General features: G+C 73.2%; 49 protein-coding genes, 1 pseudogene and 1 riboswitch (1 of these 51 cut by a window edge). Of the genes and pseudogenes, 19 read left to right on the top strand and 31 right to left on the bottom strand.

Annotated elements, in window-relative coordinates; genetic code table 11:
• The 8 genes from VM636_RS06525 to VM636_RS06490 all read right to left on the bottom strand — a co-directional run.
• Positions 1-468, bottom strand: the 5' portion of a protein-coding gene (locus tag VM636_RS06525) for an alpha/beta fold hydrolase (RefSeq protein WP_030422508.1). 393 nt of this gene lie to the left of the window's left edge; 468 of the gene's 861 nt are visible here — the first part of the coding sequence; the start codon lies at positions 466-468; its stop codon lies off the left edge, out of view.
• A gap of 11 nt (positions 469-479) precedes the next feature.
• Entirely contained in the window at positions 480-1,502 is a 1,023-nt protein-coding gene (locus VM636_RS06520; protein ID WP_338483799.1) for an acetamidase/formamidase family protein, read from the bottom strand.
• Complete coding sequence (locus tag VM636_RS06515; protein ID WP_051821517.1) at positions 1,499-1,825, bottom strand: hypothetical protein; 327 nt, start codon at positions 1,823-1,825, stop codon at positions 1,499-1,501. Before VM636_RS06515 ends, VM636_RS06520 begins: the two co-directional genes overlap by 4 nt.
• 12 nt (positions 1,826-1,837) lie before the next feature.
• A complete protein-coding gene (locus tag VM636_RS06510; protein WP_030422505.1) occupies positions 1,838-2,704 on the bottom strand; it encodes a hypothetical protein in 867 nt (288 codons plus the stop codon).
• A 32-nt stretch (positions 2,705-2,736) separates the two neighbouring features.
• Positions 2,737-4,488, bottom strand: a complete 1,752-nt coding sequence (locus VM636_RS06505) for a hydantoinase B/oxoprolinase family protein (protein WP_053914432.1) — start codon at positions 4,486-4,488, stop codon at positions 2,737-2,739.
• 14 nt (positions 4,489-4,502) lie between these two features.
• Positions 4,503-6,596 carry a hydantoinase/oxoprolinase family protein gene (locus VM636_RS06500; RefSeq protein WP_053914433.1) on the bottom strand — a complete coding sequence of 698 codons (2,094 nt, stop codon included), beginning with the start codon at positions 6,594-6,596 and terminating at the stop codon, positions 4,503-4,505.
• Between the two features lie 233 nt (positions 6,597-6,829).
• A complete protein-coding gene (locus VM636_RS06495; RefSeq protein WP_037859424.1) occupies positions 6,830-7,564 on the bottom strand; it encodes an IclR family transcriptional regulator in 735 nt (244 codons plus the stop codon).
• Between the two features lie 514 nt (positions 7,565-8,078).
• On the bottom strand, positions 8,079-8,726 hold the full coding sequence (locus tag VM636_RS06490) for a hypothetical protein (protein ID WP_030422501.1): 648 nt from the start codon (positions 8,724-8,726) through the stop codon (positions 8,079-8,081).
• Positions 8,727-9,115: 389 nt separating this feature from the next.
• Between VM636_RS06490 and VM636_RS06485 the strand changes: the two genes are divergently transcribed.
• Positions 9,116-12,412 (top strand): AAA domain-containing protein, encoded by a 3,297-nt coding sequence (locus VM636_RS06485; RefSeq protein ID WP_338483793.1) that lies wholly within the window; start codon positions 9,116-9,118, stop codon positions 12,410-12,412.
• Positions 12,413-12,449: 37 nt separating this feature from the next.
• Here the strand turns inward: VM636_RS06485 and VM636_RS06480 are convergent, their stop codons facing one another.
• Positions 12,450-12,914, bottom strand: a complete 465-nt coding sequence (locus VM636_RS06480; protein WP_030422499.1) for an ester cyclase — start codon at positions 12,912-12,914, stop codon at positions 12,450-12,452.
• Between the two features lie 152 nt (positions 12,915-13,066).
• Between VM636_RS06480 and VM636_RS06475 the strand changes: the two genes are divergently transcribed.
• Positions 13,067-13,969 carry a LysR family transcriptional regulator gene (locus tag VM636_RS06475; RefSeq protein ID WP_338483790.1) on the top strand — a complete coding sequence of 301 codons (903 nt, stop codon included), beginning with the start codon at positions 13,067-13,069 and terminating at the stop codon, positions 13,967-13,969.
• A 114-nt stretch (positions 13,970-14,083) separates the two neighbouring features.
• Here VM636_RS06475 and VM636_RS06470 read toward each other — a convergent pair whose 3' ends face one another.
• The 3 genes from VM636_RS06470 to VM636_RS06460 all read right to left on the bottom strand — a co-directional run bounded on the left by VM636_RS06470 (position 14,084) and on the right by VM636_RS06460 (position 16,542).
• Positions 14,084-15,034 carry a DUF4184 family protein gene (locus VM636_RS06470; RefSeq protein WP_338483788.1) on the bottom strand — a complete coding sequence of 317 codons (951 nt, stop codon included), beginning with the start codon at positions 15,032-15,034 and terminating at the stop codon, positions 14,084-14,086.
• 285 nt (positions 15,035-15,319) lie between these two features.
• Positions 15,320-16,210, bottom strand: a complete 891-nt coding sequence (locus tag VM636_RS06465; protein ID WP_037859421.1) for a hypothetical protein — start codon at positions 16,208-16,210, stop codon at positions 15,320-15,322.
• Positions 16,207-16,542 carry a PadR family transcriptional regulator gene (locus tag VM636_RS06460; protein WP_030422496.1) on the bottom strand — a complete coding sequence of 112 codons (336 nt, stop codon included), beginning with the start codon at positions 16,540-16,542 and terminating at the stop codon, positions 16,207-16,209. The genes VM636_RS06465 and VM636_RS06460 overlap by 4 nt, the downstream gene beginning before the upstream one ends.
• Positions 16,543-16,949: 407 nt before the next feature.
• Here VM636_RS06460 and VM636_RS06455 point away from each other — a divergent pair, with 407 nt between their 5' ends.
• The 5 genes from VM636_RS06455 (at position 16,950) to VM636_RS06435 (ending at position 20,363) form a co-directional block, all read left to right on the top strand.
• Positions 16,950-17,681 carry a hypothetical protein gene (locus VM636_RS06455; protein WP_338483784.1) on the top strand — a complete coding sequence of 244 codons (732 nt, stop codon included), beginning with the start codon at positions 16,950-16,952 and terminating at the stop codon, positions 17,679-17,681.
• 174 nt (positions 17,682-17,855) lie between these two features.
• Entirely contained in the window at positions 17,856-18,542 is a 687-nt protein-coding gene (locus VM636_RS06450; protein ID WP_338483782.1) for a hypothetical protein, read from the top strand.
• 337 nt (positions 18,543-18,879) lie between these two features.
• Entirely contained in the window at positions 18,880-19,284 is a 405-nt protein-coding gene (locus VM636_RS06445; RefSeq protein WP_053914437.1) for an SgcJ/EcaC family oxidoreductase, read from the top strand.
• A gap of 66 nt (positions 19,285-19,350) precedes the next feature.
• Positions 19,351-19,812, top strand: a complete 462-nt coding sequence (locus VM636_RS06440; protein ID WP_051821526.1) for a DUF2809 domain-containing protein — start codon at positions 19,351-19,353, stop codon at positions 19,810-19,812.
• The gene (locus VM636_RS06435; protein WP_030422491.1) at positions 19,800-20,363 is read left to right on the top strand and encodes a dihydrofolate reductase family protein; all 564 of its coding nucleotides are present in this window, start codon (positions 19,800-19,802) and stop codon (positions 20,361-20,363) included. Before VM636_RS06440 ends, VM636_RS06435 begins: the two co-directional genes overlap by 13 nt.
• Positions 20,364-20,441: 78 nt before the next feature.
• On the opposite strand, the gene VM636_RS06430 is transcribed toward VM636_RS06435, so the two are convergent.
• From VM636_RS06430 to VM636_RS06410, 5 genes are read right to left on the bottom strand one after another with little or no spacing between them, the layout of a single operon-like run.
• Positions 20,442-22,217 (bottom strand): biotin carboxylase N-terminal domain-containing protein, encoded by a 1,776-nt coding sequence (locus VM636_RS06430; protein ID WP_338486307.1) that lies wholly within the window; start codon positions 22,215-22,217, stop codon positions 20,442-20,444.
• Positions 22,214-22,678: a cobalamin B12-binding domain-containing protein gene (locus tag VM636_RS06425; protein ID WP_051821621.1), complete on the bottom strand. Its 465-nt coding sequence runs from the start codon at positions 22,676-22,678 to the stop codon at positions 22,214-22,216. Before VM636_RS06425 ends, VM636_RS06430 begins: the two co-directional genes overlap by 4 nt.
• Before the next feature lie 19 nt (positions 22,679-22,697).
• Entirely contained in the window at positions 22,698-22,892 is a 195-nt protein-coding gene (locus tag VM636_RS06420; protein WP_030423440.1) for an acyl-CoA carboxylase subunit epsilon, read from the bottom strand.
• Between the two features lie 60 nt (positions 22,893-22,952).
• The gene (locus VM636_RS06415) at positions 22,953-24,521 is read right to left on the bottom strand and encodes an acyl-CoA carboxylase subunit beta (protein WP_338486305.1); all 1,569 of its coding nucleotides are present in this window, start codon (positions 24,519-24,521) and stop codon (positions 22,953-22,955) included.
• 43 nt (positions 24,522-24,564) lie between these two features.
• Entirely contained in the window at positions 24,565-26,151 is a 1,587-nt protein-coding gene (locus VM636_RS06410) for a methylmalonyl-CoA mutase family protein (protein ID WP_030421457.1), read from the bottom strand.
• 99 nt (positions 26,152-26,250) lie between these two features.
• Here VM636_RS06410 and VM636_RS06405 point away from each other — a divergent pair, with 99 nt between their 5' ends.
• Entirely contained in the window at positions 26,251-26,925 is a 675-nt protein-coding gene (locus VM636_RS06405) for a TetR/AcrR family transcriptional regulator (RefSeq protein ID WP_053914738.1), read from the top strand.
• Between the two features lie 240 nt (positions 26,926-27,165).
• Here the strand turns inward: VM636_RS06405 and VM636_RS06400 are convergent, their stop codons facing one another.
• Together VM636_RS06400 and VM636_RS06395 are read right to left on the bottom strand one after the other, a co-directional pair.
• Positions 27,166-27,846: a 3-oxoacid CoA-transferase subunit B gene (locus VM636_RS06400; RefSeq protein ID WP_030421455.1), complete on the bottom strand. Its 681-nt coding sequence runs from the start codon at positions 27,844-27,846 to the stop codon at positions 27,166-27,168.
• On the bottom strand, positions 27,843-28,514 hold the full coding sequence (locus tag VM636_RS06395) for a 3-oxoacid CoA-transferase subunit A (RefSeq protein ID WP_030421454.1): 672 nt from the start codon (positions 28,512-28,514) through the stop codon (positions 27,843-27,845). Before VM636_RS06395 ends, VM636_RS06400 begins: the two co-directional genes overlap by 4 nt.
• A 223-nt stretch (positions 28,515-28,737) precedes the next feature.
• Between VM636_RS06395 and VM636_RS06390 the strand changes: the two genes are divergently transcribed.
• From VM636_RS06390 to bla, 6 genes are all read left to right on the top strand, one after another.
• Positions 28,738-29,625 carry a LysR substrate-binding domain-containing protein gene (locus VM636_RS06390; RefSeq protein ID WP_030421453.1) on the top strand — a complete coding sequence of 296 codons (888 nt, stop codon included), beginning with the start codon at positions 28,738-28,740 and terminating at the stop codon, positions 29,623-29,625.
• Positions 29,626-29,808: 183 nt separating this feature from the next.
• Positions 29,809-30,450, top strand: a complete 642-nt coding sequence (locus VM636_RS06385; protein WP_338483775.1) for a hypothetical protein — start codon at positions 29,809-29,811, stop codon at positions 30,448-30,450.
• Positions 30,451-30,866: 416 nt separating this feature from the next.
• Entirely contained in the window at positions 30,867-34,475 is a 3,609-nt protein-coding gene (locus tag VM636_RS06380; protein WP_030421451.1) for a hydantoinase B/oxoprolinase family protein, read from the top strand.
• Positions 34,476-34,684: 209 nt separating this feature from the next.
• On the top strand, positions 34,685-34,969 hold the full coding sequence (locus tag VM636_RS06375) for a DUF1876 domain-containing protein (protein WP_030421450.1): 285 nt from the start codon (positions 34,685-34,687) through the stop codon (positions 34,967-34,969).
• 156 nt (positions 34,970-35,125) lie between these two features.
• Positions 35,126-35,596, top strand: coding sequence for an Hsp20/alpha crystallin family protein (locus VM636_RS06370; protein WP_030421449.1), 471 nt, complete (start codon positions 35,126-35,128; stop codon positions 35,594-35,596).
• A 169-nt stretch (positions 35,597-35,765) separates the two neighbouring features.
• A complete protein-coding gene (gene bla, locus VM636_RS06365; RefSeq protein WP_338483773.1) occupies positions 35,766-36,677 on the top strand; it encodes a class A beta-lactamase in 912 nt (303 codons plus the stop codon).
• A gap of 99 nt (positions 36,678-36,776) precedes the next feature.
• Here the strand turns inward: bla and VM636_RS06360 are convergent, their stop codons facing one another.
• From VM636_RS06360 to VM636_RS06340, 5 genes are read right to left on the bottom strand one after another with little or no spacing between them, the layout of a single operon-like run.
• Positions 36,777-37,526, bottom strand: a complete 750-nt coding sequence (locus tag VM636_RS06360) for a class I SAM-dependent methyltransferase (protein ID WP_030421440.1) — start codon at positions 37,524-37,526, stop codon at positions 36,777-36,779.
• On the bottom strand, positions 37,495-38,796 hold the full coding sequence (locus VM636_RS06355) for an MFS transporter (RefSeq protein WP_037858653.1): 1,302 nt from the start codon (positions 38,794-38,796) through the stop codon (positions 37,495-37,497). Before VM636_RS06355 ends, VM636_RS06360 begins: the two co-directional genes overlap by 32 nt.
• A complete protein-coding gene (locus VM636_RS06350) occupies positions 38,789-40,048 on the bottom strand; it encodes an ATP-grasp domain-containing protein (RefSeq protein ID WP_338483771.1) in 1,260 nt (419 codons plus the stop codon). Before VM636_RS06350 ends, VM636_RS06355 begins: the two co-directional genes overlap by 8 nt.
• Positions 40,045-41,067 (bottom strand): cysteine synthase family protein, encoded by a 1,023-nt coding sequence (locus VM636_RS06345; protein ID WP_338483769.1) that lies wholly within the window; start codon positions 41,065-41,067, stop codon positions 40,045-40,047. The genes VM636_RS06350 and VM636_RS06345 overlap by 4 nt, the downstream gene beginning before the upstream one ends.
• Positions 41,064-41,966 (bottom strand): hypothetical protein, encoded by a 903-nt coding sequence (locus VM636_RS06340; protein WP_338483766.1) that lies wholly within the window; start codon positions 41,964-41,966, stop codon positions 41,064-41,066. Before VM636_RS06340 ends, VM636_RS06345 begins: the two co-directional genes overlap by 4 nt.
• A gap of 207 nt (positions 41,967-42,173) precedes the next feature.
• A riboswitch (cobalamin riboswitch) is annotated at positions 42,174-42,316 on the bottom strand.
• 279 nt (positions 42,317-42,595) lie between these two features.
• Here VM636_RS06340 and VM636_RS06335 point away from each other — a divergent pair.
• Entirely contained in the window at positions 42,596-43,582 is a 987-nt protein-coding gene (locus VM636_RS06335; RefSeq protein ID WP_030421435.1) for a ferric reductase-like transmembrane domain-containing protein, read from the top strand.
• Here the strand turns inward: VM636_RS06335 and VM636_RS06330 are convergent.
• The 4 genes and pseudogenes from VM636_RS06330 to VM636_RS06315 form a co-directional block, all read right to left on the bottom strand.
• Positions 43,581-43,787: pseudogene (locus VM636_RS06330) on the bottom strand (thiamine pyrophosphate-binding protein); the annotation flags it as partial. The gene VM636_RS06335 and the pseudogene VM636_RS06330 sit on opposite strands and share 2 nt — an antisense overlap.
• A gap of 140 nt (positions 43,788-43,927) precedes the next feature.
• Positions 43,928-44,239, bottom strand: coding sequence for a sulfurtransferase TusA family protein (locus VM636_RS06325; RefSeq protein WP_053914732.1), 312 nt, complete (start codon positions 44,237-44,239; stop codon positions 43,928-43,930).
• Positions 44,236-45,501, bottom strand: coding sequence for an MFS transporter (locus VM636_RS06320; RefSeq protein ID WP_030421433.1), 1,266 nt, complete (start codon positions 45,499-45,501; stop codon positions 44,236-44,238). Before VM636_RS06320 ends, VM636_RS06325 begins: the two co-directional genes overlap by 4 nt.
• Before the next feature lie 409 nt (positions 45,502-45,910).
• A complete protein-coding gene (locus VM636_RS06315) occupies positions 45,911-46,600 on the bottom strand; it encodes a metalloregulator ArsR/SmtB family transcription factor (protein ID WP_338483761.1) in 690 nt (229 codons plus the stop codon).
• 331 nt (positions 46,601-46,931) lie between these two features.
• Between VM636_RS06315 and VM636_RS06310 the strand changes: the two genes are divergently transcribed.
• Both VM636_RS06310 and VM636_RS06305 read left to right on the top strand, forming a co-directional pair.
• On the top strand, positions 46,932-49,445 hold the full coding sequence (locus VM636_RS06310) for an ATP-dependent Clp protease ATP-binding subunit (protein ID WP_030421431.1): 2,514 nt from the start codon (positions 46,932-46,934) through the stop codon (positions 49,443-49,445).
• 55 nt (positions 49,446-49,500) lie between these two features.
• Positions 49,501-49,959 carry a GreA/GreB family elongation factor gene (locus VM636_RS06305; RefSeq protein ID WP_030421430.1) on the top strand — a complete coding sequence of 153 codons (459 nt, stop codon included), beginning with the start codon at positions 49,501-49,503 and terminating at the stop codon, positions 49,957-49,959.
• Positions 49,960-50,023: 64 nt separating this feature from the next.
• On the opposite strand, the gene VM636_RS06300 is transcribed toward VM636_RS06305, so the two are convergent.
• On the bottom strand, positions 50,024-50,632 hold the full coding sequence (locus tag VM636_RS06300; RefSeq protein ID WP_037858650.1) for a CE1759 family FMN reductase: 609 nt from the start codon (positions 50,630-50,632) through the stop codon (positions 50,024-50,026).
• A 7-nt stretch (positions 50,633-50,639) separates the two neighbouring features.
• The gene (locus VM636_RS06295; RefSeq protein WP_051821429.1) at positions 50,640-51,758 is read right to left on the bottom strand and encodes a CE1758 family FMN-dependent luciferase-like monooxygenase; all 1,119 of its coding nucleotides are present in this window, start codon (positions 51,756-51,758) and stop codon (positions 50,640-50,642) included.
• A gap of 794 nt (positions 51,759-52,552) precedes the next feature.
• Here VM636_RS06295 and VM636_RS06290 point away from each other — a divergent pair.
• Both VM636_RS06290 and VM636_RS06285 read left to right on the top strand, forming a co-directional pair.
• Positions 52,553-53,767 carry a cupin domain-containing protein gene (locus VM636_RS06290; RefSeq protein ID WP_338483757.1) on the top strand — a complete coding sequence of 405 codons (1,215 nt, stop codon included), beginning with the start codon at positions 52,553-52,555 and terminating at the stop codon, positions 53,765-53,767.
• Positions 53,764-54,669 (top strand): sucrase ferredoxin, encoded by a 906-nt coding sequence (locus VM636_RS06285; RefSeq protein ID WP_030421426.1) that lies wholly within the window; start codon positions 53,764-53,766, stop codon positions 54,667-54,669. The genes VM636_RS06290 and VM636_RS06285 overlap by 4 nt, the downstream gene beginning before the upstream one ends.
• A gap of 196 nt (positions 54,670-54,865) precedes the next feature.
• Here VM636_RS06285 and VM636_RS06280 read toward each other — a convergent pair whose 3' ends face one another.
• A complete protein-coding gene (locus tag VM636_RS06280) occupies positions 54,866-57,229 on the bottom strand; it encodes a LuxR C-terminal-related transcriptional regulator (protein WP_051821428.1) in 2,364 nt (787 codons plus the stop codon).
• Between the last annotated feature and the right edge of the window lie 442 nt (positions 57,230-57,671).

Raw genomic sequence — 57,671 nt, 5'->3', positions numbered from 1 at the left:
CGGCTTGGCATGGCCCGCCAGCGCCGCGGTCTTCCTCGCTCCTCCGGTGCCCATCGAGACGATGCCCAGGAGACGCTCGGGGGCGTCGATGGCGAGTTGCAGGGCGACCCAGCCGCCGATCGAGTTGCCGACGATCCAGGTCTTGTCGATGCCCAACGCGTCGAGGACGCGCAGCGCGTGCCGTCCCCACTCCCGGATGCCGTACGCGGTGCCCGGGGCCACGACGGTCTGGCCGTAGCCGATGGAGTCGATGGCGACGCACCGCCCCTGCCCCGCCAGGTGCGGCAGGTTCAGCCACCAGTTGGCGGCGGCGGTGACACCCGTCCCGGAGCCGTGCAGGAAGAGGACCGGGGGCCCTTCGCCGAGTTCGTGGTAGTGGGTGAGCTCGCCTTCGCCGGTGGGCAACCACTTGTCTTCGAGCCCGAAGAAGTCGGCGGTCCGGTACTCGGGGATCCGGGTGGCGGTCATCGGCATTCCTTTCACGTGTTGTTCCGCGACGGCCGAGGTGCTGCTCCCGGCCGGCGGGTGAGCTTCTCGATGACGGCGTGCACGCCCACGACGCCGTTCACCATCTGGGTCACACGGACGTCCGCGGCGATGGAGCAGAGGCTGTAGGCCTCTTCCGGGTCGAGCCCTTCCTCGATCAGCCAGTCCACCAGGTCGTCCACCGCGTCACGCGCGGCTTCCTCAAGGCTCCTGCCGAAGCCGGTGGAGACGAAATGGGTCCCGGTCTCGGCCCGGGGCGTACGCAGCCGCCGCGGTCCCCGTTCCACCGTGAACCGCAACCGGACATGGTCCATGCCGGTTTCGATGGCGGTCTGGTTCACTTCGCCGTCTCCTTGGACCGCGTGGCCGTCGCCGCAGTAGAAGCCGGCGCCGTCCCGGAAGACGGGCAGCCTCAGACGGGAACCGACGACGAGTACCGAAAGGTCCATGTTGCCGCCGAAGCAGCCGGGTTCCACCGTGCTCCGCGGACCGTCCTCGGCCGGTGCCACGCCCATGATGCCCAGGAACGGTTTGAGGGGTACGCGCACACGGCCCCCGAGGGTGGTGGTCATGGACTCGCGGTCCAGAGCGAAATGGCGGATCGTTCCCGAGGGGAACCGGTCGCGGAGGACACCCCGGCCGCGGGGGTGGGCCACCACCAGGTTGAACCCGTGCGCCGCCGGAGTGAGCGCCAGCACGTCCACCGCCAGGGTGTCGCCGGGACGCGCTCCGCGCACGTGGATGGGGCCGGTGAGGGAGTGGGGCCCGAGAGCCTCGGGGAAGGCTGCCCGCAGGGCCGGGAAATCCTCCATGACCGTGTCCGGTGTCACCTTGTCGCCCCAGTGTCCCCAGGTCGACAGAGTGACTTCGTCACCCGGGTCGATGGTGAGCACCGGCGGGGCGGCCGGGTCGATCACGCCGACCCGAACGGTGTCCGGTCCGGCGGGGAGGTCGTGGACGCGGTGCCCGGGCCCCGGCGAGACGGCCGGGGCCGGGCAGAGAGACTCCCGCGTCACGCCTGGCCCGCCTCGTCCGGGCCGGGTGCCGGTTCGCGGCGGATCGAGGCCAGCAGATGCTGGACCGCGCTGGTGGCGCCGGACTTGTTGTTGGCGAAGAGGATCCGGGCGAACTGCGCCCCGAGGTAGGGGTGGAAGCCCAGGTCGTAGAGGGTGCGGAAGTCCCGTTCCTCGATGGCGGTGCGTTCGGCGGCGGTCAGCTCGTAGCGGTCGAGTACGGCCGACTCGTCGTTTTCGAACTCCTGGCGCAGGTCGGCGTTCCACTTGAGGTCCTGCACGAGGTCGTGGGAGACGAGGGCGCGGTTGATGCCGTCCAGACTCATGGTGCTCTCCTTTCAGCGTCCGGCCGGCGCCGACGTCATGTCCCAGCTGACGGCACCGATGCCACAGCGCCACTTGTCCCAGGCGGTGTAGCCGAGGACGTCGCAGTGCCGTTCACCGATGGCGCCCATGACGAGGATCCAGCTCAGCAGTTCCTCGGTGCCGCCGCTGCCGGCCTCCGCCAGCCGCTGTGGGGTGACCTCCTCCAGGACCTTGTCGTGGTTCCCGTTCCCGAGCAGGCCGAGGAACCAGTTGTCGAAGTCCTCGTCGATCCAGAAGTCCCGTACACCACCCGGCTCGTGGCTCATGCCGCCGGTGGCGAAGAGGCCGACGCGCAGGTCGGGCGGCAGGTCGTGCTCGATGAGATCGGCCAGGTGCCGGCCGATCTCATAGCAGCGGTGCTGGTCGGGGAAAGGGGGAACCGTGACGTTCTGGAGGATGGGGATGATCGGAACGCCGCTGGCCTCGATCCCGGTCTTCACCACCGGCACCGAGATGTTGTCGTCGAAGTGGAGATTCTCGCGGGTCGCGGAGACGCGCACGCCCCGTTGGTTCAGACCGTTGAGGATCCGCTCGGCGATGTCCGGGCGGCCCGGGACCGTGTAGTCGCCGCACGCCAGCCAGTCCTTGAAGAATTCGGCCGGACCGTGGTGCTCGGGGGCCATCCCGACGATGAAGTCCGGGTATGAGCGGATGCGATTGTTGGCCATGTGGTCGTTGGCGACCATGATGAGCACATCGAGGTCGGCCGCGCGGATCTGTCGTTCCAGCGAACCGTAGGCCGAGCTGACCACCCGCTGTGACGCGAGCGGTGCCTGTTCGAACATGCCGACCAGGCCCGGGGCGTGGCTCGCGGCCACGGCGAGGCTGACGTGTGCCATGAGGTGTCCTTCCTTGCTCGAAAGCGGGTGGGTCAGCCCGCGGCGCGCAGGTGCCGGGTCTCGTCCTGCCGCTCTTCCAGGGTGTCCGGGTCGATGGCGACCCCGTAGACGGTGCGGGCGGCGTCGATCGAGACCACGCCTTCGCGCACGTCCCGCACCACCAGTTCGGCGGGCCGCAGGCGCGGATCGCCGAACCCGCCGCCACCGCTCGCGACGACCTCGAAGACGTCGCCCTTGTTCAGGGTGTAGAAGGAGTTGGACGCGACCTCGACGGGCTCGGCGCCGGCGCGGGTCAGGGTCAGGCTCTGGACGATGCCGGGCCTGCCGCCGAGCAGCCCCACGGGCGCCGTCTCGGGCATGAAGCCGCTGCCGTAGGTCGCGCAGGCGATGCCGTCGGCCAGCACCCGCCACCGGTATCGAACACCGAGGCCGCCGCGCCACTGGCCGCCCCCCGCGCTGTCGGGGAGGTACTCGAGCTCCTCCAGCAGGTAGGGCGTGTCCAGCTCGTGCAGCTCGGGGTCCGGGGCCCGCAGTCCGCCCAGGGTGTTCGACGGCGAGAGGTGGTCCCAGCCGTCGAAGCCCTCGGTGGCACCGCTGCCGCCCTTGCCCAGGAAGTGCAGGTCGCCGAAGTGACGCCCGGTGCGGGGGTTCATCCCCATGGTGGCGGGCGTGCACCAGCGGGCCCAGCCGGCGTGGGCGAGGCCGGGAACGGCCTGGGAGAGAGCCACCCAGACCGCCGAGGCGATGGCCTCACAGGTCGGGACCGTACACGCGGCGACGGGCGCCGGGTCAAGGGGGTTGGCGAGGGAACCGGCCGGGGCGATCACGTCGATCGGTTCGATCGCACCGGCGTTGTAGCGGATGTCCGGGTCGATGCAGCCGAACAAGGCCAGATGCGCCGAGGAGACGGTGTTGGCGATCGTGCTGTTGATGAAGCCCTTCGCCTGCTCGTCGCTCTCACCGAAGTCGAAGGTCAGGCGCTCACCGTCGACCTTGAGGGTCAGGGCGATCCGGTAGGAGCGGTCCCGGTCGATGCCGTCGTTGTCGAGCAGTGCCTCGGCGCTGTACTCGCCGTCGGGAATCTCGGCCACCGCCGCGCGGACCTGACGTGCGCTCGCCCGCATCAGTTCGTCGGTGGCGTCGCGGATGGTCTGGGGCCCGTACTTCTCCAGGAGTGCCCGGAGCCGGCGCTCGCCGATCGCGGTGGCGCCGATCTGGCAGTTCAGCACGCTCTCGACGAGGGCGCGCATCCGCACGTTGCCGAGGATGAGTTCCCACACGTCACGCCGCAGCTCGCCCTTCTCGACGACGCGGGCCGGGGGGATCCGTATGCCCTCCTCCAGGACGTCCCGGGCTCCGGGGTTGAACCCGACGACGCCGCCACCCCCGACGTCGGCGTTGTGCCCCTTGGTCGTGGCCCAGAAGGCCAGCTCACCGTTCCAGAAGACCGGCCTGGCGATGGTGATGTCGGGCAGGTGCGAGCCGCCGTCGAACGGATCGTTGTGAATGAAGATGTCCCCGTCGTTCACATCGTCACCGAAGAACTCCGCGATGGCGCGCAGGGCGAACGGTGTCGCCCCGCCGATGACGGGAATGTAGTGGGTCTGGGCGAGCAGCCGGCAGTCCGCGCTGAAGATCGACGTCGCGAAGTCGCGGGCTTCCACGAAGATGGGTGAGCGCGAGGTGCGCAGCATCGTCTGGCCCATCTCGCTGGTGATGCCGTCCAGAGCGCTGCCGATCACGGCGACGAGAATGGGGTGGGCCGGGGGGTGCGTCGGTGTCATCTGCTTGATTCCCTTCAGGCCGGTCGCTGCGCCGGCTCGATGACGTAGTTGCCCTGCGAGTCCACCGTCATGGCGTAGCCCTCGAGGAGGACGACGGTGGTGGTGGGCTGCTCGATGATCGCGGGGCCGAGGACGCGGTTGTCACGACGCAGGGCGAGGCCGTCGTAGACGTCGGTCCGGAGGGGAGAGCCGGAGAAGATCGCCTCGCGTGCGCCCTTGCGCGCCGCGGAGGGGTCCTCGCCCGCGGAGGCGTGGTCGGCGAGGGCGGGTTTGACGGTGCGGCCCAACGAGGTGAGGCGCACGTTGATGAGCTCGGTGGCCTCGCCGGGCATGGTGTAACCGTTGAGCGCCTCGTGCTTCTTCTCGAAGTCGGTGACCAACTGCTTCAGCGATTCCGGGGTGAGGCCGTCGTCGAAGGCCAGGGGGACCTCGATCTCGGTGAACTGGCCGATGTACCGCACGTCGGCGCTGAAGACGAGGTCGATCGCGTCGTCTTCCACGTTTTCGGAGCGCAGCGTCTCGATGGCCTCGTCACGCATCTCCCGGTACAGCTCGCCGACCCGGTCCGGATCCAGGGAGTCCATGTCCGAGACGAAGGTGCGCGCGTACAGGTGTTTGAGGTCGGTCAGCAGGGTGCCCACCGCGCAGAAGACCGACGACTCGCGAGGGACGATGATGCGGCTGATGCCCAGTTCCTGCGCGATCGGCACGGCGTGGATCGGGCCGGCGCCGCCGGCGACCACCATGGTGAACTCGCGGGGGTCGACACCGCGCTTGACCGAGACGGCGCTGACGGCCTCGGCCATGGTCGCGTTCACCACGTGGTAGATGCCCTCGACCGCTTCGGTGACCGAGAGACCCAGTGGTTTCGCGACCTTCTCCTCCACGGCCCTGCGGGCCGCTTCGACGTCCAGGGTGAAGGCACCGTCCCCGAACAGGTCCGGGTTCAGGTAGCCCATGAGGAGGTCGGCGTCGGTGGTCGTGGGATTCTCGCCGCCGCGGCCGTAGCAGGCGGGGCCCGGGTTGGCGGTGGCGCTTTGCGGACCGACCCGCAGGATGCCGCCGGAGTCCACCCACACCAGTGAACCGCCCCCCGCACCCACGGTGTGGATATCCAGCATGGGCAGGGCGACGCGGTATCCGCCGATCTCGCTGTCGCTGGTGAGCAGCGACTCGCCGTCGCGTACCAGCGCGACGTCGAAGCTGGTTCCTCCCATGTCGACGGTGATGACGTCCTCGGAGCCGTGCCGACGGGCGTACTGGAGGGCCGCCCCCGGCCCGGCCGCCGGGCCGGACATGAGCGCGTTGACCGCTGAATCGCTGGCGATCTCGGGCGACATCACGCCGCCGTTGGACTGCACGATGAGCAGGGTTCCGCCGAAGCCGCGGTCCGCCAGCTGCTGCTCGATGTTCGCCAGGTAGTGGCGCAGCTTGGGTCCGACGAAGGCGTTCAGCACCGTTGTGCTGTGCCGTTCGTAGGCGCGGATCTGGGGCACCACGTCGCTGGAGATGGTGATGAAGGCGCCGGGAAGTTCCTCGCGCAGGATGTCCGCGGTGCGCTGTTCGTGGGCGGGGGCCAGGAAGGACCACAGGTAGGAGACGGCGACCGCCTCGACGCCCTGCTCGCGGAACCGGCGTGCCGCCGCGCGCACGTCGTCCTCGTGCAGCGGCACGAGTTCGTTCCCGCAGACGTCGATCCGCTCGCGAACCGTGGCGATGAACTCGCGGGGGACGAGCGGAGACGGCGGCGCGTACTTCGAGTCGTTCTGGCGCTCGCGGATGCCGCGACGCATGTTCAGCAGGTCACGGAAGCCGTGCGTGGTGACGAACCCGGTCCTCGCCCCCTGACGGGTCAGGACGGCGTTGGTGGCGATCGTCGTGCCGTGGACGATCGTGGACACCCCGCCCAGGAAGTCTTCCAACGACTCGCCGAAACTGTCGGCCGCCTTGGTCAGTCCGTTCAGCAGGCCGACGGAGGGGTCCTGCGGGGTGGTGGGGGACTTGTAGATGCGAGACTCGCCGTCTCCCTCGACCACGAAGAGGTCGGTGAAAGTACCTCCGATGTCGATTCCGATCCGTCGACTGGCCTTGTTGCCTGTTTCCGCCATCGAGAAGACTCCATTGCCTTGAACCGGGGCGCGCTGGAGGACGTGGAGCGCATCGGGGCAATTGCGGCTCACGTGAAAAGCGCAGCAGTGCGAAACGAATCCGAGATTTCCCCGAAGGGGGGTGTTTCCGTGACCGTAGCCCTCGCCACATTCGCCGACAACGCACTGTTCGGCTCAGCCGAACAGCCGTCGAGGGCACCACCTCGGGGAGCGGTACGACGCGGGGGGTCAGGTCACGGTGCGTGCTCGGAGAGCCGCCGGGCCGCCTCCAGCACGGCGCGGGCGTACACGTCCGCGTGGTCGGGCAGCCGGTATTCGAGGAAACTCATGCTCAGTGCCCACGACACGTCGCCGTGCCGATTGCTGATCGGTGCGGCGACACAGCACATGCCTTCGACGGCTTCCTCGACGTCCAGGGCGTAGCCACGCTCCCGGACCGATGACAGCTCTGCCTCCAGCGCCGAGAGCGTGGTGAGGGAACGGTCCGTGAGGGACCTCATCTCGCCGTAGACACCACGGAGCTCACCGGGGGAGAGGTAGGCGAGCAGGACCTTGCCGGCCGCGGTGCAGTGCGCCGGGAGCCGTTCGCCCACTCGGGTCGCGTTGACCCGGACCCCGTTACGCGGAGCGATCTTCTCCAGGTAGACGACCTCGCCGTGATAGCGGGACGCCAGCTGGACCGTCTCGTGGTGGGTGTCGACCAGGTCGCACATCTCGGACCAGGCCGGACCGGAGATCTCCGAGGTCATCCGCGCGCGGAGTCCCAGTTGGAAGGAGTGCCACCCGAGCCGGTAGCGGCCGCGTCCCGTACGGCGCAGGAGGCCGAGGGCGGCCATGCTCTGCATGTAGTCCCAGACCGTCGTCTTGGGGAGGCCGAGCGTGCGGCACACGTCGCTGACCGTCCACTCGGGGGCGTCGGACGAGAAGAGGTCCAGTATCCGCACAGCCCGTTCGAGACCGTCGATCACGCCGCCGCCCTTACCCGCATGATCGGTAGCATACCGGGCGCGGTTTCCCCCGGCGTCGGCGTCGGCGCCGGGACGGCCGCCGTTCCGGCCGGGGCGGGAGCAGGGCGCCGACGCGGTGGCGGTCCTCGCGCCGGACGGCCGGGTCCGGTGGATCTCCTGGAGCCGTGCCGGGGGGCGGGCTCGCGAGCAGCGCCTGCCGGCCGGAGGACCGCGGAAACCCCGGACGCCGCAGCCGTGCCGTCCCCGCCGGCGGTCGGCGCCGGTCAGGCGGGGCGGAGGGCGTCGGCGTCACGCGTGGGCGGCGTCCCCGTGGCCGACGGGCCGGGCACGGGCACCTGGCCGACGGGCCGGGACGGGGCGGCGGGCCACGGCGGCGCCGGCGCGGGCCGATAAGAGACCTCTCGGGTACGCGCCTCGCTGCTGCCGCGGGCGGGACGTGCCGGCCGTCGAGGTCCGGCACGTCCCGTCGGGCACTTCGGGCCGCGTGGGCCGTGCGCGCGGCGGGCCGCGACCGTCAGTTGCCCCAGACCACCGGGTTGTCCTGGTAGCCGTCGCCCTTGTCGAACTCGGCGGCGGCCACCGGCGCGGTCTTCGTGGCGGACAGCGAGCAGGTCTCGAACGAGGCGCCCTTGGTCGTGAAGTCGGCCGGCGCGGACTTGTTGTCGCACTTGTCCGGGAGGCCGCCGATCAGGATGACACCGGTGCCGCCGCCGCCCTCCAGCACACCGTCCAGCTTGAGGGAGGAGTACGACAGGTCGGTGCCGCCGACGTTCTCCACCTTCATCCTGATGAAGTACGGCGTCATGCCCTTCGCCTTGTCGCCGAACTTGGCCATGTCGGCCTCGGCGCCCTTCTCGATCTCCGTGACGGTGACGGCGATGGTGCCCGTCTTCGACGTCCCATAGGTGAACGGAAGGACGGCCCGGTCGCCGATCTTGAGCTTCGTGCCCGGCTTCGTGACGTCCCCGGCGGCCGGGGCGTCCTCCTCTTCCTTGCCCTCGTCCGGTGCCGGACTCCGCTCCTGCGGCGTGGACGACGCCTCGGCCGACGCCGTGGGCGTCTCCTTCGCCGGCGCTCCCTCGTCGCCCCCGTCGTCGCAGGCCGTGAGGCCGAGTCCGACGGTGGCCAGGGTGGCCACGAGTGCGATACGTGTCTTGCGCATGTTTCCCCCGCTTGCTGGTGACGCTGACTTCGCTGGTGACGCGTCCCGACGGCCGAACCGCGGTCGCCGGGTCGGCGGCCGGACACGGGAGGTCGTGCATGGCATTACCCCTCGTGCCCGGTATTCCGATGGAATGTAATCATCATCCTGTGAGAAAGGGAAAGCCCCCGCTGTCTCGGGTGTAACGGTTCCCCAGGTCTCCCGCGGCCCGCGGCGCATCGCCCGCCCGCTCCGGCCGGCGTCGCCCCAGCGGCGGCGCTCCGCACCTCGCTCGCACCCGCGAGGCCCCCTTGGCTCTGACTCCCCGCTCCGTGATCCTGCTGGTACGTCACCCCGAGACGGGTAGATTCGCCGCTCGGACACGAGGCCGCAGACAGGGGGACTGGCACGTGGGCTGGCGAGAGGAGATCGCTACCGCGCTCGGGGAGTGGATCAGCCTGGAAGGCGGTGTCGGCAAGGAGCCCCGATGGCAACGTGTCGGCAGGGCGGCCCGCACGGGGGACGCCGGCCGGTACGTCGTCGACCTCCGTGGCTCCGACATCGGCCCGGACCAACTCGACAGCCTGCGACTCGCCGGACCGGAGAGCCACGACATCGAGACGAACGGCTTCGCGGTCTCGGAGACGGTCCAGAGCGGCTCGCTGCTGAGTGTGCGGGTGGCCGAGTTCGCCGACGTGACCGACCCGCACTTATGGGTGCTGAAGCAGCCGCCCACGTTCCTCGTCGAAGCTCTGCGCAACGGGATCTCCGGTCTGGGCGAGCACCCTCTGGCGGCAGCCCTCGCGGCCGGCGCCATCGGGGGCAGGCCGGCGCCGGCCGCGGACCCGCCCGGATTCCACCCGGCGCAGGGCGACGCGTACCGCGCCTGCCTCGGCGAGGGGGTGCACCTGGTGTGGGGCCCTCCGGGTACCGGGAAGACCACCGTGCTGAAGCGGGCGATCGGCGACCTCATGGCACGGGGCGATCGCGTCCTGCTCGTCTCGGCCACGAACATCGCCGTCGACAACGCCCTGCTCGGAGTGATGCGGGCCAAGCGGCACCACCCCGGTCACATCGTCCGGGTGGGGCCACCCCATCTGCGGGAGGTGGCCGAGGACCCCTCGGTGTCGCTGCCGCTGATGGTCAAGGCACGCTTGACGGAGGCGGCGGCCCGACGCGACGCCCTCGAAGCCGACCTCGTCGCGATCAAGCACCGGGCCGAACAGCTCGCCGCCCTGGACGGAGGCCTGGCCGGGTTCGACTCCTCCGCCTACTTCGCGGCACTGAAGCTGCTCCGCACACCCGGTGGGGATCTCGCGTCAACGCGGTCACGGCAAGAGGCGGCCGGCCGGCGCCTGACCGACGCCGAGTCGGTGTTCCGCGACGCGGTCGCCGCGGCCGAGACCGCCGCGGCCCGGGACAAGGCCGCGGAGGAGTCACGAGAGCGGTGGAGCCAAGTCGACCGCCTGTCCGAGGACATGGTCCGGGTGCGGGAGGCGGCGGAACTCCGTGAGGCAGCCGCGCTGCTGGCGGAAGGCGCCTGCGACACCCTGCGCCGGGAACTCGAGGACATGGAGGGCAAGGGCGCCGTGAGGAAGTGGCGTCTGCGGGAAAGGGCCGGCGAGCTGCGGCGCCGGCTCGCCGAGGCCGAGCGGGCCGCCGCGTCCGCCAGACAGTCGGCGACCGGGGCCCGCGCGACGGCTGCCACTCACCTGGGGACCCTCGGCCGGCGGATCACCGCCCTGGTCGACACCATCGCGCTCACCCGCGAACAGACCGCCCGCCTGACCGCCGACGCCACGGCCCGGCGCGCCGCCGAACAGCGGGCCGGACGCCACCGCGACACGTGCGAGGAGGAACTGCTCCAGGCGGAGGAGGCCGCCCGGCGCGCCCGGCGGGCCGGCGAACTGGTCGAGCGGGCGGAGCGGCAGGACTGGCCGGCCCGGTTCGACCTCGCTCGCCGACTGCGCCCGGCAGCCGCCGACGACGCGACCCGGCGGCCTGCCCTGGAGAAGCAGTACCAGGAAGCCCAGGAGACGTACGAGCGCCTCGCTCGTGATGCCGGCAGCGAGATCGTCAAGGGCGCCAGACTGGTCGCCACGACGTTGGCCAGGTTCCGCACGAACCGGGCCGTCTTCGAAGGGCCGTACGACGTCGTCCTGGTGGACGAGGCGGGCGCGGCCACCTTGCCGGAGGTCCTCCTCGCCACGGGCAAGGCCGGCCGGACCGCGGTTCTCCTCGGGGACTTCATGCAACTGGGCGCGGTCATCCCCTCCGAACTCAAGGACCACGGCCGCTCGGACGTCAAACGCTGGCTGCTCCCGGACGTCTTCCGGCACTGCGGAATCGTGGAGCCGACCGACGCCCAGGCTCACCCGGCCTGCGTCACGCTTACCCAACAGCACCGCTTCGGGCCCGCCGTGATGGCCCTGGCCAACGACCTCGCGTACGGCGGCGTCCTCGACGGGGGCGGCCAGACGCGGACGGCACGCCCGACGGACGACCCCGAGATCGTACTGATCGACACGGACGGGCTCCACGAGCTGGCCAGGGCCCACCTGACCGGAAGCCGCAGCGGATGGTGGCCGGCGGGCTCGCTGATCGCACGGGCGCTCGTGGAACTGCACGCCGAGCTCGGGGAGGAGACCGGCATCGTCACCCCCTACCGCGTCCAGGCCGACGCCACGTTGGAGGCGCTGCGGGACGTCGAGGCCCCCGGTGGGGGCGTGCCGGCAGAAGTCGGCACCGCCCACAAGTTCCAGGGTCGCGAGTTCGACGTCGTCGTCTTCGACACGGTGGAAGGCGGACGAGGCAGCCGCGATCTGTGGATGGCCTGCGCGCATCTCCAGCCGGCGGCCGGCGGCTGGCCGAGGGAGGGAGTCCGTCTCTTCAACGTGGCCGTCACCCGGGTCAAGACGCGTCTGTACGTCATCGTCGGCGGCGAACGCGTCAAGAACGCCGCACCGGGAACGGCGTTGGCGCATCTCGCGGCCCGCATCGACTCCCGTCGCGGGGTGCGGGTCCTCCCAGCCAAGACCCTGATCACCCCGACGACCGCGCCGTCCACGTTCCGAGGCGAGTTCGGGACGGCACTCGCCGAGGTGTTGAGCCGGCACGTCGAGGTGACGGAGATCCATGACGAACGCGACTTCTACCGCACGTTCACCGACGAGATCCGCCACGCACGGCACTCCCTGTGGCTCTGGGCGCCCTGGGTGGCAAAACGCCTCGCCTCCCTGCTCCCCGAGCTGCGTGCGGCGGCCGGCCGAGGAGTGCGGATCAACGTCTTCATCCGGGACGACACCGACCAACTCCAGAAGAAGCCCGCCAACCAGAAACTCATCGCCGACCTGCGCACCGTCGCGCACGTGGTCGTTCCGATGAACGTCATGCACCAGAAGATCGCGGTCATCGACGAACGGACGGTCATGATCGGCAGCCTCAACGCCCTGTCCCAGAGCTGGACCCGCGAGGTCATGCTGACGATGCGGGGCGCTCACTTCGCCCGGAGACTGCTGGAGCACGAACACGCCACGGTCTTCGCGGCTCCGCCACGCTGCGGACGGTGCGCAGGCGCGGAGATCGAGATTCGCCGCCGAGGGCACGGCGCGTGGGTGTGGCGCTGCTACTCCGTCGCCTGCAAGACCACGCCGAAGGGCGGGACGAGTGCGTGGACCCAGAACATCCGGCTGAGGCGGGGGAACTGAGAAGCCCGACCCACCGCCGCCGAGCCGCCGGGGGCGGTCAGCGTCCCTCGGCGAGGTCGACGCCGAGCTGCCGGAGGAAGCCGACGTTGTCGTACTGGACCCATTCCTCGGCCAGCCGGCCGTTCTCGTCGTAGCGGAAGAGATTGATCAGTTCGAGCCGCATCGGCCGGCCGTTCGGTGCGATCGTGCCGATGGGGGACGCCTCGAAGGGCGCGGTGAAACGCCCCGACATGCTGGTACGCGAACCGATGTACCCTCCGTCGCTGATGATGGTGCGACGCTCGCATGCGAATCCCTCGAACGCGGCGCGCATGGCCGCGAAGAAGGAACGGAGCTGCCCGTACGTCATGTCGCCGTCGGGGCCGTGGAACACGAAGTCGTCCGCGAAATAGGCGTCCAGCTTCTCGTCGTCGGCCACGGCGATCGCTTCGCGGCCGATGCGCACCAGTGCGCGCGCCCGCTCGTCGTAACGGGTGTCGTCGGGGGAAATGAACTCGCCCATGGGAAAAGCCCTTCAGGGTTGTCGGGGTGTCGCCGCTTTCGACAGTAGGCCCTGGGAACCCCTTTTCGGCCCTGTGTCACATGCAAGGTGCGGTCCCTTCCCATACCGTCTGTGCATGGCTCAGGGCGGCATAGGCGGCATAGGATGAGCCCGTGCCCGAACTCAGCATCCACGCTCTCCGCGTCGTGCGCGCGGTCGCCGCGCACGGTTCCCTGAGCGGCGCGGCTCGCATGCTCGGGTACTCCCAGCCGGCCGTCTCCCGCCAGGTCTCGGCCGCGGAGAAGGCCGCGGGGCAGTCACTGTTCGTGCGCGGCGCGCGCGGCGTCAAGACGACGCCGGCCGGGGAGATCGTCGCCCGGTTCGCCGCCGAGACGCTCGCGGGCCTGGACCGGCTGGACGAACGGCTCGGTGAGCTGACCTCCGGACCACAGGTGCGGGTCCGGGTGGGGGCCTTCCCCGCCGCGAACGCCGCCCTGCTCCCCTTCGCGCTGGCCAGAGTGCTGGAGCGGCGGCCGAGGATGACGTTCGCTCTCACCGAGGCGTCCTCGCCCCAACTCGTGCGCCGGGTCGTCACCAAACGGCTCGACGTCGCGGTCGTGGCCTCCGGACCCGACTTGCCGCAGCCTGCCCTGGAGGGGCTGCGGATCACCCCGTTGCCGGGCGGCGAGCTGATGGTGGGCGTGCCGCGCGGGCACTCACTCTCCGCGGTGGAAGGCGCCGTCCCGGTGAGTGAACTCGCCCACGCGTCGTGGATCGTGGGCAAGGGCGCGGGTGACGAGCCACAGTTCGGCGCGTGGCCCACCCTGACCGATCCGCTCATCGCCTTCCGCACGCGGACCTGGCCCAGCCGTTTCGGACTCGTCGCCGCCGGACTCGGGATCTGCGTCGTCCCGGGCATCCTCGCTCCGGTCGTCCCTCGGAACGTCGCCCTGATGCGTGTGGACGATCCGAACTGGCTCGGACGGCGCATTCTCGCGGTCACCGGGAATGACGGGGTCGAATCGCACGACATCGTGGTCCGGGCCCTGCGGGAACCGTGGGAAGACAAGCAGTGACTTCGGGGAACGGCTCCGGCTTCCCCCGGCCGTGAAGCAGGCGACCCGGACGCCGACACTGACACTGACACTGACGCCGACGCCGTCGACAGGGCGACCGGGGAGGCGTCACCATCAGCGCTCTTCGTCGTGGTCCCGGCGGGGCGAAGGGGCGGCGGCGGAAGCCGTCGCCTGCCGACGGGACACCGCACCGACCTGCCAGGCGGCCGAGTACAGCAACAGCGCCATGGCCAAGGAGGCGCCCGCTCTCTTGGCGGCGCCGGTCAGCACGCCTTCGGTGAGGGTGCCCCACGGGGCCCGGACCGTCTTGGAGGGGTGGGTCGTCTCGCTCGCGCCGTCGCCCAGGTCGACCGTGACCCGGCTGGTGTAGTCCACTTCCGTCACGTAGCGGTAGGCCGTGAAGTCGCGGTGGGCGCCGACAGCGCCGCCGAGTACGGGGGCCGACACCAGGACGGCCACCACGCTCCACCGCGCGAGGGGTGCCAGGCGGGGAACCGTCCCGCCCCCGGTGCGCAACCGGCCGCGACGGTGCCACAGGTACCAGCCGACCGCCGCCAGGCCGAAGACGGTGCTCGCGTACTGCAGCAGCCGGGCGAACGACAAGCCCCCCGGCCCCGTGGCGTGCAGAGCCCCCACCCGGACGACCAGGAAGTCGCCGTGGGTGAAAGCGTCCCACACGGTGTGGGAGGCAATGCCGATCAGAGCGGAGACCAGCAGCCACATGAGGTACCGGGCCTTGGCCCGCGGGCCGGTCGACCGCTCCGGTTCCGGAAGGCCGAGGCCGGAGGGCAACAGCGCGGTAACCGGCGCCCGTAGCATCCGGTACGCGACCACCAGGCCGACAGCGGCGGGCAGGTTCACCAGGAGGCCCACACCGGGCGAGTGGGTCTGCGTGGCGTTGAGGAGTGGCCCGTACCAGTCCTGGGCGCTGTTCTCGGACAGGCCGAGGGCGGCCAGGAAGTACGGGGCGTCGGGGGCCACGGCACCCGCGACCAGCGCCGACGGAACGAACGGCCGACGCATCAACGGCAGCACCGCGGCGGGGTGGGACAAGGTGAACGGCAAGTCGGTGATCTTCCCTGCTCGGACGAGACCGGCCGGAGGTCACTGCGTGCCGCGCTACGGGCGCCCCTGGGCCGAGGCGTCCGGGATCGCACGGCCGGCCAGTTCCCAGGCAGCACTCACGGATAGAACACCGGAGAGAGTATTCATCTCGACGGACTATTGCCAAGTGGGTGGGCCCCGGTCGGCTGTCGACGCGGAGAAGCAGCCGGGCGGCCATCCCCCCCAACGCGCATGACGAGGACGAGCGGTCGGCGACGGACGAACCGGCTTGCGGAGGAGGCCGAGTCAGACGCCGAGTCGGCGACGGCGGCGCACGGCCTGGCAGACCGCCGTCGCCGCGGCCGTGACAGGCAGCAGGAGGAGGAGGCCGAGGGTGGGCAGGGGATCCGCCCACACCTTCGTGTAGGCGTAGGCGACCAGGGGCGGCGAGGCCGCGGCCATCGCGCCGAACTCACGCAGCCCTGACGAACGTGAGCGCAGGGCGACGGCGGCCCCGGTGAAGGCGAGGACCAGCATCGGCCAGGCGCCGTAGTCCGTGGTCACGCCGAAGGCCCCCGTGCGCACGACAACCAGGGGGAACCACGCCACGCCGGTCATGACCCCGGCCACCGCCGACAACCACCGGTCACCCCGCCGGTCCGCGGGGCAGGCCGACACGACGGCGGTGGTCAGCAGAGCCGCCGCGACAGGAGCGAACGCGCCCTCGCCGGGCACGGGTACGGCGACGGTCCACAGCACGGCCCTCCCCAGCAGCCCGCACACCGCCACTCCGGCCCCCGGCACCCATCGGCCGGTCAGGGCGGTGACCGCGCCGAGGCACACCAGGAGCGAGAACAGCAACGACAAGGCCCAAGGGCCCCCCATGGTGGAGAGCTGGACCCACACGGGAGCCGGCGAGACCACGAGTTCGGCGTACCAGCGCGTCAGGTGCAGCCCGCTGACCACCGCGTCGGCGGCCAGCGCGAACGGGGCGGCCAGGGCGAAGAAACGCCCGGCGGGCGAGGCCGAGTCGAGCCCCAGCCGAACCCGCAGAGCGTGCGCGACCAGGTCGGCGTCCGCACGCAGTCGGGCCGCACGCGGCAGGTCCGCCGTCATCTCCCGGTGCACGTCGACGATCTCCTGCCCGTTAGCGGCCCGGTACGCGGCCGGGTACAGGCGGACGAGGGGATCGCTCACGCCGGCGCCGCCGCCCCGTCGGCCAGACGCCGCCGGACCTCCCGAGCGGTCGCGGCCAACCGCTCCGCCTCGGCCTCCAGCCGCTCCCGGCCGGCCGGAGCGAGAGCGAAGACCCGGCGCGCCCGACCGCCCACCACCTCCTCACGCTCCACCTGGATCAAACCCTCCGCCAGCAGCCTGTCCAACGCCCCGTAGAGCGCCCCGGTACGCGGCGTCACGCGGCCGTCGGTGATGGCCTTGACCTCCTGGGCGATGGCGTACCCGTGCCGGGGCGCATTCGCCAGCGCCGTCAGCAGCAGCAGCGCCAGCTCCTGCATCCCTCGTTCACTCATACCAACAGAGTATTCCGCCCGACGGACCGTCCCCGGACCGGGCCCAGGGGAAGACCGACGGTTGTCCGCGGGCGCGGGCGCGGGCGCGGGTGGGGGTGGCGGTGGGTGCCGTCGACCCCGCGGCCCGACGGAAGCGCCGGTGGGTATGGTCGTGACGTCCGTTCCACGCTGGTGACGGTGCCCGCCGGTGAACGGACAGGTGTGGTAACGCTGTTGGGCGCACGACCCACGCACGCGCGGGCGCGAGCGCCGGGCCGGCGGGATTCGATCGTCGCCGTCCGGGCTTCGGGGGATCCATGACCGCGCGCACCGTGCGCGGGTGAGGATACAAGCGACAGGTGATCAGGGGCCGTGGCCGAGCCTCCGTACGGTGGAGTGGCCCTGCCCGGATGGATGTGGGGGAACACATGACGTTCGAGCAAGAATGGGCCGACCTGCGTGCGGCGGCGGCCAAGCGGCGTCGTGGATCAGTTCGCCGGGGACTTCTTGTCGCGGCCGTGGCCGGCTCGGTGTTTCTCGGGGCCACGGGTTGTGGAGGCAATGGAGAAGCGGACGGAAATCCGAAGACCCCGAAGGACTACAAGGTCGTGGCGGGGACGCAACTCTGCGGTGGCAGGGCGGTGACCGCTGACGCGTCCAAGGCACTGAAGGTGATCACGGGCTCGTCGCGCTTCGAGGCGTCGGCAGAGAGGTACACCGTCGCACGGGCCGCGGCGGATCTGGTCGAGGAGTTCCCTGCCTCCACCGTGACCAAGGACGTCTGCCGTGTCTACACGCCCATCGGCACGCCGGATTTTGACCTCCGAATCACCTGGAGACTGGCCGACGGCGTTCCGACGGAGCCCCCGGCCCCGAATTTCACCGAGCTGAAGATGGGAGAGGACGCCGTGGCGGCGGCGGACAAGGCGTACGTGCAGTTCGCGTGCCGGAGCGAGAAGTTGCTCAGCTCGTCGAGCATGGGCCATATCGTCATCGGTGTGCAACATTGGGCCGTGCCGACGGAGCCCGAGGGCGATGTCCAGCAGTTGAAGGACGCCTATGCGACCGTGGCGCATTCCTTCTCGCTGGCCATGGCCAGGGAGCTGGGATGTGAGAAGAACGGTGGGCTTCCCGAGCGGCCGGTGCTGGAGCCCGCGTAGTTGCTGACGTACGAGGGGGGAGATGTCGTCGGGGTCGACGTGGCCGTTGACTGTGAGTCGGGAGGAATCCACCGTCTTGAATCGCTGGGGTGACGGGGCGCCACCAGTCCCGCTCCGTCCAGGTAGGACGGTCCGGATACCGGTCCAGGCAGTGGGCGGTGAGGGTGCGTGGGGATGCGGATGATGGTCAGTCGTGGTTCAGGGCGCCGGAGACTTCTTGTCGCGGCTGTGGCGGGCTCGTTTCTTTTCGGTGTTGCGGGGTGTGCGGAGGAGGGGAGCGAGCGCGGGGTTCCGAAGGACTACAAGGTGGTGGCAGGGACGCAACTCTGTGGTGGTAGTGCCGTGTCCGCTGACGCGGCCAGGGCATTGAGGGTGATCACGGGGTCGTCGCGGTTCGAGGCGTCGGCAGAGAGGTACACCGTCGCACGGGCCGCGGCGGATCTGGTCGAGGAGTTCCCTGCCTCCACCGTGACCAAGGACGTCTGCCGTGTCTACACGCCCATCGGCACGCCGGATTTTGACCTCCGAATCACCTGGAATCTGGTCGACGGCGTTCCGACGGGCCCCCCGGCCCCGAATTTCACCGAGCTGCGGATGGGAGAGGACACCGTGACGGCGGCGGACAAGGCGTACGTGCAGTTTGCTTGCCGGAGCGAGGAGTTGCTCGGCTCGTCGAGCGTGGGCCATATCATCGTCGGCGTGGAGCGCTGGGGCATGTCGGAGAAACCTGAAGGCGATGTCCAGGAGTTGAAGGACGCCTATGCGACCGTGGCGCATTCCTTCTCGCTGGCCATGGCCAGGGAGCTGGGCTGTGAGAAGAACGGTGGGCTTCCCGAGCGGCCGGTGCTGGAGCCCGCGTAGTCGCTGACGTACGAGGGGGCCCGGCCCATCCCGGCCAGGCGGGCCGGTGTTGCCGGGAGAAGGCGAGCAGGGTGCCGCCGACCCGGACCACCCTCGGGTCGGCGGCTCGCGTGGGCGCGGTCCGCACGGTGCCGCGGGGAACCCGGTGTACGGATGATCCGGCAGCACTGAGTCGCGCCGCAGGCGAAGGGTGTGAGCGGTCGCCGGAGCCGACGACGGGTGAGTGGCGCGGCAACAGGCCCGCCGGACAACGGGGTTGCCCCAGGTGGCCGGGTGCCCAGTTGCCCCGGGGCGTCCGCTTGACCTCAACCGTGCTTGAGCCGACACCGTGGGGCGCATGAACACGGATTCCGCGGCGCGCGCCGCCGATCTCGAAGCCATCGACCGGGTCGTGGCCGCCGTCGAGCACTCCCAGCGGCACAAGGACCCCGACGAGTTCCTTTCCCTCTTCCATCCCGACGCTGTCTGGACGACGGGCGGCGGCAAGGTCCTGCTGGGCCTCGACGCGATCTCGGCGTTCACCCGCAAGGTCCTCCCCGCCGACGACTGGGACGGCAGGGTCACCTACGAGGTGGTCCACGTGTTGTTCATCCGCCCCGACGTCGCGGCGGTCAAGGTCCGTCAGCTTTACCTGGCCCCGGACGGTGCCGCCGAGGGCGCCCCGTTGTACGTGATGTCCCAGCAGGACGACGGGCGCTGGCTGCTGACCGCCTGCCAGAACACCGCCGTCGTCGCCGACTGAGGGCGTGCGGGGCGGAGGCCGGGGGTGACGCCGCCGCTCGGCCGGGGCATCCGGCAGTATGGCCCCGTGACCTCCTGGCCCGGAACCCGGCAACGCGCCACAGCCGTCGCGGCACCGGGGCGCGTGCGGCTGGCGGCGGCCGGGGCCGCCGTGCTGACCGTGGCCGCGGCGCTGGGGCTCAGAGCGGTGTCGGCGGGGAGCGTGGGCAAGTACGGCGGGGACGCGCTGTACACGGTCCTGCTGCTGGCCCTCGTCGTCCTGGCGGCGCCCCGGGTGAGACCCCTGACCGCCGCCGCGACGGCGCTGGCCGTGAGCTGGGGGATCGAGTTCTCGCAGCTCAGCGACGTACCGGCGGAACTCTCCCGGCACAGCGCTGTCGCCCGCCTCGTCCTCGGCTCCACCTTCAACCCGCCCGACCTCCTCTGGTACGCGGTCGGCGCGGCGGGCGGCTGGCTCGTCCTCGCCGGCCGTAGTGTCCCCTCTGTCATCGAGGAGGGACACGAGGAGGGAAGCCGATGCGACGCGTGAGCTATGCGATGGGTGTCTCGCTGGACGGATACATCGTCGGGCCGGATGGCGCGTTCGACTGGACGGAGCCTGACGAGGAGGTCTTCCGTTTCGTCACCGACGAGGAACGAGGGGTCGGCGTCCATCTGCTGGGGCGGCGGTTGTACGAGACGATGCTGTACTGGGAGACCGCCGACCAGGACCCGTCGCTCGACGCTCCCCTGCTCGAATGGGCCGCGCTCTGGAAGTCGCTGCCGAAGGTGGTGTTCTCGACCACCCTGTCGGAGGTGCGCGGCAACGCCCGGCCGGCCTCCGGTGGACTGGCGGAGGAGGTCGAGCGGTGGCGGGCCGAGCCGGGGGAGGGTGACATCGCCATCGGCGGTGCGACGCTCGCCGCCGAGGCGGCGGAGCTGGGGCTGATCGACGAGTACCGGGTCAGGGTCCATCCGGTGCTCGTGGGCGGCGGCACCCCGTTCTTTCCTCACCGCGAGCGCCACGTGGACCTCGAACTCGTCGACCACCGTGTCTTCGGCTCGGGGGTCGCCTCCCTCCGCTACCGCGTGAAGCGGTAGCGGAGACGGCGTGGGCGGCGCCGGGGAGGGAGCGTCCGCCGGCGCTCGCGTGCGAAGTCGTCCTTCACACCGCGGGGCTCAGTCCGTGATGTCGCAGATGGGGGCGCCTGAGGTGAGGGAGGCGCCGACTTGGGCGCTGAGGCCCTTGATGGTGCCGGACTTGTGGGCGTTGAGGGGCTGTTCCATCTTCATGGCTTCGAGGACGACGATGAGGTCGCCTTCCTTGACTTCTTGTCCGTCTTCGACGGCGATTTTGACGATGGTGCCCTGCATGGGGGAGGCGAGGGTGTCGCCGGAGGCGGCGGGGCCGGACTTCTTGGTGGCGCGGCGTTTGGGTTTGGCGCCGGCGGCGAGGCCGGTGCGGGCCAGGGACATGCCCAGGGAGACGGGCAGGGACACTTCCAGGCGTTTGCCGCCGACCTCGACGACGACGGTCTCGCGGCTGCTGTCGTCGGTGTCGGTGTCGGTGTCGGCGGGGGTGGTGAAGGGCGGGATCGTGTTGGTGAACTCGGTTTCGATCCAGCGGGTGTGGACCGTGAACGGGTCCTGGGTGCCGGTGAGTTCGGGGGCGAAGGCGGGGTCGCGGACGACGGCGCGGTGGAAGGGGATGGCGGTGGCCATGCCCTCGATGTGGAATTCGTCGAGGGCGCGGGCGGCGCGCTGGAGGGCTTCCTGGCGGGTGCGGCCGGTGACGATGAGTTTGGCGAGGAGGGAGTCCCAGGCGGGTCCGATGACGGAGCCGGTCTCGACGCCGGTGTCGAGGCGGACGCCGGGGCCGGTGGGCGGGGTGAAGCGGGTGACGGTGCCGGGGGCGGGCAGGAAGCCGCGGCCGGGGTCCTCGCCGTTGATGCGGAACTCGAAGGAGTGGCCGCGCAGGGGCGGGTCGTCGTAGCCGAGGGCTTCGCCGTCGGCGATGCGGAACATCTCGCGGACGAGGTCGATGCCGGCGACTTCCTCGGTGACGGGGTGTTCGACCTGGAGGCGGGTGTTGACCTCGAGGAAGGAGATGGTGCCGTCGAGGCCTACGAGGAACTCGACGGTGCCGGCGCCGACGTAGCCGGCTTCCTTCAGGATGGCCTTGGAGGCGGTGTAGAGCTGCTGGTTCTGGGTGTCGGAGAGGAAGGGGGCGGGGGCTTCCTCGACGAGTTTTTGGTGGCGGCGCTGCAGGGAGCAGTCGCGGGTGGAGACGACGACCACGTTGCCGTGGGTGTCGGCCAGGCACTGGGTCTCCACGTGGCGGGGCTTGTCGAGGTAGCGCTCGACGAAGCATTCGCCGCGGCCGAAGGCGGCCACCGCCTCGCGGACCGCCGACTCGTACAGCTCGGGTACCTCGTCGAGGGTGCGGGCGACCTTCAGGCCGCGTCCGCCGCCGCCGAAGGCGGCCTTGATCGCGATCGGCAGGCCGTGTTCCTCCGCGAAGGCGACGACCTCGTCGGCGCCGGAGACGGGGTCGGGGGTGCCGGCCACCAGCGGCGCGCCGGCACGCTGGGCGATGTGCCGGGCGGCGACCTTGTCACCGAGGTCCCGGATCGCCTGCGGCGGCGGACCGATCCAGATCAGCCCCGCGTCCAGCACCGCCTGGGCGAAATCGGCGTTCTCGGAGAGGAAACCGTAACCGGGATGGACCGCGTCCGCCCCCGACTCCGCCGCCGCCCGCAACACCTTCCCGACATCCAGATAACTCGTCCCGGGCGTGTCACCACCCAAAGCGAACGCCTCATCAGCGGCACGGACATGCAGAGCGTCCCGGTCCGGGTCCGCGTACACCGCCACACTCGCGATCCCCGCATCCCGGCACGCCCGGGCCACGCGGACAGCGATTTCGCCACGGTTGGCGATGAGCACCTTGGTCAGCATGCCGCCCCCTGCGCGTGCGTCGACGCGGACCGGAACCGGTCGACGGTCTCGACGATGCCGCGGATGTCCGCCCCGGGGGTGAACACCGCGTCGACGCCCATCGCCTCGAGGGCGCGGACGTCGGCGTCCGGGATGATGCCGCCGACCAGGATGCGGACGTCGCTCGCGTCCTCCCGCGCCAGCAGCTCGAGGACGCGCTCCACGATCGTCAGGTGCGCGCCCGAGAGGACGGAGAGGCCCAGGACGGGCGCGTCCTCGGCGATGACGGTGGCGACGATCTGCTCCGGGGTCTGGTGCAGACCGGTGTAGATCACCTCGTGGCCGGCGTCGCGCAGCGCGCGGGCGATGACCTTGGCGCCGCGGTCGTGACCGTCGAGTCCGGGCTTGGCGATCACCACGCGCAGCCGGGAGGAGGCTGCGGCGCCGCCGGTATCGGCGCGCTGTCGCAGGGCGTTCATGATGTCTCCGATCGGAAGTTCACTGGGGGAGTGCCGAGGCGAGCCAGCCGGCGGGGCCGTGTCCGTGGGGCGTGCGCAGGAGCCGGCGGGGCGACGCCCAGGAGGTGGCGGGGCGGGGTGCCGGCGCGTGGCCCGGGGCGGTGGCGGCGGACAGCAGCGTGACCACGGCGGCGAGTTCTTCGGGGGTGGGGTTGCCGCGGACGACCTTGATCACGGTGGCTCCTGGGGTGGTCCTGGTGGGGGTGTTCTGGTTCTGGTGGTGGTGGGGGTGTGGTCAGAGGGGGATGTTGCCGTGTTTCTTCGGGGGGAGGGTTTCGCGTTTGGTGCGGAGTTGGCGTAGTCCCTGGACGATGTGGCGGCGGGTGTCGTGGGGCATGATGACGGCGTCGACGTAGCCGCGTTCGGCGGCGGTGTAGGGGTTGAGGAGGGCGTCCTCGTAGTCACGCATGAGGCGTGCGCGGGTGGCTTCGGCGTCGTCGGTGGTCTCGGCGTGGGCGAGGGTGCGGCGGTGGAGGATGTTGACGGCGCCCTGGGCGCCCATGACGGCGATCTGGGCGGTGGGCCAGGCGAGGTTGAGGTCGGCGCCGAGGTGTTTGGAGCCCATCACGTCGTAGGCGCCGCCGAAGGCCTTGCGGGTGATGACGGTGATGAGGGGGACGGTGGCCTCGGCGTAGGCGAAGATGAGTTTCGCGCCGCGGCGGATGATGCCGTCGTGTTCCTGGTCGACGCCGGGCAGGAAGCCGGGGACGTCGACGAAGGTGAGGACGGGCACGTTGAAGGCGTCGCAGGTCCGTACGAAGCGTGCGGCCTTCTCGGAGGCGGTGATGTCCAGGCAGCCGGCGAACTGCATCGGCTGGTTGGCGACCACTCCCACCGGGCGTCCCTCGACGCGGCCGAAGCCGGTGAGGATGTTCGGCGCGAACAGGGCCTGGGTCTCCAGGAACTCGCCGTCGTCCAGGACGTGTTCGATCACGGTGTGCATGTCGTAGGGCTGGTTCGCGCTGTCCGGGACGATGGCGTCCAGTTCGCGGTCCTCGTCGCTGACGGCGAGGTCGGCTTCCTCGGGGAAGGCGGGGGGTTCGGACAGGTTGTTCGACGGCAGGAACGACAGGAGCTGTGTGACGTACTCGATGGCGTCCTTCTCGTCGGCGGCCAGGTGGTGGGCGACCCCGGAGGCGGTGTTGTGGGTGCGGGCACCGCCCAGTTCCTCGAAGCCGACGTCCTCGCCGGTGACGGTCTTGATGACGTCCGGGCCGGTGATGAACATGTGCGAGGTCCCGTCGGCCATCACCGTGAAGTCCGTGATCGCCGGCGAGTACACCGCGCCGCCCGCGCACGGGCCCAGCACCAGGCTGATCTGCGGGATCACCCCCGAGGCGTGTGTGTTGCGGCGGAAGATCTCCCCGTAGGCGCCCAGTGAGGCCACACCCTCCTGGATCCGGGCGCCGCCGGAGTCGTTGATGCCCACGATGGGGCAGCCCGTCTTCAGCGCGAAGTCCATCACCTTGACGATCTTCTGCCCGTACACCTCGCCCAGCGCCCCGCCGAAGACGGTGAAGTCCTGCGAGAACACCGCCACCGGCCGTCCGTCCACCGTGCCGTACCCGGTCACGACACCGTCCCCGTAGGGCCGGTTCTCCTCCAGGCCGAAACTCGTCGAACGGTGCCGGGCGAACTCGTCCAGCTCCACGAACGAGCCCTCGTCCAGCAGCAACGCGATCCGCTCACGCGCCGTCAGCTTCCCCTTCGCGTGCTGCTTCTCCACCGCACGAGCGGACCCCGCATGCGTCGCCTCCTCGATACGACGCCTCAAATCCGCGAGCTTGCCCGCGGTCGTACGCATGTCGATCTCGTTCACTGCCTGCTCCACCCCGGGGCTCGTTCGGTCAGAAGGTGTCGTGGGGGACGTACATGCCCCAGACGTCGCGCAGCGCGTGCGCGACCTCGCCCGCCGTGGCGCGCAGCCGCAGGGCCTCGCGCATCGGGGGCAGGACGTTGTCCGTCCCTCCTGCGGCGGTGCGCAGGGCGTCGAGGGCGCGGCGGACGGCGGCGCCGTCGCGTTCCGCGCGCAGGGCGGCGAGGCGTTCGCGCTGGTCCAGCTCGATCTGCGGGTCGACGCGCAGCGGCTCGTACGGTTCCTCCTCGTCGAGGGCGTACTTGTTGACGCCGACCACGGTCCGTTCCCCGTGGTCGATCTCCAGCGCGGTCCGGTACGCGGACTTCTCGATCTCCGACTTCTGGAAGCCCTGCTCGATCGCGGCCACGGCGCCGCCGCGGTCCTCGACCGCCCGCATCAGGTCCAGGATCGCGCCCTCCAGGCCGTCGGTCATCGACTCCATGACGTAGGAGCCGGCGAAAGGGTCGACGGTCTTGGTCACGTCGGTCTCGTAGGCGATGACCTGCTGGGTGCGCAGGGCCAGCCGCGCCGCCTTCTGGGTGGGCAGGGCGATGGCCTCGTCGTAGGAGTTGGTGTGCAGGGACTGGGTCCCGCCGAGGACCGCGCCGAGGCCCTGGAGGGCGACACGGACGAGGTTGACCTCCGGCTGCTGGGCCGTGAGCTGCACGCCGGCGGTCTGCGTGTGGAAGCGCAGCATCTGCGACTTGGGGTCGCGGGCGTGGAACTCCTCGCGCATGACGCGGGCCCAGATCCGGCGGGCGGCACGGAACTTGGCGATCTCCTCCAGGAGCGTGGTGCGGGCGACGAAGAAGAAGGAGAGCCGTGGCGCGAAGTCGTCCACGTCGAGCCCGGCGGCGATCGCGGCGCGTACGTACTCCTTGGCGTTGGCCAGCGTGAACGCGATCTCCTGCGCGGGCGTCGCCCCGGCCTCGGCCATGTGGTAGCCGGAGATGGAGATGGTGTTCCAGCGCGGCAGTTCCCGGTGGCAGTAGGCGAAGATGTTGCTGATCAGCCGGAGGGACTGCTGCGGCGGGAAGATGTAGGTGCCGCGGGCGATGTACTCCTTGAGCACGTCGTTCTGGATGGTGCCGGTCAACCGGTCGCCGGGGACGCCCTGTTCGGCCGCGACCAACTGGTAGAGCAGGAGCAGGGACGCCGCGGGCGCGTTGATCGTCATGGACGTCGAGACCTTGTCCAGGGGCAGCCCCCGGAAGAGCGTGCGCATGTCGTCGAGGGAGTCGACGGCCACGCCGACCTTGCCCACCTCGCCGCGGGCGATGGCCTCGTCGGAGTCGTACCCCATCTGGGTGGGCAGGTCGAAGGCGACGCTCAGGCCGCCGGTGCCGGCCCCGACCAGTTCGTGGTACCGCTCGTTGGACTCCTTGGCCGTGCCGAAACCGGCGTACTGCCGCATCGTCCAGGGCCGGCCGGTGTACATCGTCGGGTACACGCCCCGGGTGTACGGGAACCGCCCCGGGGAGCCCAGCTTCGCCTCGGCGTCGAACCCCGCCAGGGACGCGCCGTCGTAGACCGGCTGGATGGGCACTCCGGACTCGCTCTGCGCAGGGGACCCCATGCCCGACCTCCTTGGTACCGAATCTCCCTCGAACGGTACTCAGTACCATCGTCCTGGGCAAGTGGTCTCCGGTACCGGGACAAGGGAGGATGGGCGGCCATGAGCAAGTCACCCGCGCGCATCCGGCTGGCGGATGCCGCCTTCGCGCTCTTCGACGAGCGCGGATACGAGCAGACGACCGTGGACGACATCGCCGAACGGGCCGGGGTGGGACGGACGACGTTCTTCCGGAACTACCGGTCCAAGGAAGCCGTGATCTTCCCCGACCACGACCGGCTGCTCGACCTGATCCGGGACCGGCTGGCCACCTCCAGCCACAGCACCGCCCTCGTCGCCGTCTCGGACGCGGTGCGCCTGGTCCTGCTGCACTACGTCGACGAGGGCGATCTCGCGCGCCGGCGCTACGGGCTGACCAGCAAGGTGCCCGCGCTGCGGGACCGCGAGATCGCCAGCGTGGCGCGCTACCAGCGGCTGTTCCGCGAGTTCATCGCCGAGTGGATGGGGGACCCGACGGCGTCGGCCTCGCTGCGGGCCGAGTTGATGGCGGCGGCCGTGGTCGCGGCCCACAACCACGTGCTGCGCCGCTGGCTCCGGGGCGAGTCCCGCGATCCGGTGGCCGAGGTGGACGAGGCGATGCGCGAGGTGCTCGCGCTCTTCCCGGTGCCGACGCCGGGCGAGGGCACCGGGGAGGCGGGGACGACGATCGTCGCCTTCCGCAGCGCGCAGGACCTGGACGCGCTGCTGCCCGCGCTGCGCCGGCTCGTCGAGTCGTAGGCCGCTACGGGGGCCGCCCCCGCCCGGCCCGGCGGGGGTGGCCCCCGTAGCGCGGCGGGCGCCGGGCGGCCTCGCCGCCCCGGACGCCTCCCGCCGTTCGTCCGTCCGTCGGTCCCGCGCCGCCCGCTCCGGGGCCGGCGCGAGGTCGAAGCGGGCGCGGCTCCGCGCCCGGCCGCCCGGGGCGCGGCGGCCGTCCGGCCCGGCCTCCAGGAATCGGTCCGGGGCCGGGTGGCCGGTGGGTCAGGCCGCCGGGTCCACCGTGAGAGGGACGTCGAGGCGGGCGGCGAGATCGGCGAAGGAGATGCCGAAGGTCTCGGTGACGACCGCGCCCCGCGGACCCACGAGGAAGGTGGCGTGGTTCGTGTACACCCGGTTCACGCACGCCCTGCCCGTGAGCGGATACGTGCACTCCGGGACGAGCTTCGGCGTCCCGTCCTTGGCGAACAGCGACATCATCACGAAGATCTGCCGGGCGCCGACCGCGAGGTCCATGGCGCCGCCGACCGCCGGGATGGCGTCGGCGTCCCCGGTGTGCCAGTTGGCCAGGTCGCCGGCGGCCGAGACCTGGAACGCGCCGAGCACGCAGACGTCGAGGTGGCCGCCGCGCATCATCGCGAAGGAGTCGGCCTGGTGGAAGTAGGCGGCGCCGGGAAGCTCGGTGACGGCGATCTTCCCGGCGTTGATCAGCTCGGGGTCGATCTGCTCGCCCCGGGCGGCGGGGCCCATGTGGAGCATGCCGTTCTCGGTGTGCAGGACCACGCCGGAGGCGTCGGGGAGGTGGTCGGCGACCAGGGTCGGCTGCCCGATGCCCAGGTTGACGTAGGAGCCCCGCGGGATGTCGCGGGCCACCCGCGCGGCCAGCTCGTCCCGGGACAGGGGGCCGCGGTCGAGGTGTTCGGTCGGTGCGGTTGCGGTGCTCACGGGGTCGGTACCACCTTCACGACGCGGTCCACGTAGATGCCGGGCGTCACGATCGCCTCCGGGTCCAGGGCGCCGGTCTCGACGACCTCCCGTACCTGCGCCACGACGGTGGTCGCGGCGGTGGCCATGACCGGCCCGAAGTTCCGGGCGGTCTTGCGGTAGACGAGGTTGCCCATCCGGTCGGCGCGGTGGGCGCCGATCAGCGCGAGGTCACCCTTGATCGGGTACTCCAGGACGTGGGGGCGGCCCGCGATCTCACGGGTCTCCTTGCCCTCGGCCAGCAGCGTGCCGGCGCCGGTGGTCGCGTAGAAGGCGCCGATACCGGCGCCGGCGGCCCGCAGCCGTTCGGCGAGGGTGCCCTGCGGGACGACCTCCAGCTCGATGCGTCCCTCGCGGTAGAGCCGGTCGAAGACCCAGGAGTCGCTCTGCCGGGGGAACGAGCAGACCATCTTGCGGACCCGGCCGGCGGCCAGCAGCGCCGCGAGCCCGGTGTCGCCGTTGCCCGCGTTGTTGGAGACCACGGTCAGACCGGACGCGCCCTGCCGGATGAGCGCCTCGACCAGCTCCACCGGCATCCCGGCCATGCCGAAGCCGCCGACGAGCACGGTCGCCCCGTCCTCGACGCCGGAGACCGCCGCGTCGACGTCGTCGCAGATCCGTACGGTCACAGCGCCCTCGCACCGATGCCGGGGGTTTGGTCGCACGACGGCGGGACGCGGGGTGTGCGCGGGAACACGCAGAGGTGATTGTCGGCCATGACCTCACGCTAGGAGGCCAGGGTTTATCGTGTCCAATACTGGATGGGGCGGCTTTCATCGGCGCTGCTTATAAGTGCATGCGGCGAATGCCGTGCCGGTACGTGCCCACGGGGCGGGACGGAGCGCGAGCGACATGGAGATCCGGCAGGTCCGCTACTTCCTCGCCCTGGCCGAGGAACGCCACTTCGGCCGCGCGGCGGCCCGGGTCAACGTGGCCCAGCCCGCGCTGTCCCAGCAGATCAAGCAGTTGGAACGCCAGGTCGGCAGCACCCTCTTCGACCGCTCCACCCGCCACGTCGCCCTCACCGAGGCCGGCCGCCACCTCCTCACCCACGCCCGGTCGATCCTCGGCGAGGTGGAGCGGGCCGAGGCCCACATGGCCGCGCTCGCCTCCGGCCGGGCCGGCCGCGTCTCGGTCGGCTTCGTCGGCACCGCCACCTACGACGTCCTGCCGCGCGTCGCCCGCACGGTGCGCTCCCGGCTCCCCGGCGTCTCCCTGGAACTCCGGGGCGAACTGCTCGTACCGGAGCTGGTGCAGGGCCTCGCGGACGGCACGTACGACCTCGCGGTGCTGCGGACCGACGGCCGCCTCGACGCCCCCGTCGAGGTCACCCCCCTGCGGACCGAACGCCTGGTGGCGGTCCTGCCCACCCGGCACCCCCTGGCCGGCCACGACCGGGTGCCCCTCGCCGCCCTCGCCGACGAGTCCTTCGTCGTCCACCCCTCCCAGGCCCGGTCGACCATGTACGCCTGGGTCCTCGGCGCCTGCGCGCGGGCCGGTTTCCGCCCCGCCACGCTCGTCGAGGTCGGTGAGACCGCCACGCTGGTCGTCTTCGTCGCCGCGGGCCACGGGGTCGCCCTGGTACCGGAATCGGTGCAGAGCCTGCGCCTCGACGGCGTCACCTACGTGCCCCTCGCCGAAGACGAGCCCGTCACGCTCGCCCTCGCCCGCCGCTCCCACCCCGACCCCCCGGTGGTCGACCGGGTCGCCGAGGTCGTCGAAGCCTCCGTACGGGGCTGACCACCGCCGGCGGACCGGGCCGAGGCCGTGCCGGTGCGCGGGCCCGCCGCCGGGAGCGCGACGGGCGCGCACCGGAGGCGGGCCGGAGAATGGCGGGTGGGCCGCCGCGCGCGCGGCGGCGCGAGCCGGGGTCCGCCGGCGGGCCGCCCTACGCCCGAGCCCGCCCTTCCCGAGGAGTACGACGTGGAGCATGGCGCGGGCGGCGCGGCGCGTCCCCGGGAGGGGTACGCGGACCGGATGCCGGGTCTGCTGCTGCGGGCGCACACGGCGCTGCGCATGGCGACCGACCTGGTCACGGACGGCGGCGAGGCGCGGCGCGAGGACCGGCTGACCGCCTTGGACCAGGCCCTGCGCGGGCTGCGCGGGGAGGCCGGGGACCTGACGGCGGCGGTGCTCGCGGACCCGCCGCGGGAAGGCGGCCGGCAGGCGGTCCCGGCCGCCCTGTACGTACGGGGCGACCTGGACCGTCTCGCCGTGCTGCTCGGGGAGGCGGGCGACATCGCGCGGGCGCGCGGGGCCGCACCGGTCGCCGAACCGCTCCGGGGACCCCTGCGGGAACTCGGCGAGGCGTGCCTGCGCCTGGTGGCGCGGGCCCACGAGGTCGCCGGAGCGTCCTGCCCCCGGGGCGTGCCGGAGCGGGCCGTGGCGGAGGCCGCCGCGCGGCAGCGGAGCCTCGCCCGGCTGCTCCTGGCGGGCGACACGCGGTGCCCGGTGCGCGACGCGGCCCACGCCGCGGTGCTGGGCCGGTGCCTGGAGGAGTGCGCCCGGCGGGCCGTGGCGCTGGCCGAGGTGGTGGCCCGCCTGCGTGAGTCCGCCGTCCGCTGAGCCGCCGGCCGGGGGTGCCGGCGCCGGGGGGTGCCGCCGGTCGGTATGCCACCGGCCGGGGTGCGCGCCGGGGCGCCGCCGTCCCGTGGGCCGCGCCTGCCCCCCGCCGCCGCACCCGCACGGGCCGCCGTTCTCGGGCCGCTCCCGTCCGGTGGCCCGGCCCCGCACCCGCACGGGCCGCCCGTTCGCAAGCCTCCGCCCGCCGGTGGCCCGCTCCCGCACGGCACGGGCCGGGTTCGGCGGCGTTTTCCGGCCGGTGGCCCGCCCTCGCGCCGCCCGGACCGCCGTCCGCCGGGTCCGCGCCGGCCGGTGGCCGCCCCGTACCGCACCGCGAACCTCCCTTTCCGGGCTTACCGTGACAAGGAGCCTCACACCGGAGGAGCAGGGAGGCGGCCATGGGCATGTCCAGCGGCGCGCTGTCCGGCTGCCGGTTCTGGATCGACCGGGGCGGGACCTTCACGGACGTGGTGGTCCGCCTGCCCGACGGCCGGCTCCGGGCCCGCAAGCTGCTGTCCGAGAACCCCGGCCGCTACCGGGACGCGGCCGTCGAGGGCATCCGCGTCCTCCTCGGCCTGGCACCGGGCGAGCCGATCCCCGAGGGGGCCGTGCACAGCGTCCGCATGGGGACCACCGTGGCGACCAACGCCCTGCTGGAGCGCTCCGGCGAACGCACCGCCCTGGTGATCACCCGCGGCTTCCGCGACGCCCTGCGCATCGGCTACCAGAACCGGCCCGACCTCTTCGCCCGCCGGATCGACCTTCCCGAACCGCTCTACGAACGCGTCATCGAGGTGGACGAACGCGTCACCGCCGAGGGAGAGGTCCTGCGCCCGCCCGACCTCGACGCCCTCGCCGCCGACCTGAGGCGCGCCCACGACGACGGCATCCGCGCCGTGGCGGTGGTCTGCCTGCACAGCGCCCTGCACCCCGCGCACGAGCGCGGCATCGGGGAGACCGCCGCCGCCGCCGGGTTCACCCAGATCTCCCTGTCCAGCGACGTCGGGCCGCTGACCCGGCTCGTGCCGCGCGGGGACACCGCCGTGGCCGACGCCCACCTCTCCCCGGTCCTGCGCCGCTACGTGCGCGGTGTCGCCCGGGAACTGCCCGGCGTCCGGCTGACGTTCATGCAGTCCAACGGGGGACTGGCCGCCGCGCACCACTTCCGGGGGACCCACGCCGTGCTCTCCGGCCCGGCCGGCGGCATCGTCGGCATGGCCCGGCTGTCCCGGGAGGCCGGACACGACCACGTCGTCGGCTTCGACATGGGCGGCACCTCCACCGACGTCTCGCACTACGCGGGCGAACTGGAGCGGACCCCCGTCACCCGCGTCGCCGGGGTCCGCCTCCAGGTGCCGATGCTGGACATCCACACCGTCGCCGCCGGCGGGGGCTCCGTCCTGCGCTTCGCCCACGGGCGCTACCAGGTCGGCCCCGACTCCGCCGGAGCCGCCCCGGGACCGGCCAGTTACCGCGGAGGGGGACCGCTGACGGTCACCGACGCCAACGTGCTGCTCGGCCGCGTCCCGCCGGCCCGCTTCCCGCACGTCTTCGGACCCGGGGGCGACCAGCCGCTCGACGAGGAGGCCGTGCGCCGGGGGTTCACCGCGCTCGCCGCCCGCATCCACGAGGACACCGGCGACACGAGGACCCCCGAGGAGGTCGCCGAGGGCTTCCTGCGGGTCGCCGTGGCGAACGTGGCCGCCGCCGTCAAACGGATCTCCGTCCACCGCGGCCACGACATCCGCGCCTACGCCCTCACCTCGTTCGGCGGCGCCGGCGGCCAGCACGCCTGCGCCGTCGCCGACTCGCTCGGCATCCGCACCGTCCTCGTCCCGCCGTTCGCCGGGGTGCTCTCCGCGCTCGGCATCGGACTCGCCGACCTCACCACCCTGCGCGAGCAGGCGATGGAGGTCCCCCTGGACGAGGACCGCATGGCCGACGTCCGGACCGTCGCCGACCGGCTCGAACACGCCGCCCGCGCGGCCCTCGCCGACCAGGAGGTCCCCGGCGACAGCGTCCGCGTCACCCGCACCGCGCGCCTGCGCTACGACGGGACCGACACCGCCGTCACCGTCGCGCTGGCCGGCGCCGACGCCATGACCCGGGAGTTCGCCGACCGCCACCGGCGGCTCTACTCCTTCCTGCTGGACCGGCCGGTCGTCGTCGACTCCCTCTCCGTCGAGGCCCGCGGGGTGACCCCCCGGCCGGACCTGCGCCGGCCTGACGCCGGTACACCTCCCCACGACGACGCGACCGCGCCCACCACCCGCCTCCACGTCGACGGCGCCTGGCGGACCGTCCCGCTGCGCGAGCGCGAACGGCTGCGCCCCGGGACGGTGGTGCGGGGCCCCGCCGTGATCACCGAGGCCCACGCGACCACCGTCGTCGACCCCGGCTGGCAGGCCGGCGTCACGGACGGCGGCCACCTCCGGCTGACCCGTTTCGCCTCCGTCCCCCGGGAGGAGACGGGGACCGAGGCCGACCCGGTGATGCTGGAGCTCTTCAACAGCCAGTTCGTCTCCGTCGCGGAGCAGATGGGGGCCCGCCTCGCGGCCACGGCCCAGTCCGTCAACATCAAGGAACGGCAGGACTTCTCCTGCGCCCTCTTCGACCCCGACGGCGGCCTCGTCGCCAACGCGCCCCACATCCCGGTCCACCTCGGCTCCATGGGAACCGCCGTCCGGGAGATCGTCCGACGCCGGGCCGGGACCATGCGGCCCGGCGACGCCTACGCCGTCAACGACCCCTACCACGGAGGGACCCACCTGCCCGACATCACCGTGATCACTCCCGTCTTCGGGGAACCGGGCACCCCGCACTCCGGCGAGATCCTGTTCCACGTCGCCTCCCGCGGCCACCACGCGGAGATCGGCGGCCTCACCCCCGGCTCGATGCCCGCCGACAGCCGCCGCATCGACGACGAGGGCGTCCTGTTCGACAACTGGCTGCTCGTCCAGGACGGCCGGCTGCGCGAGGCCGAGACCCTGGACCTGCTCACCGGCGCCCCGCACCCCTCCCGCGACCCCGCGACCAACCTGGCCGACCTGCGCGCCCAGATCGCCGCCAACGCGAAGGGCGTCGACGAGGTGGCCCGCATGATCCGCCACTTCGGCCTCGACGCCGTCCAGGCGTACATGCGGCACGTCCAGGACAACGCCGAGGAGGCGGTCCGCCAGGCCCTCGGCACCCTCACCGGCGGCGCCTGCCGGTACGAGACCGACTCCGGCGCCGTGATCGCCGCCCGGATCGCCCCGGACCACGACGGACGCACCGCGACCGTGGACTTCACCGGGACGTCGCCGCAACTCGGCACCAACCTCAACGCGCCGGCCTCGGTCGTCACGGCCGCGGTGCTCTACGTCTTTCGCACGCTCATCGCCCAGGACATCCCGCTCAACGACGGCTGCCTGCGCCCGCTGCGCGTCATCACGCCGAAGGGCTCCCTGCTCGACCCCGCGCCGCCGGCCGCCATCGTCGCCGGCAACGTCGAAACCTCCCAGGCCGTCACCGGAGCCCTCTACGCGGCCCTGGGCGCCCAGGCCGAGGGCAGCGGCACGATGAACAACGTCACCTTCGGCAACGAGCGCCACCAGTACTACGAGACGGTCGCCTCCGGGGCCGGCGCAGGCCCCGGCTTCCACGGCGCCTCGGCGGTCCAGACCCACATGACCAACTCCCGCCTGACCGACCCCGAGGTACTGGAGCTGCGCCTGCCCGTCCTCGTCGAGGAGTTCGCCGTACGCGGGGGCAGCGGCGGCGCGGGCCGGTGGCACGGCGGCGACGGCGTGGTGCGCAGGATCCGCTTCCGGGAGGCGATGACCGTCAGCGTGCTCTCGGGCCACCGCCGCGTGCCCCCCTACGGCATGGCCGGCGGGGAACCGGGCTCCCTCGGCGCCCACCGGGTCGAGCGGGCGGACGGCACCGTCGTCCCGATGGCCGGCTGCGACCGCGCGCACGTGGGGCCGGGGGACGTGTTCGTGCTGCTCACCCCCGGCGGCGGTGGCTACGGCAGCCCGGAGCCGTAGGCCGGGCCGGGCGCGGCGGGCGCGGGAGCGGGCCGCGCGGCGGGCGGACCCGGTCCGGGGCAGGGCCTGGTCCGCCGCCGCACGCGTTGCCGCGTCGCGCCCGCCGTCCGATGGTGGAGGTACCCGGAGTCGCCCGCGGTGACGGACGGCGGCGGCCTCGTCCGGGCTCCGCCGGGCTCCACCGGTCGCCCCGAGCCGAGGAGGACGGCATGACGCACACCCTGGAATGGAAGGTTGACCTCCACCTCTTCGAGGAAGGGGGCACGACGAAGGCCCGCGCGGCGGTCGACACCGGGACCACGGTGGTCACCGGCCACGGGATCGCCCACCGCAACCCGGTCGACCCGGACGTGCCGGAGATCGGCGACGAACTGGCGGCGGGCCGTGCCCTGCACGACCTGGGCCGGCAACTCGTGGACAGCGCCGAACGCGACCTCGACGGCGTGCACGCGCCCCGGCCGGAACCCCGCCCGGCCCTCGGCTGGCCGATGTGACCGGAGCCGGGTGACAGGGCCAGGGGGCCGGGTGGCCGGGCCGGAGACCCGCCGCCGGGCGGGTGCGTCCGGCGCCGAGGGGGGAACCCGGTCCGAGGCGGCCACCCGCCCTCCCGGGCCGGCGTGCCCGCCCGCGCGAGTCAAGGAGGACCACCGATGACACTCCCCGTACACCGCGGTCGCGGTGCGCACCCCGGATGGGACCCCTTCCGGGAGTTCGAAGAACTCCGCACGCGGATGGACCTGCTCATGCGCTCTACCTTCCCCGCCCCCGGCGGCGGCTTCCCCGGGGCCGGGCCGGAGGACGCCTGGGCACCGGCGGCCGACATCGAGGAGACGGCGGACGCCTACGTCCTGGAACTGGAGCTTCCCGGCGTGGACAAGGACCGCATCACCGTCGAGGTCGACGGCGGCGAACTCGGCGTCCACGGCGAGGTCGAGGAGAGGGAACGCACCGGTGTGATGCGGCGGCGCACCCGGCGCGTGGGGCGGTTCGACTACCGCACCGCCCTGCCGCCGAACGCCGACACGGAGCGCGTCGGCGCGGAACTCGCGGACGGCGTCCTCACCGTACGCGTACCGAAGGCCGAGGGCACCAGGCCCCAGCGCATCGAGATCACCGGCTGAGAAGGACGGTCTGCCCGCGCCGCCCCGCACCGGTGCGCGCGGGCCGGCCCCATGGGACCGGGGCGGAGTCACCGGCGTCCCCGGTCTCACCGGGCACTGCCCCTAGGCTTGCGCCGGAAGGCATGACACCCCCCGCCGGGTGTTCGCCGACTCGGGCAGGAGGACGACCTTGGACAGCGCGCGGACTTCCCCGTCCCGGCGCGGAGTGCTGGTACTGGGCGCCGGGACGGTGCTCGGGGCCGCTCTGCCGCCGGGCGGCACCGCCCACGCCTCGGTGCGGGACGGGACCGGGGCCCGGCTGAGGGAACTGGAGGAGCGCTACGCCGCCCGGCTGGGCGTCTACGCCCACGACACGGCCACCGGCCGGACCGTGCGGTACCGCGCCGACGAACGGTTCCCCCTCTGCTCGGTCTTCAAGACCCTGGCCGTCGCGGCCGTCCTGCGCGACCTCGACCGGGACGGGGAGTTCCTGGGCCGGAACATCCGCTACACCGAGCGGGACGTCACAGAGGCGGGCCACGCGCCCGTCACCGGCGAGCCGGGCCACCTCGCCGCGGGCATGACGGCCGGGGCGCTGTGCTCGGCCGCGATCCGCCACAGCGACAACGCCGCCGCGAACCTCCTCCTCGCGGAACTGGGCGGTCCGTCCGCCGTCACCCGGTTCTGCCGCTCGATCGGGGACGGCACGACCCGGCTCGACCGCCGGGAACCGGAGCTGAACTCCGCCGAGCCGTGGCGGACGACGGACACCACCAGCCCGGAAGCCGTCGGGCGGAGCTACGCGAGGCTGCTGCTCGGCACCGCCCTGGGACGCGGGGACCGGGCGCTGCTGACCGGCTGGCTGCTGGCCAACACCACCGGCGACGAGAAGCTCAGGGCTGGCCTGCCCGCCGACTGGGCCGTCGCGGAGAAGACGGGCAGCGGCGGCTACGGCACCGGACACGACGTGGGTGTCGCCTGGCCCCCGGGGAGGGCCCCCCTCGTCCTGGCGGTCCTGACGAGCGGGACCGAGCCGGACGCGGTCGCCGACAGCGCGCTGATCGCCGGGACGGCCACGCTGCTGGCCCGCACGCTCACCTGACCGCGGGGGCGCCGCGCGGGGCGGTGTCCGCCCGGGGCGCGGCCGTCCGGCGAGTGCCCGCCCGGCGCGGCGCCGCCCGGTGCCCTGCGCCGGCGCCCCTCAGGACCCCCGCCGGGCCCGCAGGATCAGGCGCTCGGCGTTCTCGTCGTAGGGGCGGGCGTCGAAACCGCCGAGGATCTCCACCCGTGCGAAGCCCGCCTCCTCGGCCATCGCGCGCAGTTCCACCGCGCTGTACACGTACCAGACCAGCGTGGCCCGCGTGACGTGGTCGCCGCGGACCAGGACCCAGTCGCTGCGCAGCCGGGCCCAGTCGTCCAGGACGGTGTCGGTCTGCACCATGAGGTCGTCGCCGCGCCGCACCACCTTGGGCGGGGTGACCCTGCGGGCGAGGAGTTCCTTGCCTGCCAGGTCGAGGACGAGCGTGCCGCCGGGGGCGAGACAGTCGTGCATGGTGCGCAGCACCCGGGCGTTGTCGGCGGGGTCCTCGAAGTAGCCGAAGGACGTGAAGAGGTTGAGGACGACGTCGAAGCGGCCCGGCGCCGTGTACTCCCGGGCGTCGGCCCGTACGTGGGTGACCGGGGCGCCGGCGTCGGCCGAGCGCTCGCGGGCCCGGTCCAGCATCGCCGGGCTCAGGTCCACGCCCGTCACCGTGTGGCCGCGGCGGGCGAGGGGCACGGTGAAGAGGCCGGGGCCGCAGCACAGGTCCAGGACGCGGGAGCCGGGGGCGAAGGCCAGCAGCGGTGAGCTGTCGAGGAGTTCGTCGGCGTGCCGCTCGCGCTCGCCGGAGAACAGGAAGTCGTGGAACGCGGTCCAGAAGTCATCGTCCTGGAACCCGCCCGTCCGTGTCATGAGTGCGCGACGCCCTTTCGGTGGTGGGGGTGGTGGCCGGCGTGGTGGTCGTGGTGGGCCGGGGCTCGGGTGCGGGCCGGGTCGTGCCGCGGTCGCGGAACACCAGCAGTACGGGGGGCAGCAGCAGGCACTGGGCGGCGGCGATCAGCCAGAACCCGCCGGTGTGGCCGCTGTGTTCGGCGAGGCCGTAGAGCTGTCCGCCCACCAGGCCGCTCGCGCAGGCGCCGAGCCCGGCGGCGAGCCGCTGCCGGCCGAAGACCACGGCGTCCGGGCGGGTGCTGCGGCGCAGCGCCTCCAGGTCGTTCTTGAGGAACAGCAGGATGTCGCCGAGGGTGATCAGCGCCCCGCCCGCCAGCAGCGCCGCCCGGGTGCCGGCGGCCAGGACGGCCATCCCGGCCCCGAGCAGGAGGAATCCGGCGGTGAGGGCCGTCCCGTACGGCATGCGGCGGATGCGGTCGGCCGCGAGCGGCTGGACGACGATGACCAGGGCGAAGCAGAGCAGCAGGACCAGGCTGTAGAACTCGCTGGAGGCCCGCTCGACGGCGTACACCGCCAGGTAGTGCTGGAAGTGGAAGTAGAGGTGGAAGGCGAGGGCGTTGGCGGCGAAGGGCAGGACCGCCACCCCGGCGAGCAGGCCCCGGCCGGTCTCCGCCGGGGCCGGCCGGGCGGCGGCGGGGGGTTCGGGGAGCCGGGTGTGGCCCGCGGTGACCAGGACGAACAGGGCGGTGACGGCGAGGAAGAGCCAGCCGGGCCGGGACAGCACGAAGGGCCCGGCGATCAACGGGCCCACGGCCATGCCCGCGTTGAGCGCGGCGTTGCCCGCGGAGAGGAAGGCCGGGCGGCGGTCGTCGTCGACGCCGTGCACCAGGTACGCCTTGTTGGCGGGCAGGTAGAGGGCCGCGCCGCAGCAGGTGAGGATGAGCGCGGCGACCGCGAGGGGCGGCCAGAGCAGGGTCAGCAGCAGGCCGACGAAGCCGGCGGTGCGCACGGCCAGCGCCCACAGCATCGTGCGGCGCAGCCCGATCCGCTCGGCGACGGCCCCGCCGACGACGCCGCCGGAGAACTGGACGAGGGAGGCGAGGGCGAGCACGACGCCGACCGTGCCGAGCCCCATGCCGAGCCGTTCGTGCAGGAACACCGACATGAACGGCAGCACCATGAAGCTGCCGAGCGGGATCAGGAACGAGCTGAGCAGCAGGAAGCGCAGCGGTCCGTCGAGGGTGCCGAGCGCGGTCCGCAACCGCACGCCGTCCGTGCCGCGGTCAGCCACCGGACGCCTGCCGGGGGGCCGGGCCGGTGTCGGGGAAGGGTTCGGTGAGGACGCGGACGGCGTTGGCCGCGGCCACGGCGTGGTGGGTGGCGAGTTCGGCGGTCTCGCCCTCGGCGTAGAGGATGCCGGCGTAACCGCGGCTGTCGTCGAGGTGCTCGACCCGGTCCCCGGCGGACTTGACCGGGTACCAGGCGGGGGAGCCCGGCAGGTCCGCCAGCCGTTCCGTGCCGGCGACCCCGGTGAGGACGCCGGGCGCGGCCGGGTAGCCGAGGACGAAGGCGACGGCGGGGCCGCCCGGCGGGTCGGCGTCCATCAGGCGGGGGCGGCGGCCGAGGGCGGCCTCGACCATCGCCTCGTACACGTTGACGCCGAGGGAGCGGCACAGGCCCTCGCCGACCAGGGCGCCTCCGATGCGGGGGTTGATCTCCACCACCTCGGGTCCGCCGGTGGTCATCACGAACTCCACGTGGGCGAAGCGGTCGGTGTAGCCGAGGACGGCGAGCATCCGGCCGAGCCACTCCTCGAGCGCGGCCCGCCGGGGTTCGGGGAAGGCCACGGGGAAGGCGGTGATCTCCTCCCGGAAGCGCGGTTCGGGGGACATCAGACGGCTGGAGACGCCCAGCAGGCGGGTGGTCCCGGCCCAGGTGAGGGTCTCGGCGCTGTAGACGGGGCCGGGGAAGTAGGGCTCGGCGAAGAGCCGTCCCTTCAGCGTCCGCCCGGCCGACGCGGCGAGGGCGGCGTCGAGTTCGGCCTCGTCGCGGACGAGCCAGACGTTCTGGCTGCCGGTGCCGGCCGTGTCCTTCAGGATCGCGGGCAGGCCGGTCTCCTCGACCAGCAGTTCGCGCAGCCCGGGTCCGCCGGCGAGGGGTTCGACGGCCCGGCCGCGGCTCAGCCCGGCCCTGTGCAGCAGGTCGCGGACGGCCGCCTTGTCCCGGGTCAGCCGCAGTACGGCGGGGTCGAGACCGGGCAGGCCGAGGCGGGTGGTGAGTTCCGCGCCGGCCAGGGTCCAGGTGTCGGTGGAACTGATCAGCCCGCGCGGGTCCGGGACGCGGCGCAGGACGTCCGTCATCCCCTCCACGTCGAAGGTGTCGGTCTCGACGACGTCCAGGGCGTCCGCGTCCAGCCGGCCCAACTCGTAGGCGTAGCAGGCCGGGTCGCGGGTGAGCAGCACGAGCCGTTCGCCGAGGCGGTCCGCGGCGCGGACCAGGTGGCCGAGTCCGAAGGTGAGGGATTCCAGGCAGACGACGCTCACGCGGCCGGCTCCTTCCACCGGGGCGGGCAGGCGGCCCGCCGCCAGGGCATCGTCGACCAGGGCATCGTCATCTCCTCGGGGGTGGTGACCTCGGCGGGTTTGAGCGCCGCCGGGTCGAGGGCCTGGGCGTGCCGGGCGAAGACCCGGTCCACGTAGCGGTGTCCGGTGTCGGCGCCGATCACCAGGTGCAGCCGGTCGGGGTGGCAGCGGGCCTCGTGGGTTGCCGCCAGGTAGCCGGCGCCGGTGGACAGCCCCGCGAAGACGGCGTGTTCGCGCAGCAGGGCGACCGAGCCGGACATGGCGTGGGTGAAGTCGAGCCAGTGCAGGGTGTCGTAGAGGTGGTGGCGGACGTTGTCGAAGACGATCGACGAGCCGATCCCGGCGATGATCGCCTCGGGGTCGTGGTGGTCCTGGCTGCCGAAGGTGATGCTGCCGAAGGGCTGCACGCCGACCAGCCGGACCGAGGGGTCGCTCGCGCGCAGGCGGTCGACGAGGCCGCCGGTCGAGGCGCCGGAGCCGACGCCGCCGACGACGGTGAGGGCGCGGCCGGGGAAGGCGGCGGCGATCCGGTCGGCGACCTCGTGGTAGCCGAGGCAGTGGACGTCGTCGTGGTACTGGCGCATCCAGTGCCAGTCGGGGTGTTCGGCGAGGAGTTCCCTCACCCGCCGTACCCGCCGCTTCTGGTCGAGTTCGAGGTCGCGGGACGGGGCGACCTGCTCGACAGTGGCGCCGAGGATCTCCAACTGGGCCCGGGTGGTGGCGTCGACGGTGGTGGACGCCACGATGTGGCAACGCGTGCCGTACCGGTGGCAGGCGAGCGCGAGGGCGTACGCGTAGATGCCGCTGGAACTGTCGATCAGGGTCTGTCCCGGGCGGACGGTGCCCCGCTCCAGCAGCCGGCGGACGGCGGCCAGGGCCGAGTAGACCTTCATGGACTCGAACCGGAGCAGGACCAGGCCGTCGGTGAGCCGGACCAGGTCGGGGACCTTCAGGGCGTCGGCGATGTGGGGGTGGATCACCCGTAGCCTCCTGGGACGAATGAGCACTGGTGGCCGAGCGAGCGGAAGAACGCGCGGAGGTCGCGTGCCAGGGCGGCGTCGGGCCGGCGGCGGAAGAGATAGCCGACCAGGGAACCGGTGTGGGCGACGAAGACGCCGTCGGCGCCGAACCGCTCCCGCCGCTCCAGCAGCGGGGCGAACGTCGCCTTGGGCAGGACGCGTTGGGACAGCGCGGCGCTGGTGGTGGCGGCGCGGGCGACGGCGGCGGGGTCGCCGGAGGCGAAGCCCTTCAGCAGGTCGGCCAGGCACTGTTCGTACTCCGGGCCGTGCCGCCGGTAGTGGGCGAGGAGCAGGCCGGTGACGGCGGCGGTGTCCACCGTGCCGGGCTCGGTGAGGTAGGCGGTGTGGAAGCCGATGCCGGTGCCCAGGCGCCGCACCACCCGGTGGCGGCCGCTCAGGTGGAGCGCGAACTCGTCGAGGAACACGCTGTCGGAGCGCTCGATCCGCGCGAGGACGCGGACCACGACGTCGTCGTCGTACGGCAGGCCGAAGAGCCGGAACAGACAGCGCAGCGTCGCCACGATGTCGGCGGTCGAACTGGCCATGCCCACCCCGACCCGCAGTTCGGAGCGGGTGCTCCAGCGGCCCGGCGGCAGGGTGCGGCCGTAGTGCTCCAGGAAGAGCCGCGCCGCGGTCGCCGAGCGTTCCCCGAGGGGCGAGGGGCCCGGGGGGACGGTACCGGGGGTGAAGGTGGTCCACGTGCGCAGGCCGACCGGGAAGGACACCAGCGCGATGTCCGGGTCGGGGCCCGCGCGCAGGGGACCCTGGTACAGCTCGCCGAGGGTGCCGTGGCAGACGCCGACGACCCCGGTGCCCGGCGGCGGTGCCGGTGCCGCCTCGTGCCCGGCGGGCGTCAGCACGGCCCGTCCCGCTCGCCCCGCGCGGGGGGTGCCCCGTCGCGCCCGGCGCGGACTCGCGTGATCACGGACGGCTCCTCCTGTCGGTTCCTGACCCCGCACCGACCGGGAGGAGACGCGGCCCCGCGAAGACGCCGCCGCCGTCCGTACCGCCAACCCAGTCCACGAGGTCGCCGCACCCACCCGTGCCGGTGGCACGGGCGCAGTGGCAGGTCTTCGGACTCGTGGGCGCGCGCCGGCCGCGGCGTCCACCGCGCGCCGGCATTCCTGGCCGGCGGACCGGTGCGCCCGGACGGCGTCCGTTCCCACTCACCGCTGCGGGACAGTCCCGGAATCGCACCGGGTTCCCTCTTGCGTCACGCCGCCGCTCCGCCGTGGCGGGCGGCCGGCGCGAACCGACTGCGTCACTCAGGGTAGGAGGCGCCGTGACGCTGCGACAGGGGGTGTCCGCGGGTTGTCCTGATGTGAGGGGTAGGAGCGGTGGCGGGAGGGGGGAGGAGGGGCGTCCGACCAGATCAGGCGCTCCCTCTGGCTGGAAGGGGGCTCAACGCGACCGTTCTCCTGGGCCACACTGGTGCACCGCAACCTCGTCCGCGCCAACCCATCGGTGACCAGTGCCGGGAGGCCACGGCATGCTTCCAGACGCGACGCCCGAAGCGGGCGGCACGACCACCCCGCCGACCCGCGGCCGGGGGGCCGCCGAGCGCGTCACGCTCCGCGCCGACCTGCGGGCCGCGGTGCCCGACGCGAGCGCGGCGGTGCTGGTCACGGCGGCGGTCTTCGCGTTCTTCTGGGCGCGGATGGAGGCGGGCACCTCGTCCACCGTCGCGGTCATGCCGTTCATGGACGACGCCCGCACCTACTGGATGTACCTGCTCAGCCAGGCGTTCGGCTGGTCGGGGCTGCTGTGGGCGTGGGGCACGGTCATGCTCGGCCTGCTGCTGTCGGGGCCGCGCCCCGCCCGGCTGCCGGTCTCGCGGCAGGTCCTGGAGCGCTGGCACCGCACCACCAGCCTGACCACGATGGCCCTGATGTTCGCGCACGCCCTGATGTTCGCGGCCGAACTGGTCCGCTACGAGGCCGGGCTGGGATGGGCCGCCCGTCTGTGGGCCGGGTTCGCGGACAGTTTCGTCCCCGGCTGGTACGACTCCGGCACCGGCCGGGTCGCCATCCCCATCGGCCAGGGCGCCCTCTACCTGGCGATCCCCCTCGGCCTGCTCTTCTACGTCCGGCACCGCATCGGCCCCAACACCTGGCGCCGGCTGCACCGGTTCGTCATCGTCGTCTACGTGCTCAGCGTGTGGCACACCCTCCTGTACGGCACCAACGTCTGGTACGGCGAATGGCCGCGCACCGTGCTGTGGCTGCTGCAACTGCCCGTCGCCGTCCTGCTGTCGGTGCGGCTGCTGCGGCCGGCCAGGCGAGGCGAGCGGCTCGGGTCCCCGGTCCGGCGCGGGGACGGCTCCCTGCCGGGCTGGGTCCTGCGCGCCGCGGGCCGGGCCGCCGCCGCGGCGGTCGTGATCGGCATCCTCGCCGTGGTCCTCTCCGGCCACGACGGCGGCCGGGACCGCACCGTGGACGCCCCGGCGACCGCCCCGCACGCCCCCGAGACGGAATGACCCGGCCGGAGAACTTGGTGTAGCCCACCGCCTGGAAGGCGGCCATCTCCTCGTGGCGGGCCTGGACGAACTTCGGCTGGTTGTCCGCCCGTCCCCAGGCCGCCAGCAGCCCGGTGATGCCGTCCCCGGCGTAGGCGAAGACGTGGTCGACGTCCCAGTCGCGCAGTCGTCGCAGGACGTAGTCGGACACCTTCGTGCCGGTCATGGCGGCTCCCTGTCTGGTCCGGTCGGGTCCTGCGGACTCGGCGGGCGGCCCCGGTGCCCCGGGACGGGTCGGTCACGGGGCCGGGCGGCAGGACAGTGTCGGGGTAACCGCGTGCGGCCGGGGAAAACGTCCCGGCCCGGTCAGTGGGGGCCGGTGTGCCAGGGGGCGTCGGGGCGGGTGGGCCGGGGGGTCGCGGTGAGACGCAGGGCGTGGACCGGCGCGGAGGTGCCGGGGACGGGGCCCAGGTAGTGGTGGCCGGTCATGTGGCACCAGGCGGGCAGGTCGAGCGGGGCGGCCGGGTCGGTGGTGACGACGTGGACGACGGTGCCGGGCGGCGCGCCGTCGATCTCCGCGCGCAGCCGCAGCAGCAGCGTGACGCAGAGCAGTCCCGTGCCGTCGACGGTGATGCCGGGGGCCGCCGCCGACGGGTCCCCGGGCAGCGGCGGCGTCATCGGCGGTACGCGGTCACGGCCACGGCCGGCAGCAGGGCGAGGGAGAGGACCCCTCCGGTGAGCGCGAGGACCGGGTAGCCGGCGGCGGCGACCACCAGGCCGGACGCCATGCCACCGGTCGCCCCGGCGAGGGCGATGGAGACGTCGACCAGGCCCTGCGTCTTGGCGCGGGTGGCCAGCGGCACCGCGTCCGTGATGATCGCGGTGCCGGAGACCAGGCCGAGGTTCCAGCCGAGCCCCAGCAGCGCCAGGGCGAGCGCGAGCAGGGGCACCGAGCCGCCCGGCGCCAGGGCGGCGAGGACTCCGGAGGCGAGCAGGGTGACCCCGGAGGCACCGGCGACGGTGAGACGGCCGAAGCGGTCGACGAGCCGGCCGGTCAGCGGGGAGGGCAGGTACATCGCGCCGATGTGGAGGGCGATGACCAGGCCGGAGGCGGTGGTGCCGTGGCCGTGGTCGTGCATGTGGACCGGTGTCATCGTCATGACGGCGACCATGACGAGCTGGGTCAGCACCATGACCAGCGTGCCGAGCACGACGCCCCCGCGACCCTCCTCCGCGGCGGTGGCCGTGCCGGGGTCGGCCGGGTCGGCCGTGGTCCTCGCCCGCTCGGCGAGGGCGCGGGCCAGCAGCAGCGGGTCGGGGCGCAGCCGGCGCAAGAGGACGAGGGCGGCCAGCGCGTAGGCGGCGCCGGAGAGGAGGAAGGGCCCGGCCAGGCCCGGGATGCCGAGGCGTTCGGCGAGGGCGCCCGTGGGCGCGGCGAGGTTGGGGCCGGCGACGCCGCCGAGGGTGGTGGCGACCAGCACGGTGGAGACGGCGCGGGCGCGGTGCCCGGGGGCGGCGAGGTCGGCCCCGGCGTAGCGGGCCTGGAGGTTGGTCGCGGTGCCGGCGCCGTAGACGAAGAGGGCGACGAAGAGCAGGACCGGGGCGTCCAGCACGGCGGCGGTGATGACGCCGGCCGAGCCGACGGCGCCGGTGAGGTACCCGGCGGCGAGGCCGGGGCGGCGGCCCCGGGCCTGCGAGAGCCGGCCGACGGCGATGGCGGTCAGCGCCGACCCGGCGGTGAACAGGGCGCTGGGCAGCCCGGCCAGGCTGGTGGAGCCGAGCATGTCCTGGGCGAGGAGTGCGCCGACGGTGACGCCAGCGGCGAGTCCCGCGCCGCTGAGGACCTGGGAGGCGACCAGGACGCGCAGGACGCGGCGTTGGGCCTGCTCGGCGTCGGGTATGGGGGCGGTGGCCGGGTCGGCGGGTGCGGTACTCGTCATGCTCTCTTCCGGACGGGTCTGGCCGTGCGCCGGGCGGCGGGGGAGCGGTGCGGCGGACCGCGGGCACGGCCGGGGCGGGTTCTGCGGGCGTCGTACGGCCCCGGGCGTCCGGGGCGCGGGGCGGGCACGCGGGCGTGTGATCAGGGGGTGGTGGCGGGGGCGCCGCCGGGTGTTCGGTACCGGGCGGAGGGCGACGGGCTTGGTAACCGGCTCGGTGACCACAGGGGACGGACCCCGGCCCCGGCATGCCGCCCGATGGGCAGGGCGCCGGGGTCGGCCGGCGGCGCCGTGCGCCGGTCTCCGAGGACTCCGGGCCACCCCGTGTGCCGGGTCCGGGCGTCGGCTGGTCCGCCCGTGCGCGGGCCCCCGGGGTCCGCGGGGTCCGCGGGCGGGTCCGGGGCCGCGTCGGTCATGTCGCGGCCGGGGCGTCGACGGGCAGGTCGGACAGGCGCCACTCCAGCATGCCGTCGTGCAGGCGGACGGCCCGGCGCCCCCGGTCGGCGAGCAGCCGCACGGCGTCGTACGCCAGGACGCAGTACGCGCCGCGGCAGTAGACGACGACCTCCAGGTCCTCGGGGAGTTCGCCGATCCGGTCGGCCAGTTCCGCGAGGGGGATGGAGACGGCGCCGGGGATGTGTCCGGCCCGGTACTCCGCGTCCGGCCGCACGTCGAGGACGACCGCCTCCCCGGCCGCGACCCGGGCCCGCAGTTCCCCGGGGCTCAGCGCGGCCGGGCCGCCCTCGCCGAGGTAGGCGTCGCGGGCGGGCGGCACGGCCGGCTGGTGGGCCTCGGCGACCTTGCGCAGCAGCGCGAACAGCCGGGCCACGTCGTCGTCGGCGAGCCGGTAGTGGATGCGGACGCCCTCGCGGCGGGTGGTGACGAAACCGGCCTGCTTGAGGATCTGCAGATGCGCCGAGGCGGTGGTCAGGTTGAGCCCGGCCGCCTTCGCCAGCGCGTCCACGGTGCGCTCGCCCTGGGCCAGCACGTCCAGCAGCTCCAGACGCTTCCCGCTGGCCAACGCCTTCCCGCTGGCCGCGAACGCGTCGTAGAGCCGCGCCCTCGACGCGGTCCTCGTCTCCTCCGGCACGTCATCCTCCATAGATCCATGGATTACTGTAGGCCAGGCTCCGGGGCGTGACCAGCCCCTCACCCCCCGGGCGGCCGGGGAGCGCCGGGGCGCGCGGCGGCGCGGGCGGGCCGCGGCGTACGTACCGGAGGTGGCGGCCCTCGCCGCGGTGCCCGCCGGGGCAGGCCCGGGGGCCGGGCCGATCCGGCCGAGCCGACGGGCGGGGCGAACTCGCCGACCCGTTCGCCTCCGCCCCGCTCGCAGCGCGCCTCCGCTTCGCTCGCAGTCCGCCTCCGCTCCGCTTGCGCCGCCCGGAATACCGGGTTTCGGTGGAGGGAATCCTTCGGTGGCTTTGGGAGCTGCGATGTCGCTGTCCTCCATGGGCTTCGGTCCGTCCGACCCGTTCGGTGAGTTGCTGGGCCGGTTCTTCGGCATGTCACCGGGGTCCTCGCCGCCGGCGGTGCAGCGGGTGCCGGTGGGGCGGCTGCTGTCGCAGTCCTCGCGGGAACTGCTGCGGCTGGCGGCCGAGCGGGCGGCCGGGGACGGGGCCACCGACCTGGACACGGAGCACCTGCTCTGGGCGGCGACCCGGGTGGAGCCCTCCCGGGGGCTGCTGGCGCAGGCCGGGGTGGACCCGGACGGGCTGGCCACGCGGGTGGCCGAGGTGCTGCCCCGGGAGTCGGCCGAACCGTCGGCCGAGCCGGGGCTGACCCCGGCGGCGAAGCGGACCCTGGCGGAGGCGTACGCGCGCTCGCAGGCCGCGGGGGCCTCGTACATCGGGCCGGAACACCTGCTGGGCGCCCTGGTGGAGGACGGGCAGACCGGGGCGGCGCGGCTGCTCACGGCACAGGGCGAGGACGTGAACCGGCTGGAAGGGCTGACCGGCGCGCCCCAGCGGGGGCCCGGCCGCGACCAGGCCGGCGAACGCGGCGAGGCGGCGACGACGCTGGAGGAGTTCGGCCGGGACCTGACGGCCGAGGCGCGGGCCGGCCGGCTCGACCCGGTGGTCGGCCGGGCGGAGGAGATCGAGCAGACGGTCGAGATCCTGTCCCGGCGCTCCAAGAACAACCCGGTCCTGATCGGCGAACCCGGCGTCGGCAAGACGGCGATCGTGGAGGGTCTGGCGCAGCGCGTCGTCGCCGGCGAGGTCCCGGACACCCTGAAGGACCGCCGGGTGATCGCGCTGGACCTGTCCGCGATGGTGGCAGGCGCCCAGTACCGGGGCCAGTTCGAGGAGCGGCTGAAGAAGGTCATCGAGGAGGTCCGGCGGGCCCGCGGCGAGATCATGCTCTTCATCGACGAACTGCACACCGTCGTCGGCGCCGGGGCCACCGGCGAGGGCGCGATGGACGCGGGCAACATGCTCAAACCGGCCCTCGCCCGGGGCGAGTTGCGCGTCGTCGGCGCGACCACCATCGACGAGTACCGCAGGTACGTCGAGAAGGACGCGGCCCTGGAACGCCGCTTCCAGCCGGTGATGGTGCCGGAGCCGTCGGTCGAGGAGACGGTGCAGATCCTGGAGGGGCTGCGGGACGCCTACGAGGCCCACCACCAGGTGCGGTTCGCCGACGGGGCGCTGGCCGCGGCGGCGGAGCTGTCCGACCGGTACGTCAGCGACCGCTTCCTGCCCGACAAGGCCATCGACGTGATGGACCAGGCGGGCGCGCGGGTGCGCCTGCGCAGCGCCGGCCGGTCCACCGAGGTCGTCGGCCGCGAGGACCGGATCGCCCGGCTGCGGCGGGAGCAGGAGGCCGCGGTGGCCGCCGAGGACTACGGCGAGGCGGCCCGGCTGAAGCAGGAGATCGCCGAGGTGGAGGGCGAACTGGCCGGCATCGAGGAGCGCCGCGAGGGCGTCGTGTCGGTGACCGCGGCCGACATCGCCGACGTGATCTCACGGCGGACGGGCATCCCCGTCTCCCAGTTGACCGCCAGTGAGAAGGAGCGGCTGCTGCGGCTGGAGGAGGAGATGCACTCCCGGATCGTGGGCCAGGACGAGGCCGTGTCCGCGGTGTCGCGGGCCGTGCGCCGCAGCCGCGCCGGGATGGGCGACCCGGACCGCCCGGTGGGCTCGTTCCTCTTCCTCGGCCCCACCGGGGTCGGCAAGACCGAGCTGGCCAAGACCCTCGCCGAGCTGCTGTTCGGGGACGAGGACCGCATGGTCCGCTTCGACATGAGCGAGTTCCAGGAGAAGCACACGGTGGCCCGCCTGGTCGGGGCGCCACCCGGGTACGTCGGGTACGAGGAGGCCGGGCAGCTCACCGAGAAGGTGCGCCGGCAGCCGTACAGCGTGGTCCTCTTCGACGAGATCGAGAAGGCCCACCCGGACGTCTTCAACACGCTGCTGCAGATCCTCGACGACGGCCGCCTGACCGACGGACAGGGCCGCACCGTCGACTTCCGGCACTGCGTGGTCGTCATGACGTCGAACATCGGCGCGCACCGCATCCTCGACCGGCACGGCGACGTCTCCGACCTCGGGGACACGCTGATGCGGGAGTTGCGGGACCGGTTCCCGCCGGAGTTTCTCAACCGCATCGACGACATCATCGTCTTCCACGGGCTGACCGAGGCCGACCTCGGCCGGATCGTCGACCACCTCCTCGCCCACAGCGAGCGCCGCGTCCACGCCCAGGGCCTCACCCTGGAGGTCACCGACGCCGCGCGCCGGCTGCTGGCCGCCCACGGCCATCAGCCGGAGTTCGGTGCCCGCCCGCTGCGCCGGACCATCCAGACCGAGCTGGACAACCGCGTCGCCGACCTCCTCCTGGCCGGCGAGGCCGACCCCGGCGACACCATCGTCGCCGACGTCCTCGACGACTCCCTCCACTGCACCGTCAGGAAGGGCACGGCACCGGACGAGGACGCCTCCGCGGCGTAGCGCACCGGTCCGTCCCGCATCCGACGAGCCCCACCGACCCCCCCCGGGAGCGACCATGACCGGTGATCCGGAACCGATCGGCGCCGAGGCCCGCCGGGCGCTCGAGAAGGAGCTGGCCCGCCTCACGGCCGAGCGCGACACGGTGGCGGCGACCCTCGCCGGCGCCGACAACACGGGCGACGCGGCCGACCAGGCCGACGAACTCCAGCGCGCCGACACCCTGCAACGGCTCGACAACCGCATCCGGGACCTCGACGTGCGGCTGCGCCAGGCCGCCGACGCGGGGCCGCCGTCCGAGACGGTGATCGGCGTCGGCACGACCGTCACGGTGCGCTTCGGCGACGGCGCCGAACAGACCGTGCACATCGGCGAGGTCGCCGACGCGCTCGACCAGAACCTCGTCACCTCCGACAGCCCCCTCGGCCGTGCCCTGCTCGGCCACCACGCAGGGGACGAGGTCGCCTACGACGCCCCGGACGGCCACACGACCGCCAGGATCGTGTCGCTGGGCTGAGCCCGCCTGGTGAGCACCTGACCGGCTGACCGGCCCGGTGCCCACCAGACCGGTCGCAGGCCGGTCAGGTGCCCAGGAGGGCGCGCATGCCCGCGAGTTCCTCGTCGTCGGTGTCGCGGCGGACCCGCTGCCCGCACGAGGTCACGAGCCGTGCGAAGTCGACGGCCGCGGCGGTGACGCGGTCGGCCAGCGCGGAGCCCGCCGAGGCCGTCCCGAAGTCCTCGGTGGCGGCGTACACGCCGCGCGGGGAGACGATGGCGTGCAGGTAGGAGAACATCGGCCGCAGGGCGTGCTCCAGGACCAGGGAGTGCCGTTCGGTGCCGCCGGTGGCGGCGATGAGGACCGGCATGTCCGACAGGGTCTCCTCGGGCAGCACGTCGAAGAAGGACTTGAACAGCCCGCTGAAGGACGCGTTGAAGGCCGGGGTCACGGCGATCACCGCGTCCGCCGCGCCGAGCGTCTCGAAGGCATCCTCCAGGGGCTCGGAGGGGAAGCCGGCGAGCATCGCGTCCATGATGTCGTGGCCCAGCGGCCGCAGTTCCAGCACCGTGGCCTCCACCGGGACGCCGGCCGACTCCAGTTCCGCGCGCACGGCGGCGTCCAGCCGGTCGGCGAGCAGGCGGGTCGAGGACGGCCGGCGCAGACCGCTGCTGAGCGTGACCAGGTTCGTCATGGCGAGGTCAGTCCTTCGGGTCGGAGTCCGGTCCTGCCGTGCCGCGCACCCCGGGGGCGCTCCGCTCCCGCAGCAGCGCGTGCGTCGGCGCGGGCGGTACGTCGGCGGGCCTGCCGACCGCGAACTCCTCACGGAGCACGGGGACGACCTCCTCGCCGAGCAGGTCGAGCTGTTCCAGGACGGTCTTCAGCGGCAGCCCGGCGTGGTCGATCAGGAAGAGCTGGCGCTGGTAGTCGCCGGCGTACTCCCGGAAGCCCAGGGTGCGTTCGACGACCTGCGCCGGGGAGCCGACCGTCAGGGGCGTGAGCGCGCTGAAGTCCTCCAGCGACGGCCCGTGCCCGTACACCGGCGCGTTGTCGAAGTACGGGCGGAACTCGTTCACCGCGTCCTGGCTGTTGTGCCGCATGAAGACCTGCCCGCCGAGACCCACGACGGCCTGCCGGGCGCTGCCGTGCCCGTAGTGCTCGAAGCGCTGCCGGTACAGCTCCACCAGGCGCTGGGTGTGGGAGGCGGGCCAGAAGATGTGGTTGGCGAAGAATCCGTCCCCGAAGTGGGCCGCCAGTTCGGCGACCGCCGGGGTGCGGATGGAGGCGTGCCACACGAAGGGCGGGATGTCGTCCAACGGGCGCGGGGCGAGCGTGAACCCCTGGAGCGGGCTCCTGAACGTCCCCTCCCAGTCGACGACCTCCTCGCGCCACAGCCTGCGCAGCAGCCCGTAGTTCTCGACGGTCAGCGGCATCGCCTGGCGGATGTCCTGCCCGAACCACGGGTAGACGGGGCCGGTGTTGCCGCGGCCCAGCATCAGGTCGGCGCGTCCGCCCGACAGGTGCTGGAGCACCGAGAAGTCCTCCGCGATCTTCACCGGGTCGTTGGTGGTGATCAGCGTCGTGGAGGTGGACAGCACGAGCCGCTCGGTCAGCGCGGCGATGTGGCCGAGCAGGGTGGTCGGCGAGGACGGGACGAACGGCGGGTTGTGGTGCTCGCCGGTGGCGAAGACGTCCAGGCCGACCTCCTCGGCCTTCCGCGCGATGGCCACGGTGTCCGAGATGCGCCGCGCCTCGCTGGGCGTGGTGCCCGTGGTGGGATCGGTGGTCACGTCACCGACGGTGAACACGCCGAACTGCATTGCGGGTGCCGTGCTGGATGCCATGAGGGGTCTCTCCCGATCGCACGAGCGACCGCGCCGCCCGCTCCGTCCGGACGCCGCGCTTCCTCCCCCGGGCGCCCTCCCCGTCGATGTCGTCCCGGTGGTGCCGCCCCCCGGCCACCGTCCCGCGCCGGGTGCGGTCCCGCAACCGCGCGGGCACGGGGCCGGGCGGGCGGCGGGAGACCGCTCGGGCCGCGTACGGCACGGTGCCCGACCAGGGCGTTCCCTCTCGGATCGAGACTTTCCGCCGACGGCACTAGCCTGGCCGAAGAGGGAGATTCGGGGCATGCCGCCCCTGCCGGGGCACGTGCACCGGCCCCTCGTCCCAGTCCTGGTCACAGCACCGGTAGTCGACGCGACGCGGGAGGAACCATGCCCGACCCCGAGCAGGACCCGAACCGGCAGGAAGGCCCGGCCGACGGTGGTGCGGCGGGTACGCCCGGTGTTCATGACGGTGGTGCCGATGGTGGGGCGGAGGGGCCGGCGGACGGTGGTGCGGCGGGTACGCCCGGTGTTCACGATGGTGGTGCCGATGGTGGGGCGGAGGGGCCGGCGGACGGTGGTGCGGCGGGTACGCCCGGTGTTCACGATGGTGGTGCCGATGGTGGGGCGGAGGGGCCGGCCGACGGTGGTGCGGCGGGTACGCCCGGTGTTCACGATGGTGGTGCCGATGGTGGGGCGGAGGGGCCGGCCGACGGTGGTGCGGCGGGTACGCCCGGCGTCCACGACGGCGGAGCCGACGGCAGCGCCGACGACGCACCCGGCAACCGCTCTTGACGTCCCCGCCCCACCCGGCGGACCCCGGCACCACCACGGACGCCGGGGTCCTGCGGGACCGTCTGACCCACCGGCCCCGCGAGGAGTTCGCCCGCGAGATCTGGGGACGCACCGCCCTGCTCACCCGCCGCGCGAGCGACTTCGGCGACCTCTTCTCCGCCCGCGCCGTGGACGAACTGATCGCGCGCCGCGGACTGCGCGCCCCCTTCCTCCGCGTCGCCAAGGACGGAGCCACCCTCCCCGAGGCGTCCTACACCTCCCCGGCCGGCGTCGGCGCGACCATCGCCGACCAGCTCGACGACACCCTGCTCTGGCGGGAGTTCGCCGACGGCGCCACCCTGGTCCTCCAGGCCCTGCACCGCACCTGGGACCCCGTCGCCGGCCTCGTCCGCACGCTCGGCGCCGAACTGGGCCACCCCGTACAGGCCAACGCGTACGTCACCCCGCCGCGGAACCGCGGCTTCGACAACCACTACGACGTCCACGACGTCTTCGTCCTCCAGATCGAGGGCACCAAACGCTGGCTCGTCCGCCGGCCCGTCCACCCCGGCCCGCTGCGCGACGAACCCTGGACCGAGCACCGCGGCGCCGTCGCCGAGGCCGCGCAGGGCCCGCCCGACATCGACGCCGTACTGGAGCCCGGCGACGTCCTCTACCTGCCCCGGGGATGGCTGCACGCCGCCCGCGCCCGGGGCGAGGTCTCCCTGCACCTGACCCTCGGCGTCCACGCCTGGACCCGCCACGCCCTCGCCGAGCACCTGGCGCACGCGGCGCTCGCGGAACTGCGCGACGACCCCTGGGCGCGCGGCACGCTCCCCCTCGGCGTCGACGACCCCGCCGACGAGACCGCCGCGGTCCGCGAACGCCTCGCCGCGGCCGTCGCGCGGGCCGACCCCGCCCCGCCGTTCCACCGCGCCCGCCGGCGGCAGGCACGCCCGGCGCCGCTCGGCCCGCTGGCCCAGCTCGCCGCCGTCGACGCCCTCGGCCCCGCGTCGCCGGTCCGGCTCCGCGCGGCCCTGGAAGCCCGCCTGGACGGTACGCGGCTGGCCACCCGGGTCGGCTGGCTCGACTTCCCGCAGGACGACATCCCCGCCGTCACCCGGCTGCTGGACGGCGCGGTCCACGCCGCGGGCGACCTCGGCCTCCCGCTCGCCGCCCGGCTGCTGCGCGCGGGTGTCCTGGTCCCGGCACCCGGCGAGCCGCCCCGGTGACGGCGGAGCGCCGCTTCTTCTGCGCCGACGCCGCCGAGGCCCGGGGCGACCCGCTCCTCGGCACGGCACCGTACGGCGTGGTCTGGGTGCTCCTGGAGTACCGGGGAGGCTGGCCCGCCGACGGCTTCGACGGACTCGGCCTGGACCCGGGCGCCAAGGCCCTGCTCTACTCCGCCGCGCAGGCGGTGCGGGCCCGCATCCTGCTGGTCAGACGCCACGGACGGGAACGGCCGGACCGCCCGGCGGGACCCCGCCGCTGGGCGGTCCTGCACCACGACCGCTCCGGCGCTCACCGCCAGCGGTGGGGCACGTGGCACGGCGACGAGGACCTGGCGCGGGTCGCCGGGGCACTGGAGCGGCCCGGCGAACTCGGCCACCCGCCCGTCGTCCTGGTCTGCGCCCACGGCCGGCACGACGCCTGCTGTGCCGTACGGGGCCGGCCCGTGGTGCGCGCGCTGAGCGAACGGTGGCCGGACCTGGTCTGGGAGTGCACCCACATCGGCGGTGACCGGTTCGCCGCCAACGTCGTCGTCGCACCCGACGGCACCTACTACGGGCGCCTCGACGCCCGCTCCTGCCTCGCCGTGGTCGACGCGCACCTGGCCGGCCGCATCGGCCCCGACCACCTGCGCGGCTACACCGACCTGCCCCCGCCCCACCAGGCCGCCGTCACCGCCGTGCTCCGCCGCTTCGGCCCCGCCGGACGGCACGACTACGCCGTCACCGCCACCACCCGCGTCGGCGACCACTGGCGGGTCCGCGTCACCGGCAGCCCGCCCCGCCCGGCCGCCGTCGACGTCGAGGTGCGCGCCCACCGCACGCCTGCGCACCGGCTGACCTGCAACGGCCCGGCGAAGAGCACGGCCGTCGTCTACGAGGTCGTGTCGCTCGGCGTCCCCTGACCCACCGGGGCCGGGCCGGGGCTACGCGCCGGCCACCTCGGCCGCCGTCCCCCCCCCATGCGCCCCAGCCCGGTCCCGCGCTCGGGGACCGCCGCGTACGGGACCTCGGGCCGGAGGGCCAACCGGGCACCCCCGCCGGAACGGCACCGGCCGCCCGCCCCGCCCCGGCCCGGCAGGGCCGTTCCCGCCGGGCCGGTCAGCGGGTCGGGGCCCCGTGGGCGGGGGCCGGGGCGGCGGACTCGTCCAGGGAGACGGTCCAGGAGGCGACCTGGGTGCGCGAGGCGAAGCCGAGCTTGTTCAGGATGCGCTCCACGTGCCCGTCGACCGTCCGGGTCGAGATCACCAGGGTCTCGGCGATGGCCCGGTTGCTCAGCCCCGTGGCGATCAGCCGCGCGACCTCCAGCTCCCGGTCGGTGAGCGGGCAGCTCCGGGCGATCCGGGGCACGGCGGAGGGCTTGGCGGCGGCGGCCGTCTCCAGGGCCAGTTCGATCGCCTCCGACTGGGTCAGACGGGCCAGGCGCCGGGTCACCTCGTCGACCCGCTCGGTGCCCAGCGCCTCGGCGACCTGGCGGGCCATGCGCCGGGACTCGGCGGTGATGTGCGGGCCGAAGGCGTCGACGGAGGTGCCGAGCCGGTGCCACACCGCGCCCGCGGCGGCCCCGAGCAGCGCGGCGTTGTCCGCGTGCCCGTTGGACATGGCGATCCACGAGGTCAGCTCCAGCACCAGGGCGGTGCACACGCCGTCGGTGAAGTCGCGCTGGATCTCCAGCGCCGCCGTCGCGGCCCGTTTGGCGGCCGGCATGTCGCCCGCGCGCCAGTGCTGGAGGCCGCTGATCCACAGGGCGTAGGCGTGGTTCCAGCGCTCGCCGTGCCGGGTGCTCACGGCGAGCACCTCCCGGCAGGTCTCCAGGGCGTTGCCGGCCGGCTCCTGGAAGTTGCGCGCCATGGCGAGCTGGAACTGCGCGGTGAGCACCGCCGCGGTGCTGCCGAGGGCCCGGTGCCCGTCCACCGCCCGGTGGTACAGCTCGATCGCGGCGGGCAGGTTGCCGCTGAAGAGGTGGTACAGGGCACGCCAGTTGGCCGCGTGCGCGCTCAGCTCGGGGTCGTCCAGCACCCGGGCCACGTGCTCCAGTTCCGCGAGCCGGGCCGCGGCGGCCTCCCGGTCGCCCTGGAGCAGCGTCGCCCAGACCGCCACCCAGAGCACCGAACCCCGCTCGACGGTGTCGCCGTCCAGCACGCTGAGGATGCGGTCCAGCCAGCGGCGCCCCTCGCTGAGCGAGCCGCCGACGATCCAGTGGTAGCAGAGCAGCGCGGCGAGCCGGCCGCCCGCGGGGCGCTCCCCGGGCGTGGCGAGGGACCACTCCAGCGCGGCGAGCAGGTTGGTGTGGTCCCGGCGCATCGCGGCGAGCATCTCGTGCTGCCCGGGGCCGCACCAGTCCTCGACCATCGCGCGGGCCCGGTGCAGGTAGTGGTCGCGCATCCGGCGGCGCAGCACCGGCAGCCCGCCGAGCCGGCCCAGCCGTTCGGCGCCGTACTCGCGTACGGTCATGAGCTGCCGGTAGCGGACCTGCTCGCCGGAGTGGTCGGCGATCACGATCGACTTGGCGACCAGGCGGTCGAGGACGTCGACGACGCGCTCGGCGGCGAGGTCCCCGTAGCCGCAGACCTCCTCCACCGCCCGCAGGTCGCAGCCGCCCGGGAAGACCGACATGCGCGCCCACAACAGGCGTTCGTCGTCGGAGCACAGCTCGTGGCTCCAGTCGATCAGCGCGCGGAGCGTCTGCTGCCGGGGGCGGGCCACGCGGCTGCCGCCGGTGAGCAGGTCGAAACGGTGGTCCAGCCGCTCGACGACCTGCCCGACGGAGAGCGTCCGCAGGCGGATGGCGGCCAGTTCGATGGCGAGGGGCATCCCGTCGAGCCGTTCGCACAGTTGCCGGACGGCGGCGCGGTTGGCGTCGGTGACGGCGAAGTCGGGGGCGACGCTGCGCGCCCGGTCGGCCAGCAACTGGACGGCCTCGCTGTGGTCGACGCTCGCCGCGTCGTGCGCCTGGTCGGCGGTGGGCACCGACAGCGGCGGGATCACGGTGACCAGCTCGCCCGCGATGCCGAGCGGTTCGCGGCTGGTGGCGAGGACGCGCAGGCCGGGTGCCGTCTCCAGGAGTTCGGCGAGGAGTTGGGCGGTGGCCGGCAGCACGTGTTCGCAGTTGTCCACGACCAGCAGCACCTGCTGGTTCCGTACGTGGTCGACGAGTTGCTGGGTCGCCGAGCGGTTCGACTGGTCCAGCACGGCCAGCGCCGAGGTGAAGGCGGAGGCCACCTCGCGCGGGTCGTCGAGGCTGGCGAGCTGGATGACCTGGGTGCCGTCCCGGAACGCCTTGCGGACCCGGTCGGCGGCCACCAGGGCGAGCCGGGTCTTGCCGATGCCGCCGGGACCGGTGAGCGTGACGAGCCGCGAGGCCGACAGGTTCCGGCGCACGTCGGCGATCTCCTGCCGCCGGCCCACGAAACTGGTGAGGCCGCCGGCGCCGACCAGACAACCGCGTCCACTCTCGTCGTGCATCGTCTTCGATGTCCTTGCTTCGGGCCGTTGCGCTGGCTCCGACGCTATGCCGAAGGCCCCGCCCTGCCAAGGTCGCGTACCCGACCGAAAGGGCGTTTCCCCCGGTCAGCGCCATGATCCATAGCCCCGTGACCTCGGCCCATATCGCCTGCGACTCAATTCGCGCACCTGTGCGAATACGGGGGTACCCGCGAGTGCGGAGGGGGTAGCCAAGGGGGCCATCTCACCCGAGACCGGGACCGGGCCCGTGTCCAGGCTTCTGTCACCACGAACGCGGTCCGGTGCCGTGGCGGGCATGCCACCGGACCGCGTGCCACATCTCCGACAGGCAGGAGCGGGGCAATGACCCATCCGAGGACGAGCCGCCCGGCGCGGGCGTACGGCATACGCCGCACCGGCCTCCCCCCGGTGCCCACCCGGCACCGCACCCGGCGGACGCGGG

The sequence above is a fragment of the Streptomyces sp. SCSIO 75703 genome (assembly GCF_036607905.1).
In the GTDB taxonomy this organism is placed as follows: domain Bacteria; phylum Actinomycetota; class Actinomycetes; order Streptomycetales; family Streptomycetaceae; genus Streptomyces.
This window is presented reverse-complemented; position numbering and strand designations above follow the sequence as displayed.

Coding starts and splice junctions, on each gene's coding strand:
- VM636_RS06425 (WP_051821621.1), bottom strand. CDS start 22,678: ATGAACGCCCTGCGACAGCGCGCCGATACCGGCGGCGCCGCAGCCTCC.
- VM636_RS06500 (WP_053914433.1), bottom strand. CDS start 6,596: ATGGCGGAAACAGGCAACAAGGCCAGTCGACGGATCGGAATCGACATC.
- VM636_RS06405 (WP_053914738.1), top strand. CDS start 26,251: ATGAGCAAGTCACCCGCGCGCATCCGGCTGGCGGATGCCGCCTTCGCG.
- VM636_RS06305 (WP_030421430.1), top strand. CDS start 49,501: ATGACCGGTGATCCGGAACCGATCGGCGCCGAGGCCCGCCGGGCGCTC.
- VM636_RS06510 (WP_030422505.1), bottom strand. CDS start 2,704: ATGGCACACGTCAGCCTCGCCGTGGCCGCGAGCCACGCCCCGGGCCTG.
- VM636_RS06445 (WP_053914437.1), top strand. CDS start 18,880: ATGAACACGGATTCCGCGGCGCGCGCCGCCGATCTCGAAGCCATCGAC.
- VM636_RS06435 (WP_030422491.1), top strand. CDS start 19,800: ATGCGACGCGTGAGCTATGCGATGGGTGTCTCGCTGGACGGATACATC.
- VM636_RS06375 (WP_030421450.1), top strand. CDS start 34,685: ATGACGCACACCCTGGAATGGAAGGTTGACCTCCACCTCTTCGAGGAA.
- VM636_RS06515 (WP_051821517.1), bottom strand. CDS start 1,825: ATGAGTCTGGACGGCATCAACCGCGCCCTCGTCTCCCACGACCTCGTG.
- VM636_RS06360 (WP_030421440.1), bottom strand. CDS start 37,526: ATGACACGGACGGGCGGGTTCCAGGACGATGACTTCTGGACCGCGTTC.
- VM636_RS06390 (WP_030421453.1), top strand. CDS start 28,738: ATGGAGATCCGGCAGGTCCGCTACTTCCTCGCCCTGGCCGAGGAACGC.
- VM636_RS06300 (WP_037858650.1), bottom strand. CDS start 50,632: ATGACGAACCTGGTCACGCTCAGCAGCGGTCTGCGCCGGCCGTCCTCG.
- VM636_RS06450 (WP_338483782.1), top strand. CDS start 17,856: ATGCGGATGATGGTCAGTCGTGGTTCAGGGCGCCGGAGACTTCTTGTC.
- VM636_RS06335 (WP_030421435.1), top strand. CDS start 42,596: ATGCTTCCAGACGCGACGCCCGAAGCGGGCGGCACGACCACCCCGCCG.
- VM636_RS06460 (WP_030422496.1), bottom strand. CDS start 16,542: ATGAGTGAACGAGGGATGCAGGAGCTGGCGCTGCTGCTGCTGACGGCG.
- VM636_RS06410 (WP_030421457.1), bottom strand. CDS start 26,151: ATGGGGTCCCCTGCGCAGAGCGAGTCCGGAGTGCCCATCCAGCCGGTC.
- VM636_RS06370 (WP_030421449.1), top strand. CDS start 35,126: ATGACACTCCCCGTACACCGCGGTCGCGGTGCGCACCCCGGATGGGAC.
- VM636_RS06325 (WP_053914732.1), bottom strand. CDS start 44,239: ATGACGCCGCCGCTGCCCGGGGACCCGTCGGCGGCGGCCCCCGGCATC.
- VM636_RS06455 (WP_338483784.1), top strand. CDS start 16,950: ATGACGTTCGAGCAAGAATGGGCCGACCTGCGTGCGGCGGCGGCCAAG.
- VM636_RS06415 (WP_338486305.1), bottom strand. CDS start 24,521: ATGCGTACGACCGCGGGCAAGCTCGCGGATTTGAGGCGTCGTATCGAG.
- VM636_RS06490 (WP_030422501.1), bottom strand. CDS start 8,726: ATGCGCAAGACACGTATCGCACTCGTGGCCACCCTGGCCACCGTCGGA.
- VM636_RS06480 (WP_030422499.1), bottom strand. CDS start 12,914: ATGGGCGAGTTCATTTCCCCCGACGACACCCGTTACGACGAGCGGGCG.
- VM636_RS06505 (WP_053914432.1), bottom strand. CDS start 4,488: ATGACACCGACGCACCCCCCGGCCCACCCCATTCTCGTCGCCGTGATC.
- VM636_RS06295 (WP_051821429.1), bottom strand. CDS start 51,758: ATGCAGTTCGGCGTGTTCACCGTCGGTGACGTGACCACCGATCCCACC.
- VM636_RS06280 (WP_051821428.1), bottom strand. CDS start 57,229: ATGCACGACGAGAGTGGACGCGGTTGTCTGGTCGGCGCCGGCGGCCTC.
- VM636_RS06320 (WP_030421433.1), bottom strand. CDS start 45,501: ATGACGAGTACCGCACCCGCCGACCCGGCCACCGCCCCCATACCCGAC.
- VM636_RS06310 (WP_030421431.1), top strand. CDS start 46,932: ATGTCGCTGTCCTCCATGGGCTTCGGTCCGTCCGACCCGTTCGGTGAG.
- VM636_RS06315 (WP_338483761.1), bottom strand. CDS start 46,600: ATGGAGGATGACGTGCCGGAGGAGACGAGGACCGCGTCGAGGGCGCGG.